Source organism: Streptomyces sp. NPDC048484, from assembly GCF_040651415.1.
GTDB lineage: Bacteria > Actinomycetota > Actinomycetes > Streptomycetales > Streptomycetaceae > Streptomyces.
Window position 1 is genome coordinate 56,614 of sequence record NZ_JBEZJY010000010.1, and the last position, 57,671, is coordinate 114,284.

A 57,671-nucleotide genomic window follows, 5' to 3' on the forward strand; every position below is an offset into this window, starting at 1 on the left:
GACTGTCGCCTTCTTGCAGGTGCCTGAGGCCTGTTGCTGTGCGGACGAGCCCTCGGCCGTGGAGGTGTCACCGGTCGGAGCCTCACCCGAGGCGTTCACGGACTTGCAGTCGACCTTGTCGACCTTGGTCACGGTGGCCTGCTGGGTCTGCCGGTCGAAGCCGACACCCGTGCGCTCGTGCCCGGGGGCCCCACCGGGCCAGAGCACCGCGAGACCGACGACGACCGCTGCGGCGAAGGGGATCAGTACCGCGGCGATGATTTTGCGCAGGTGCATGGAGACGGGGGCCGCGGGGCCATGACTGTGCGAGTGACCGTGCCCACCGCCGACTGGTCCCTCGCCGCCACCGCCACCGCCACTGCCACCGCCGCCGGGCCGGTCACCCCCACCGCCCCCTCCGGGGTTATGGGATCCCTGTCCAGGTCCGTCCTCGTGACCGTGGCCGTCGTGGCCCTGTCCGTGGCCCTGTCCGTGGCCCTGGCCACGGGGCGGTTCGGACGGCGGAAGTGAGGGCTGCTGCGTCGTGGTCACCGACCGATCATCGCAAGAACGAGAGGGGCCCACTGTTCACCGCGCCCATTGTGAGGCTAGCGTGGAGGCACCTTTGCACACGCGGGAGCTCGGAGCACCGGGCTGAGAGGGCGCTGAACTCCGTATACGCGATGTTTCACGTGGAACATCGCCGGACGGAAAACGCTGCGTCGACCGCCGAACCTGTTACCGGGTAATGCCGGCGTAGGGAGTAGGTCTCATGACCAACAAGGACGCACGCACGCCTGCCTCCAGCCAGACGAACGGGGCGCTCGCCCCGGCCGACGGCACTGAGGTCTCCGCTTCCCCCGAGAGCGGTGGGGCAGCTGCCTCGCCCGAGAACGACGAGGGCGGGAAGTCCATCGGCTGGCACAAGGCGTATGTCGCGGGCTCGCACCCCGGCCTGCGGGTGCCGGTCCGTCAGGTGCATCTCACCAACGGCCAGTCGGTCACCCTGTACGACACCTCCGGGCCGTACACCGATCCGGCCGTCGATACCGAAGTACGCAGGGGCCTGGCACCCCTGCGCGAAAACTGGATCATCACCCGTGGCGACACCGAGGAGTACCCGGGCCGACCCATGCGCCCCGAGGACGACGGGATCAAGCACACCTCACCGCGCGGTGGGCTGCGCAATCTCGACGCGGTCTTCCCGGGGCGCCCGCGACTGCCCCGCAGGAGCCGTGATGGGCGGGCGGTGACACAACTCGCTTACGCGAGGCGGGGCGAGGTCACGTCGGAGATGGAGTACGTGGCCATCAGGGAGAACGTTTCCCCCGAGGTCGTCCGCGAGGAGATCGCGGCAGGACGGGCCGTTCTGCCGGTCAACGTCAACCACCCGGAGATCGAGCCGATGATCATCGGTAAGCGTTTCCTGGTGAAGGTCAACGCCAACATCGGCAACTCCGCGGTCACCTCCTCCATCGAGGAGGAGGTCGAGAAGATGACCTGGGCGACGCGCTGGGGTGCCGACACGGTCATGGATCTGTCGACCGGTCGCAACATCCACACCACGCGGGAATGGGTGCTGCGCAACTCTCCCGTGCCCATCGGAACGGTCCCCCTCTACCAGGCGCTGGAGAAGGTCGAGGGGCGCGCCGAGGAGCTCACCTGGGAGATCTACAAGGACACAGTCGTCGAGCAGGCCGAGCAGGGCGTGGACTACATGACCGTCCACGCGGGCGTGCGCCTGCCCTACGTACCGTTGACCGCGAACCGCAAGACCGGCATCGTCTCGCGCGGTGGCTCGATCATGGCGGCGTGGTGCCTGGCCCACCACAAGGAGTCGTTCCTGTACGAGCACTTCGAAGAGCTCTGCGAGATCCTCGCCGGCTACGACGTCACGTACTCGCTCGGCGACGGCCTGCGGCCAGGGTCGATCGCGGACGCCAACGACGCGGCGCAGTTCGCGGAGTTGCGCACCCTCGGGGAACTCAACAAGGTCGCGAAGCGTTTCAACGTACAGACCATGATCGAGGGCCCGGGACATGTCCCGATGCACAAGATCAAGGAGAACATCGACCTTCAGCAGGAGATCTGCGATGAAGCTCCGTTCTATACGCTCGGCCCGCTGACGACGGACATCGCGCCGGCGTACGACCACATCACCTCCGGCATCGGTGCCGCGATGATCGCCTGGTGGGGCACGGCCATGCTCTGCTATGTCACGCCCAAGGAACACTTGGGCCTGCCCAACCGTGACGACGTCAAGACGGGCGTCATCACCTACAAGATCGCGGCCCATGCGGCGGACCTCGCCAAGGGACATCCGGGCGCACAGGAGTGGGACGACGCGTTGTCGGACGCCCGCTTCGAGTTCCGCTGGGAGGACCAGTTCAACCTGGCCCTGGATCCGGACACGGCCCGGGAGTTCCACGACGAGACGCTCCCGGCCGAGCCGGCCAAGACGGCGCACTTCTGCTCCATGTGCGGGCCGAAGTTCTGCTCGATGAAGATCAGTCACAGCATCAATGAGCAGTTCGGCGGTACGGCGGCCGCGGGGGCCTCGCCCGAGGAGGTGGCCGACGGGATGCTCCAGAAGTCGAAGGAGTTCGCCGCGTCGGGCAACCGGGTCTATCTGCCACTGGCCGACTGAACCGGTGGGCCCGCCGACTTCGCCCGGTTCAACCGGGCGAAGTCGGCGGGCCGCTGGTGCCGCGGTACCAGCGGCCGGTCTCCGGTCGGGAGGGCAAGAAAAGATCGACGACGGATTCCCGTCGTCGATCAGTCTTGGCAGGCAGGCAGGCTCTTACTCGGGAGCGTGCTCCGGTCCCCCGAAGTCCGGGCTGCTGAAGTCCGGGCTCGAGAAGCTGGGGCGGGGGCCCGCTGCCGGTCCGCCGTCGGGGCTGCTGAACCCGGGGCGGTTGTAGCCGAGCTGCGGCATGCGGCTGGTCGGTGCCGACGGCTTCGTACGGCCCAGGGCCGCAGTACCCGGATCCGCTAGGGCCTCCCTGAGGAACGGCATGATGCCGTGCTCCAGGAGGGCGTCGTGCCAGGCTTGCCTGGCACGGTCGACCTCCTCGCTGCGTTCCCCGTGCACGCCGGCCTGGAGCGAGCTGGCGCCGTTGCGCAGGGCGGCGAGGAGCAGGCCGACCGCGGCAACCAGGATCGAGGCCGCCGTGATGGCGCCGAAGACCCATCCGGTGGTGAGGAGGGTCTGGGTGATGACCGGCTGCGGGTCGAGCATCTTCAAGATGTAGCCGGCGAGCAGGAATATCGCTGCGGCCGTACCGGCGAGGACGGGGGCGAGCACGGCGACGACCGCGGCGGCTCCCGCCCCGGTGGTCTCGGCGACCTCCCCCATGGTGGCGGCGAGCCCCACCGCGCTCGTGCCCGGATCCGTGGAGTTGGATCCTTCGCGGACGGGAGGGGTGGACGGCGCCGGCTGGCGCAGTTCCTCGCGGACCTTCACGTAGTGCTGGTACTCCGTCGCCGCTGCCACCGTGATCAGTGCGGTGGCGTTGAGCGCCATCGTGCGCAGCTGTTCGGGGTTGAGCCGCTGACCGACAGCGGCGAGTTCTGGACGGTGTGGTGCGGAGCGCAGCGCCTCGTCGAGGATCCGCTCGTACTCTTGGCGGTCCTCGCTCAGCAGGTGCTGCGGAACGCTGTTCATGTGCATCCCCCGATGCTCCGTAGGGCTTGGGGCTCGGCATGCTGACGAGCCGTCGGGCAGAAACGGAGGGGAGCCTGCTACGGATAAGCCGATGGTAGAGCGGTGACGGCACAGGGTGACAGGGGGTTTCCAGAATTTGCCCCCGGATCGCACGTGTCCTTCATCGAAGGACGTGTGCCCCGTGAACGCTCAGCTATCCAAGGGAAGCTGCTGGACCAGTAGCTTCCCGGCCATGGTCACGCCACCGTCCATCGCGATCGCGAGCTTGTCGGCGTACACATGAGGTTCTTCGATCAGAGCAGCGGACGGGTCCCCGCCGTCCTCCGAGCCCATATCGCCCCGGAGGTACGGAATGGGGCTGTGACCATGGACGATGCGCGAACCGCCGTACGTCTCCAGCAGGGAGCGTACCGCCTGTGCGCCGCCGTCGTCGCGGAACGCGAAGCGCTTGGTGAACTTGCGGAAGAGGTCCCAGCACTCGTCCGCGTCATTGCGGGTGAGGGTTTCCCGGATGGTGTCGTTGACCGCTTCGATGGAGTCGCCGTAGTCGAGATAGGCGGTCGTGTCGGAGTGCACGAGGAGATGACCGTCCGCCAGTTCCATCGCGTCCAGACGGGCCATCCACTGCAGATGGTGGTCCTGGAGACGCTCCATGTCGGTCTTCTGGCCGCCGTTGAGCAGCCAGGCGGCCTGGAAGGTCGCGGTCCCCGCGCCGGAGTTGACGGGGGTGTCCCCGAACCGCCTGGCGCCGAGCAGCAGCAGCTCGTGGTTGCCCATCAGTGCCTTGCAGTAGCCACCGACCGCGGCGGCCTCCGCGGACAGCCGCATCACGAGGTCGATGACGCCGATGCCGTCGGGCCCGCGGTCCGTGAAGTCGCCGAGGAACCACAGCCGCGAGGTCCCGGCCACCCAGCGGCCCTCGGCGTCGATGAGACCCTTCTCGCGCAGCGCGGCGACGAGCTCGTCGATGTACCCGTGCACGTCACCGACGACGTACAGCGGCCCCGGCCCCTCGTCGGTCTGCACAACCTGCCCGGCCTCGGGGTCGACCGACACCTGGACCTGAAGCGTGTCACCGCGGTTGATGACCGGCAGATCGCGCTCCGTCGGCGTGTAGCCCGCCGGCTCCTCGGCCGGGACGACGCCCTCGCTGTGAGGGGGCTGTCCCGCGTAGGGGCCGGGCTGGACGTACGGCTCGGGAGGACCGGTGTACGGGTCGGCGGTCTGGTCGTACGGGTCGGCGGAACGGTCGTACGGCCCGGCTGGTTGCGGGTGAGGTCCGGGCGGCTGCGCGTACGGACCGGCATCGTGGACGTACGCCGGCACGCGGAAGTCGCGCACCGTCGGCGTCCGCATCTCGGGTCCCTGACCGGCCCCCTGAGTCATCGACCCCTCCACCACCATCGCGCCGCATCTGCACCGCGTCGGACTGCCTGGTCGCAGCGGCCCGCGGTGTCGTCCGCCCATCATAGGAATGCGGATCGCGCCATGTGATGACCCAGGGGTGGTGAATCGGAGCAGAACCCCAGTTCACCGTGGTTTTCTACCGAATTGGTAGGGCCTTTCCGCGTTGGAGGTCACCCTTTCTCCGGAGACCTCGGCGGGCTGACGGTCGTCCGTGGCGGCCGGCGCTGGGAGGAGGTGCGCACGATCAGCTCCGTCGGTATCACCTGCTCGACCGGTTGGTCCGATTCGACGCCCTCGATGGCGTCGATGAGGAGCTGGACCACGGCGGTGCCGATTCGTCTCGGTTTGAGCGAGAGTGTCGTTACGGGGGGTTCGGTGCTGGCGTAGACGGTGGACTCGCTGCAGCACACGAGGAGCAGGTCGTCCGGTACGCGCAGCCCGTAGCGCCGGGCTGCCGCGAGGAGGTCGGTGCCGTTCGGGTCGAACAGCCCGTAGACGGCGTCGGGCCGGTCGGGTCGGGCGAGCAGCCGGTCGGCCGCCACCGCCCCCGCGCACGGATCGTGCGCGGGATAGGCCTCGTACACAGGGTCCTGGCCCACGCGCTCGCACCAGCGGAGGTACGCGGTCGTCGAGAGGTGGGTGTACGTGTCTGTGGTCGTACCCGTCAGCAGGCCGATCCTCCGGGCCCCGGCGTCGGCCAGGTGGTCGAGGATGCCCATGACCGCGGCCTCGTGGTCGTTGTCCACCCAGGCAGTCACCGGCAGTGAGCCGGCCGGGCGGCCGTCCGAGACCACCGGTAACCCCTGGCGGACGAGTTCGCTGACGACCGGGTCATGGTCGGAGGGGTCGATGACGACCGTCCCGTCCAGGGCCACGTTCGACCACACGTCGTGGCGCGAGGTCGCGGGGAGGATGACCAGGGCGTATCCCCGGGCGAGCGCTGCCGAGGTGGCGGCCCTGGCCATCTCCGCGAAGTACGCGAACTCCGTGAAGGTGAAAGGTTCGTCCCCGTAGGTCGTCACAGTCAGGCCGATGAGGCCGGACTTGCCGGTACGGAGCGTTCGGGCCGCGGCGGAGGGGCGATAGCCCAGCCGGTCGGCGACCTCGCGGACATGGCGTCTGGTGGCGTCCGGAAGCCGTCCCTTGCCGTTGAGTGCGTCGGACACTGTCGTAATGGAGACTCCGGCGGCTGCGGCCACGTCTCTGATGCCCGCCCGGCCCGGCCGGCTTCCTCGGCGGGAGGTATCCGACCGGCTCACCTGGTGCTTCCCTGCTGCTGTCATGGCGAGCCGATAGTAGGGCTCATGCGGTGGGGTAGTGCGGACGCATATGCGCACGTTGACAGGCACGTTTCTGCATGGTCATTAGGACTCAACTGCCTTCGAAATCAAGGAGGTTGACCGATTCAATGGCAGTACGTCACTCGTCGACGCGCATGAGCCTGCCAAATAAGTCATGTTTCGAAGAGGTCTCAACTCACCTGCACGAGGGATGCGCGCCACGGCGTAAGCCACCGGCGCGGGCCTCGACGAGTGGCGCGCCCCCTCTTTCGTACGCCTTCGTACGGTGATGCCCGGGAGTGCGCACGCGGATGCCCGGTGCCGTCCTGGAGGTCGGCACCGGGCCGTACGCAGCGGCGCCGAATCCTCTTAAGGTGAGCAGTATTGGTAGCCGGCGGTGGTGATGAGCCGGAGACGGCACAAGGAGGACTGCGGTGAGCGAGACGAGCCCGAAGCTGCGAGCCGAGCTGGAGGGTATCCCCACGTACAAGCCCGGGCGTGTGCCGTCAGCGGCCACCGCCGACGGGGCCGCGGACGGTCCGGTGGCGTACAAGCTGTCCTCCAACGAGAACCCCTATCCGCCGCTGCCGGGCGTGCTGGAGAGCGTGACCTCGGCGGCCGGGGCCTTCAACCGCTACCCGGACATGGCGTGCACGGCGCTGATGAGCGAGTTGGCGGACCGGTTCGGGGTGCCCCTCGCGCATCTGGCCACCGGCACCGGCTCGGTCGGCGTCGCCCAGCAGCTGGTACAGGCGACCTCCGGACCGGGCGACGAGGTGATGTACGCCTGGCGGTCCTTCGAGGCGTACCCGATCATCACCCGCATCAGCGGGGCGACGCCGGTCCAGGTGCCGCTGACGCCGGGGGATGTGCACGACCTCGACGCGATGGCGGACGCGATCACCGAGCGGACGCGGCTGATTTTCGTCTGCAACCCCAACAACCCCACGGGGACGGCGGTGCGGCGGGCCGAGCTGGAACGGTTCCTCGACCGGGTGCCCGGCGATGTCCTCGTGGTTCTCGACGAGGCCTACCGGGAGTTCGTGCGTTCCACCGAAGGCGAAGGGGGTGAGGTGCCGGACGGCGTCGAGCTCTACCGGGAGCGGCCCAACGTGTGCGTGCTGCGCACGTTCTCCAAGGCGTACGGGCTCGCGGGGCTGCGGGTCGGCTTCGCGATCGCCCACGAGCCGGTGGCGGCGGCGCTGCGCAAGACGGCCGTGCCCTTCGGCGTGAGCCAGCTCGCGCAGGACGCGGCGGTCGCCTCGCTGCGGGCCGAGGACGAACTGCTGGGGCGGGTCGGTGCGCTGGTGTCCGAACGCGCGCGCGTGGTCGAGACGCTGCGCGTGCAGGGCTGGACGGTGCCGGACACACAGGCCAACTTCGTGTGGCTGCGGCTGGGGGAGCGCACCGTCGACTTCGCCGCCGCGTGCGAGCAGGCCGGGGTCGTCGTGCGGCCGTTCGCGGGCGAGGGGGTTCGTGTGACGGTGGGCGAGGTCGAGGCCAACGACATCTTCCTCAAGACGACCGAGGGATTCCGCAAGGAGTTCTAGTCGGAATGTTGGCTCCGGCCACGTGTGAACTCCGACTCACTGACGGCCCAGGCCCCGGCATCCCCGCGCCACGCGGGTGCCGGGGCCTGACGTTTTCGGCGGGACATCGTGTCTCTGCACAGGCACTGACCTGGTGTTTTGATGCTTGATCTCCCTGGTCGGCAGCCAGGCACCCCCACCTCTCCACACTCGAACGGGCATGCTGCATAATTGCTTGTGAATGTGAACGCGTTCACAAGCGTGTCCCGGTTACTCCCGTGATGTCACCGACAAGCGGGACAAACTGCTGCTGTTTCTCGGCGACATAAGGAGATGACGACGTGGAACTGGCTCTGGCGCCGGAAACCGTGGCGCGATGGCAGTTCGGCATCACCACCGTCTACCACTTCCTCTTCGTCCCGCTCACGATCTCGCTCGCCGCGCTCACCGCGGGCCTGCAGACCGCATGGGTGCGCACGGAGAAGGAGAAGTACCTCAGGGCCACCAAGTTCTGGGGAAAGCTCTTCCTGATCAACATCGCGATGGGTGTCGTCACGGGCATCGTGCAGGAGTTCCAGTTCGGCATGAACTGGTCCGACTACTCGCGCTTCGTCGGTGACGTCTTCGGTGCTCCGCTCGCCTTCGAGGCACTGATCGCCTTCTTCTTCGAGTCCACGTTCATCGGCCTCTGGATCTTCGGCTGGGACAAGCTGCCGAAGAAGATCCACCTGGCCTGCATCTGGATGGTCTCGATCGGCACGCTGCTGTCCGCTTACTTCATCCTCGCGGCCAACTCCTGGATGCAGCACCCCGTCGGCTACCGCATCAACGAGAAGAAGGGGCGCGCCGAGCTCACCGACTTCTGGCTGGTCCTGACCCAGAACACGGCGATCAACCAGGTGTTCCACAGCTTCTCGGCGGCCTTCCTGACAGGCGGCGCCTTCATGGTCGGCATCGCCGCCTTCCACCTGATGCGCAAGAAGCACATCCCGGTGATGCGGACCTCGCTCCGGCTCGGCCTGGTCACCATGGCGGTCGGCGGTCTCCTCACCGCGATCAGCGGGGACACCCTCGGCAAGGTCATGTACGAGCAGCAGCCGATGAAGATGGCCGCCGCCGAGGCGCTGTGGGACGGCGAGCAGCCCGCGCCCTTCTCCGTGTTCGCCTACGGGGACGTCGACAAGGGGCACAACACGGTGGCCCTGGAGATACCCGGGCTTCTGTCCTTCCTCGCCCACAGCGACTTCGACTCGTACGTGCCCGGCATCAACGACACCAACAAGGCCGAGCAGGAGAAGTTCGGCCCCGGCGACTACAAGCCCATCGTCCCCGTCGCCTACTGGGGCTTCCGCTGGATGATCGGCTTCGGAATGGCGTCCTTCTCCCTGGGCCTGCTGGGGCTGTGGCTGACCCGGAAGAGGTTCCTGCTGCCGGCCGCTCAGCGGACGGGGGAGGACGAGGTCCCGCACCTGGTGCTGTTGAAGAAGCCACTCGGGTCCAGGCTCACCCGGCTGTACTGGCTCATGGCGGTCTGGACGATGGCCTTCCCGCTGATCGCCAACTCATGGGGCTGGATCTTCACCGAGATGGGCCGGCAGCCCTGGGTCGTCTACGGCGTCATGCAGACCCGGGACGCGGTCTCCCCCGGCGTGTCACAGGGCGAGATGATCACCTCGCTGGTCGTCCTCACGACGATCTACGCGATCCTCGCCGTCGTCGAGGTGAAGCTACTCGCCAAGTACATCAAGGTCGGACCGCCCGAGCTCACCGAGGCCGACCTCAACCCGCCCACGAAGATCGGCGGCGACCCGCGGGACGCCGACAAGCCGATGGCCTTCTCGTACTAGGCCGAGGAGCTGCTGAGTCATGGAACTTCACGACGTCTGGTTCGTCCTCATCGCCGTCCTGTGGACCGGCTACTTCTTCCTGGAGGGCTTCGACTTCGGGATCGGCGTACTCACCAAGCTGCTCGCCCGGAACCGGACCGAGAAGCGAGTACTGATCAACACCATCGGGCCGGTCTGGGACGGCAACGAGGTGTGGCTGCTCTCAGCGGGAGGCGCGACCTTCGCCGCCTTCCCGGAGTGGTACGCCACGCTCTTCTCCGGTTTCTACCTGCCCCTGCTGCTCATCCTCGTCTGCCTGATCGTGCGCGGAGTCGCCTTCGAGTACCGGGTGAAGCGACCCGAGGAGCAGTGGCAGCGCAACTGGGAGAACGCGATCTTCTGGACCTCCCTGCTCCCCGCGTTCCTGTGGGGCGTGGCCTTCGGAAACATCGTGCGAGGCGTGAAGATCGACCAGGACATGGAGTACGTGGGCAGTCTCTGGGACCTGCTCAACCCGTACGCCATCCTGGGTGGCCTGGTGACGCTGACGCTGTTCACCTTCCACGGGGCGGTGTTCGCGGCGCTCAAGACCCTCGGTGACATCCGTGAAAGGGCACGGAAGCTGGCACTCGGGCTCGGACTGGTCACGGCCGTGCTCGCGCTGGCCTTCCTGCTCTGGACCCAAGCAGAGAACGGTGACGGCAAGAGCCTGGCCGCGTTGGTCGTGGCGGTGATCGCGCTGGTCGCGGCGATCGGGGCGAACCAGGCAGGGCGAGAGGGCTGGGCGTTCGCACTCTCCGGCCTCACCATCGTCGCCGCAGTCGCCATGCTCTTCCTGACGCTCTTCCCGAACGTCATGCCGTCCTCGCTCAACGACGAGTGGAGCCTCACGGTCACCAACGCCTCGTCGAGTCCGTACACGCTGAAGATCATGACCTGGTGTGCGGTTCTCGCGACACCGATGGTGATGCTCTACCAGGGCTGGACGTACTGGGTGTTCCGCAAGCGGATCGGCACCCAGCACATTGCCGAAGCCACGCACTGAGCCCGATGACTCCGAAGGGCATGTTTCACGTGAAACATGCCTCAGCGATAGAAGGGCGTGTTTCACGTGAAACACGCCTGCTTGACCCAAGGGTGTGTTTCACGTGAAACCGATCGACCCGCGACTTCTCCGATACGCCCGCGCCACCCGCTTCTTCCTGGTGGCGGTCGTCGGCCTGGGAGTCGTGGGAGCGGGGCTGGTCGTCGCCCAGGCCATGCTCATCGCCGAAGTGGTGGTCGGCGCGTTCCAGCACGGGCTGTCAAGCGGTGAACTCCGCACGCCGCTCCTGCTGTTGGCGGCCGTGGCGGTCGGCCGCGCACTGATCTCCTGGCTCACCGAACTCGCGGCGCACCGGGCGAGCGCGGCGGTCAAGTCGGAACTTCGGGGGCGGTTGCTGGAGCGGGCCGGCGAGCTGGGCCCGGAGTGGCTGAGCGGACAGCGGACGGGGTCATTGATCGCACTCGCCACCCGCGGGGTGGATGCTCTGGACGACTACTTCTCGCGCTATCTGCCGCAGTTGGGGCTCGCGGTGGTCGTACCCGTTGCCGTGCTCGCGCGGATCGTCACCGAGGACTGGGTGTCGGCAGCGATCATCGTCGGCACTCTGCCGCTCATCCCGATCTTCATGATGCTCATCGGCTGGGTCACGCAGACCCAGATGGACCGTCAGTGGAAGCTGTTGTCCCGGCTCTCGGGGCACTTCCTGGACGTGGTCGCGGGGCTGCCCACACTCAAGGTGTTCGGACGGGCCAAGGCGCAGGCCGAGTCCATCCGGCGGATCACCGGAGAATACCGGCAGGCGACCATGCGGACCCTGCGGATCGCCTTCATCTCGTCCTTCGCATTGGAGTTGCTCGCCACGCTGTCGGTCGCCCTGGTAGCGGTGACCATCGGGATGCGGCTCGTCCACGGTGAGATGGCGCTGTACGACGGTCTGGTCGTGCTGATTCTCGCGCCCGAGGCGTATCTGCCGCTGCGCCAGGTCGGGACGCGGTACCACGCGGCGGCGGAGGGGCTGTCGGCCGCCGAGGAGATCTTCTCGGTCCTGGAGACGCCCGTGCGGGAGCCTGGGACCGATGCCGTGCCCGCTTCCGGTGAGCTCTGCTTCGAGGGCGTGACGGTCCGGTACCCCGGGCGGTCGTCCGATGCGGTGTCGGACGTGTCGTTCGCGGTCCGGCCGGGCGAGACGGTGGCGCTCGTCGGCCCCAGCGGCGTGGGCAAGACGACTCTCCTGAACGTGCTGCTGGGGTTCGTCGAACCCACGGCGGGGCGAGTCGGTATCGGGGGAGTCGATCTCGCGGAAGCCGACATGGAGGAATGGCGTTCGCGGGTTGCCTGGGTGCCGCAGCGGCCCCACCTGTTCGCCGGCTCCGTCGCCGAGAACGTACGGCTGGCGCGGCCGGAGGCGGACGACTCCGCGGTGCGCGAGGCGCTGGCCGACGCCGGGGCCCTGGAATTCGTGGACGCGCTGCCCGACGGAGTGCGCACGGTCCTCGGTGAGGACGGGGCCGGGCTGTCCGCGGGGCAGCGTCAACGGCTCGCCCTGGCACGGGCGTTCCTCGCGGACCGGCCGGTGCTGATGCTGGACGAGCCGACGGCCGCACTGGACGGGGCGACCGAGGCCGAGGTCGTGGAGGCGGTCCGGCGCCTCGCCGTCGGGCGGACCGTGCTCCTGGTCGTCCACCGGCCGGCCCTGCTGGACGTGGCGGACCGGGTGGTGCGGTTGGCACCGGCGGCTTCGGTGGATCACGCCACGTGGTCCGTCGGTACGGAGGCCCAACGCTCCGATGCGATGACGGTCGTGCCCGCGGCAGGCGGGGAGAAGCCGTCCGTGCTCCCGGCAGGGCAGGGCGGCGTGCTTGCGCGTGTTCGTGCGACGGCCGGGCCCCGCCGTGGACGACTGGTGCTGGCGCTGCTCCTCGGCAGCCTCGCGCTCGGGAGTGCCGTCGGCCTCATGGCCACTTCGGGCTGGCTGATCTCCAGGGCCTCGCAGCAACCGCCCGTGCTGTATCTGATGGTCGCCGTGACGGCCACGCGGGCGTTCGGGATCGGCCGGGCCGTCTTCCGGTACGCCGAGCGGCTGGTGTCGCACGACGCCGTGCTGCGGATGCTCGCCGACACCAGGGTCGCCGTGTACCGGCGTCTCGAACGGCTGGCGCCCGCTGGACTGCGTACCGTCCGACGCGGTGATCTGCTCTCGCGGCTCGTCACGGACGTCGACGCCCTGCAGGACTACTGGTTGCGCTGGCTGCTGCCCGCCGCCGCGGCGGCCGTCGTGTCCGCAGGTTCGGTCGGGTTTGCGGCTTGGCTGCTGCCCGAGGCCGGTGCAGCTCTCGCCGTCGGGCTGCTGGCCGCCGGCGTGGGCGTTCCGCTGGTGACCGGCGCCGTCGCGCGCCGTGCCGAGCGCCGACTGGCACCGGCACGCGGTGTGCTGTCGACCCGGGTGGCCGATCTCCTCACGGGGACGGCCGAGTTGACGGTCGCGGGCGCGCTCCCCGCCCGTACCGCCGAGGCGCGGCGAGCCGACGCGGAACTCACCCGCATCACCGCGCGTGCGGCCACCGCCACCGCGCTCGGCGACGGACTCACCGCGCTGATCTCCGGGCTCACCGTCACGGCTACCGCGCTCGTCGGTGCCCAGGCGGTCGTCGACGGGCGCCTCAGCGGCGTGACGATGGCCGTCGTCGTCCTCACCCCGTTGGCCGCCTTCGAGGCCGTCCTGGGGCTGCCGCTCGCGGCGCAGTACCGGCAGCGGGTGCGCAAGAGCGCGGAGCGTGTGTACGAGGTCCTGGACGCGCCCGAGCCCGTACGGGAGCCGGATCGGCCGGCGCAGGCGCCCGAGTCGCCGTTCCCGGTCGTGATGAAGGGCCTGGCCGCTCGTCATGGGGGGCAGGAGCGGGACGCGGTCACCGGGGTGGACCTGGTGCTCGAACGAGGGCGCCGGACCGCCGTCGTCGGGCCGTCCGGATCCGGCAAGACGACGTTGGCGCAGGTGCTGCTGCGCTTCCTGGACCCACGCGGGGGGACGTACACGCTGGGGGGCGTGGACGCGTACGGCATGGACGGTGACGAGGTGCGGCGCATGGTCGGGCTCTGCGCGCAGGACGCGCACCTCTTCGACAGCTCGGTGCGCGAGAATCTGCTGCTCGCGCGGAAGGACGCGACCGACTCCGAGCTGCGGGACGTTCTGGGACGGGTGCGGCTGCTTGGCTGGGCCGACGGGTTGCCCGACGGGCTCGACACGCTGATCGGGGAGCACGGCGCGCGGTTGTCCGGGGGACAGCGGCAGCGGCTTGCCCTGGCCCGTGCCCTGCTCGCGGACTTTCCCGTGCTGATTCTCGACGAGCCCGCGGAGCACCTTGACCTGGCCACCGCCGACGCCCTCACCGCCGATCTGCTGGCCGCCACCGAGGGGCGTACGACGCTGATGATCACTCATCGGCTGGCAGGGCTGGAGGCGGTGGACGAGGTGATCGTCCTGGCCGAGGGGCATGTGGTGCAGCGGGGAGCGTTCGACGAGCTGGTGCGTGCGGAGGGGCCGCTGCGGGAGATGTCCGAGCGGGAGAGCCGGACGGAGATGCTGGCCGCCATGCGCTGAGGGCTTCACCGACGAGACTCGACTTTCCCTTACAAATGGGACTAACTAGTCTCGGTGCATGCCAGTCGAGCCGGGCCCCGGCGGCGCCCCGAACCCAGACGACGTACCGCGGTTGCTGGAGGCGATGCGGGCGGTGGGAAGTGGGCTGCAGTTGCGGTCCACGCTGGAACGGATCTGCGAAACCGCTGCGGAGCTGGCGGACGCGCGTTACGCGGCGGTCGGGCTGGCGGCGCAGTGCGAGGACGGACTCACCGAGCGCGTGAGCGAGGACACCGACGGGGGGACCGTCCGGTGGATCGGGCGGCTGCCGGACGGGCACGAGGGGCTCCGCCAACGGACGGCGGCCGGTTTCCTGGAAGTTCCCATTCGCGTGGAGGGTGAGAGCCTGGGCACCCTCTGCCTCGCCGGGAAGCGCGACGGAGGGCCGTTCGGCGAACACGACCTCGACATGGTGCGCGTACTGGCGCGTGAGGCGGGCATCGCCCTGGGAAACGCGCGCCTGTATGAGGCCGCCAGGCGGCGTGAGCGCTGGATCGACGGATCCGTGGCCGTCACCACCGCGCTGCTCTCCGGAGGGGACGCCGACGAAGCCCTCCAAGTGGTTGCGGAACAGGCTCGCCGGCTCTCGGACTCGATGGCCGGGCTCGTGCTGCTGCCCGCGGCGGAGGGCGGCCTGGAGATCGTCTCCGTCGCGTCCGAGCGGCCGTCGAGTGCACTGGGGCTGGTCATGCCGCCCGAAAACGCGGTGGCGGGCGACATCCTCGCGGGGGAAGCCGTGTTCGTCGAGGACGCGGCCTCCGACCCGCGGATGCTCGCCGATCTCGCCCGCGGTCACGGGCCGACCATGCTCCTCCCCCTGCAGAGCGGCGGGCGGGTCCTTGGGGCCCTCGTCATGGCGCGAGCGGGGGGCGCGCGTCCGTTCACGGATGTCGAGCGCACTCTGGCGACGCAGTTCGCCTCGCAGGCCGCGCTCGCGCTGATGATGGCCGAGGCGCAGCGGGACCGGGAGCGGCTCGCGGTCTTCGAGGACCGCGACCGGATCGCCCGTGACCTGCATGATCTCGTCATCCAGCGATTGTTCGCCACCGGGATGCTGCTGGAGAGCGCACAGCGGCGGTCCGTTCTGCCCGAGGTGCGGCAGGGTGTCGGCAAGGCGGTCGACGAACTCGACGTCACCATCCAGGAGATCCGTACGGCCATCTTCGCGCTCCAGCAGGGGCCGGTGGAATTTCAGACGGGGCTGCGGACGCGCGTTCTGCGCGAGATCAACATGGCTGCCGTGCCGCTCGGCTTCAAGCCGTCACACCGATTCGTCGGCCCTGTCGACACGGTGGTCGGCGAACTCACGGCGAAGAACCTCATCGCGGCCCTCCGCGAAGCCCTGTCCAACGCCTTCCGGCACGCGGGGGCATCCCGTATCGACGTCACCGTGGACGTGACGGTACGGCTGCCGGACGAGAGATCCGGCGTACGCCTGACGGTCGCGGACGACGGCGTCGGCATCCCCGAAGGAGGCAGGCGCAGCGGACTGAAGAACCTGAAGCGCCGGGCGGAGTCGCTCGGCGGAGACAGCTGGTACGGCCCGGGGGCCGGGGAGGAGGGTGGCGGTACGTCGGTGGTCTGGGAGGCGCCGTACTGACCCCGGAACGGGACGTACGGTCGTGGCAGACCGCCGTGGCGGGCCGAAGTGACGGGCCGAGCTGACGGGCCGACCTGCCGGAGTGGCTTGGGCGGGCCCCGTTCGGCCCAGCACAGTGGTCCGTCCGTGACAACCGCTCCCCCAGGTGTACGACTTGAACAGGACCGGGACGGCCGGTGCGCGACACGATCCATGTCATGCGCTCACGTCGTCGTCATCGTCCTTTGCTCGTCCCGGTGCTGTTGTGCGCGGTGGCCGTCCTGGTGGCGAGGCCCACGCCGGCCACCGGGGACGCCGACAGCTCCGGCGGGGCGGGCGCCGAGGTCGTGCGGCTGTACGAGGAGGCGTCACGGGCGACACAGCGGTACGAGTCAGGGCGCCGCGAGGCCGAGGCGCAGCGGGGCCGGGCACAGCGACTGGAGCGGCTTCTCGCGCGGGAGCGGCAGGGCATCGCGGTGCTGCACGGGGATCTTGGCCGCATCGCACGCGCCCAGTACCGCAACGGTGGTGGGCTCCCGCACACCGCGCGGATGCTGCTCGCGGACAGCCCCGACGAGCTGATGCGCGGTCAGCGTGCCGTCCGGCAGGTGGATCTGGCGGTCAGGAACGCGGTCACCAGGAGCCGCCGGGCCGAGACCCGGTTCACCGCGGACGAGGCGAAGGCGGCGGCGGCCTGGCAGGCGCTGGAGCGGCGCAACGGCGACCTCGCCGAGATCAAGCGGGGGATCGAGTGGAAGCTGGAGAAGGCTCAGAGGACGCTTCAGGGGCAGGCGGACGCCTCGGCCGCCGCCGGCTCGTGCCGGGGTTCCGTCCGGCTCGAGCAGCCACGCACGGCCTTCACACAGCCGTGGATCCCGCCGGTGGAGACGTATGAACTCTCCGCGGGATTCGGCAGCGGCGGTAAACGCTGGGCGCACCGGCACACCGGGCAGGACTTCGCGGTGGACATCGGCACGCCGGTGCGTTCGGTCGGTGAGGGACGCGTGGTGAAGGTGTCGTGCGGCGGCCCGTTCGGCATCGAGGTCGTGGTGGAGCATCCGGGGGGCTACTACACGCAGTACGCCCACCTGGCCGACGTCACCGTGGACCAGGGGGAGCGGGTGTCCGCCGGGCAGTGGGTCGGCCAGTCGGGCACGACCGGGAACTCGACCGGACCGCATCTGCACTTCGAGGTGCGCCTGACCCTGCAGGTGGGCTCGGGGGTCGATCCGCGGAAGTGGTTCGCAGAGCGGGGAGTGCAGCTCTAGCAGAGAGCGGAGCGGAGCAGGCAGTGGCTGGGAGAGCGCTGACAAGGAGCGGGCACAGAGGGCGCGACTGTCGTCCCGGCCTCCCGCCGGCGCTCCGCTCCTACCAGTGTTCGGCGAGTATCCGCTCGATCACGACCGCCACCCCGTCCTCGGTGTTGGCGGCCGTACGTCCGGAAGCCGCGGCGATCACGGCGGGGTGTGCGTTGCCCATCGCGTACGACGTGCCCGCCCAGGTGAGCATCTCCACGTCGTTCGGCATGTCGCCGAAGGCGACGACCTCTTCTTGCGAGATACCGCGCTCGGCGCAGCACAGCGCGAGGGTGCTGGCCTTCGAGACGCCGGGGCCGCTGATCTCCAGCAGCGCGCTGGGACTGGACCGGGTCACGTTGGCCCGGTCGCCGATGGCCAGCCGGGCGGTCATGAGGAAGTCGTCCGGGGCGATGTCGTGGTGGTACGCGAGGATCTTGAGCACCGGCTCATCGGCGCCGGGGGCGTCCGGCGCCAAGAGTTTCTCGGCGGGCGCGAGGGAGTCGGGGGCCTCCAGGTGCAGCTTCGGGTACGCCGGCTCCTGGTAGAAGCCGTACGTCTGCTCGATGGCGAAGAGGGTCCCCGGAGCGGCGTCGCGCAGCAGCCGTACGGCATCCAGCGCGTTCTCCCGCGCCAGTTCCCGCACCTTGACGAAGCGGTGGGCGCCGGGGCCGCCGTGCAGATCGACCACGGCGGCGCCGTTTCCGCAGATGGCTAGGCCGTGACCGTGGACGTGGTCGCTGACGACGTCCATCCACCGGGCCGGGCGCCCGGTCACGAAGAAGACCTCGATGCCGGCTTCCTCCGCGGCTGCCAGGGCGGCCACCGTGCGCGGTGAGACGGACTTGTCGTCGCCCAGCAGGGTGCCGTCGAGATCCGTAGCGATCAGGCGGGGCGGGAGGGGGGAGGCCGGAATCCCGGGCCGTCGGGTCGCTGAGGTCACTTCGCCATTCTCGCGTATATGCGTGCACGGGCGTGCGGCGGTCCGCACAGGTGAGTGACACCGCCCCCACCTGGGCCTCTGTCGGTCCGACGGCCCCTCGTCGGACCGGACCGAACGGGCGGAGCGGACGAACGGGCGGAGCGGGCGTCAGCCGAGTTGTGCGACCGCCTCCATCGCGATGCGCTCGAAGACCTTCTCGTCCACTGCGAAGACGGAGTCCGGGATCGGCCAGTGGATCACGATGTCCGTGAAGCCCAGTTCCCTGTGACGGCCCGCGAAGTCGACGAACGCGTCCAGGGACTCCAGCGGACGGCTGCGGTCCGGGGTGAAGCCGGTGAGCAGGACCTTGTCGAGTTCGCGCACATCGCGGCCGGCCGTTTCGCACGCGGCGGTCAGCTTCTCCATCTGGCCGCGAAGGGCGTCCACCGACTGCTCGGGAGTGCCGGCCTCGAAGAGCTTCGGGTCGCCGGTGGTCACCCATGCCTGCCCGTGCCCGGCGGCGAGCTTCAGGCCGCGCGGTCCGGTGGCGGCCACCGCGAAGGGCAGCCGGGGGCGCTGGACACAGCCAGGGATGTTGTAGGCCTCACGCGCCGAGTAGAACGTGCCGTCGTACGACGCGGAGTCCTCGGTGAGCAGCCGGTCGAGCAGCGGTACGAACTCGGCGAAGCGGTCGGCCCGCTCGCGCGGCGTCCACGGCTCCTCGCCGGCGCGCAGCAGCGTCGTGGCGTCGAAGCCGGAGCCACCCGCGCCGATGCCCAGCGTGATCCGGCCGCCGGAGATGTCGTCCAGCGAGATCAGTTCCTTGGCGAGGGTCACCGGGTGCCGGAAGTTCGGGGAGGTCACCAGCGTGCCGAGGCGCATATGGTCGGTGACGCCCGCAGCGGCGGTCAGCGTCGGCACGGCGCCGTACCAGGGGCCTTCGCGGAATGTCCGCCACGCCAGATGGTCATAGGTGAAGGCGGTGTGGAACGCGAGCTGCTCGGCACGCTGCCAGGTGGAACGCCCTCCCTCGTGCCAGCGGAGGTACGGCAGGATCACGGTGCTCAGGCGCAGACTCATGCTTCAGAGCCTATGCGCAGCTGTGGGGTGCACCGAAGCGCCGATCGGCGAGACCGGCCCCGGGCAGGCAACGGCACCGGCTCACCTTGTCCGCGTGTGCGCCTGTCCGCGCGTTCACTCCGCTCCGGTCAGTGCGTGGCCGGAAAACGCAGGTAGCGCGAGGGTACGGCGGCTGTGAGCCAGACGCCGTTGGCGCTGACCTTGAAGACGTGGCCGTCGCGGTTCATGGCGCCGGCGTCCACGGAGAGCACGACGGGGCGGCCGCGGCGGGCACCGACGCGGGTCGCCGTCTCACGGTCGGCCGAGAGGTGCACGTCGTGTCGGTTCATGGGCCGCAGGCCCTCGGCGCGGATCGCGTCCAGACTGCGGTCGACGGTGCCGTGGTAGAGGTACGCGGGCGGGGTCGCCGTCGGCAGCCCCAGGTCGACCTCCACGGAGTGGCCCTGGCTGGCCCGGATCCGGGTGCCCTCGATCGCGAAGCGACGCTTGTCGTTGTTGGCCACCACGTGGTCGAGCTCGCCCCGGGTGAACCGGAAGCCGTGCGCTGCCGCCGCGGCCATCAACGTGCTGATCTCGACCCAGCCGCCCTCGTCGAGCGTGAGCCCGATCCGGTCGGGCTGGTGCCGTAGATGCTTCGAGAGGTATTTCGACACCTTCATGGTGCGTCTCTCGTCCACACCGCCTTCGGCGAGGTCGCTTTCGGCGCGGCCACTTCTGGTCAGGGCCCTTCCGTGAAAGTCACTTTCGTTCATCCTGTCAGGGTGCCTGGGGAGACGCTGATCACGCATTTTATTTTGCCTCGGAGGTTTGATCCACAGCCAAATGCGTTATCCACAGGGCTAGTTGTGGAATCTGTGGACAACTCCCTGTCTTTTCAGGGTGGTTCGTCAACTTTGGCTACCTGTAAGCCTTTAGTGGCCAACCCGTCCAAGGCCCGGGCGCGGACCTCGCGTTCGGCTGACAGAGCGATGAACTCGGCAGCGTGTTCCGCGCCGACCAGCCTTTCCACAACGTCCATTGTCGCTGCCGGGACCGCCACATCACGCGTCACTTTCATGGCCGGCCCGGGTTGCTCCGCACCAAGGTGCCGGCGTAGCTGCCGGTAGGCGAACAAGCGCATGGCCCGCGCGAGTTCGGCGTCCACCGTCTGTCGTGCGAGTGGCCGCAGTCGTCGTACAAGCGCTGCAGCCTCGGCGGCGTCGGTCTCGGTCGGCGGATGTCCGCCCAGATAGCGGGCGAAGACGTGTTCGGCCGTGAACTCCAGGAAGCGCGCGGCGATGTGCTCGACCTGCCCCCTCAACTCCCGTAGATGGCCGGAGATCGCGGACAGCGGCACGCCGGCCTCATACAACTCGGCGGCCACGGCGAGTTCCTGGGGGCTCGGTACGAGGAAGGTGCCTTCCTGTCCCGGAATCCGTTCGAGCACTCCGAGCTCGACGGCGTCGGCCACCGCCGCGTCGTCCGGGTCGCCGCCGAGCCGTTCGTCGAGCTCGGCCCGCGAGATACGGACCGCCTCCTCGTCCGTCCACGGCCCGTCGACCTCGGCGACCAGACCGAGCACACCTCCGAGACCGCGCCCCGCGTCCCAGGCATCCAGGAGTTCCTTGATGGAGGCGAGTGTGTAGCCACGGTCCAGCAGGTCCGCGATCTGCCGCAGCCGGGCCAGATGCGTGTCCGAATAGACGTTGGCACGGCCGCGCCGCTCGGGGCGTGGGAGCAGCTTGCGGTCCTGATAGGCGCGGATGGTCCGGACCGTGGCGCCACTGTGCTGCGCCAGGTCCTCGATCCGGTACGCGGCGCCGGCCGGCTCGTCGATCATGGCCCCTGCCCTTCCGATGCCCTTCCGAGTTTCTGTCGCTACGCGATCGCCGCACTGCCGATCGCCCCGCCGCCGTACATCGATGCCGCATGTCGCGGTCGGTTCGTCCGGTATGCGGTGGAGCGAGGCCTGCTTGCAGCCGTGGGAGAACCGCCGGGTGTGATGGTGTGGTGCTCTGTCACAGCGGTGGATCCATCCGTGCGAGCGCGCGCAGCGCCCTGGGTGCGAAACGGGACATGAGACGGCCGCCGCGCGCCTCCACCGTCACGGGCACCACGGCCTGATTGCGGACGATCGCCCGCAGAACGGCCTCGGCGACCTTCTCCGGCGGGTAGTTGCGCAGCCCGTACAACCGCGCGGACCTCTTCCGGCGCCGTTTCTCCTCGTCGGCGTCGACTCCTGTGAAGCGGGCGGTCGAGGTGATGGCGGTGTTGACGAATCCGGGGCAGATCGCCGAGACCCCGATGCCCTGGCCCGCCAACTCGGCCCGCAGACACTCGCTGAGCATCAGCACCGCCGCCTTGGAGGTGCTGTAGGCGGGCAGCGCCTTCGACGGCAGGTACGCGGCCGCCGATGCGGTGTTGACGATGTGGCCGCCCTGCCCGCGCTCGGCCATCTGCTTCCCGAAGAGCCGGCAGCCGTGGATCACACCCCACAGATTGACGTCGAGGACCCTCCGCCAGTCCTCCACAGTGGTGTCGAAGAAGGAGCCGGACAGCCCGATCCCGGCGTTGTTCACCAGGACGTCGACGACTCCGTACTCGACGGCGACCTTGGCGGCGAGCTGCTCCATGGCCTGCTCGTCCGAGACATCGACCGTCTCGGCCCAGGCCGCACGGGCGCCGACGTGCAGGCACAGCTTCGCGGTGCGCGCCGCGCTCTCCGCGTCCCGGTCGACGGCCACCACGCGCGCGCCCGCCTCGGCGAACGCGAACGCGGTGGCCCGTCCGATGCCGCTGCCGGCGCCGGTGACCAGGACGAGCTGCCCACCGAAGCGTTCGGCGTGCGGGGCGCGCACTGCCGGTGCGGGCCGCCCGCCCTCGGCCGGGGTCGCGGACTCGGTCGACGTCACGAACTCGGTGATCCAGGCGGCCAACTGGTCGGGCCGGGTGCGCGGAATCCAGTGTTTCGCCGCGAGAGTGCGGCGCACCAGTCGCGGTGCCCACGACTCCAGTTCGTCATAGAGCCTCTCCGACAGGAACGTGTCCCCCAGAGGCGTGATGAGCTGCACGGGCGCGTGCGCGTACGCGTCGGTACGGGGCTTACGCAGACGGGCACGGACGTTGTCGCGGTACAGCCAGGCGCCGTGAGCCGCGTCCGTGGGCAGTGACGGGGTCGGATAGTCGCCCGCGGGGACCTTCTCGAGCCGGCGCAGGATCTTCGGCCACTGCTTGCCGAGGGGGCCGCGCCAGGCGAGTTCAGGCAGGACGGGGGTGTGCAGCAGGTACACGTACCAGGACTTGGCGCCCTGGCCGAGCAGTTGACCGACCCTGCGGGGCGTCGGGCGGGACACGCGCTTCTTGATCCAGTGACCGAAGTGGTCGAGGGAAGGACCGGACATCGACGTGAAGGAGGCGATCCGCCCCTCCGTGCGTTCGACCGTGGTGAACTCCCATGCCTGCACCGAGCCCCAGTCGTGGCCCACCAGGTGCACCGGCCGGTCCGGGCTGACCGCGTCCACGACCGCCAGGAAGTCGTCCGTCAGCTTCTCCAGGGTGAACCCGCCGCGCAGGGGCCGGGGCGCGGTGGACCTGCCGTGGCCGCGCACGTCGTACAGCACGACATGGAAGCGCTCCGTCAGGCGCCCGGCGACCTCGGACCACACCTCCTTGGAGTCCGGATAGCCGTGCACGAGCACCACCGTGGGCTGTGCGGGATCGCCCCACTCGGCGACACACAGCTCGACTCCGCCCGTACGCACCCAGCGCTCGCGCGCACCCTGAAGAGCCACTTGTCCTCCGCTCAGCGTCGCAATCCCCCACGCTCGCAGCTCGAAAGCAGCTCGAACGTGCTCGCGCGGGAGGAACCTCCATGGCAGATCGTCGTCCCGTCAGAACGCGCTCTGCTCCCGACGGGATCCGCGGTGAGTTCGCCCGGCGGAGCCGCTGCCGAGGTCATGCCACCGTCCGTCCCGGCCGGCGGCCGTACGCAGCCGACGGCCGTACGCAGACAGCTCCCGTATCCCCGTACGCGCCCGCAACTTGACACTGATGAATGTGACAATTGTTGGCGGCTGCGTCAATAGGTGGACGTGCGGCCTGTGGAAAACCGCGTCGATGTGGACAACCCGGGCCAGGTCGGACGGCCGCTGCATGCAGAGCGGCCCCGGCCGGTTGTTCGACCTGAGGCGGACCCTTACGGGCCCGTACGACTGGAGAGGGACGGCGATACAGCTCCCAGGTCTGACGACTGATGTGGCCTGTGCCACTACCTTCGAATTGTGACTGTGATCGCGACCGAAAGCCTGAGCAAGCGGTTCCCGAGGGTGACCGCTCTTGACCGGCTATCCGTGGACGTCGGACCCGGTGTGACCGGACTCGTCGGAGCCAACGGAGCCGGCAAGTCCACACTGATCAAGATCCTGCTGGGTCTGTCCCCCGCCACCGAGGGCCGCGCTGCGGTACTCGGACTCGATGTCGCCACCAAGGGCGGCGACATCCGTGAGCGCGTCGGATACATGCCCGAGCACGACTGTCTGCCGCCCGACGTCTCGGCCACCGAGTTCGTCGTCCATATGGCGCGGATGTCCGGCCTGCCCCCGGCGGCGGCCCGCGAGCGCACCGCGGACACGCTGCGCCACGTCGGCCTCTACGAGGAGCGGTACCGCCCCATCGGCGGCTACTCGACGGGTATGAAGCAGCGAGTGAAGCTCGCCCAGGCGCTGGTCCACGACCCACAGCTGGTCTTCCTCGACGAGCCGACGAACGGCCTCGACCCGGTCGGGCGCGACGAGATGCTCGGACTGATCCGTCGTATCCACACCGACTTCGGCATCTCCGTCCTGGTCACCTCGCACCTGCTCGGTGAGCTGGAGCGCACCTGTGACCACGTCGTCGTCATCGACGGCGGCAAGCTCCTGAGGTCCAGCTCCACCACGGACTTCACCCAGCGCACGGCGATCCTCGCGGTCGAGGTCACCGACACGGACGAACATCCGGACGGCACCGGCGCACTGCGCGACGTGCTGCACGCACGCGGGATCGAGACCCACGACGGCAGTGGCCTGCCGGGCGCGGGCCACATTCTCCTGTTCACCGCGCAGGGCGAGGAGACGTACGACCTCGTACGGGACGTCGTCGCCGACCTGGGCCTCGGCCTGGTGCGCATGGAGCAGCGCAGGCACCACATCGCGGAGGTCTTCACGGACGCCGACGAACAGGCCCTGAAGAGCGGCGACGAACAGCGGAAGGAGGCGGTCGGCCATGGCGGTTGAGCAGCCCCAGGCACAGGCCTCGGCCCAGGCCCCGGCTCGCGCGGGCGAGCAGACCCAGATCCACAACATCGGCTACCGCAACTACGACGGCTCGCGCCTGGGACGCGCGTACGCCCGCCGCTCGCTCTACTCGATGTCCCTGCGCGGCTCGTACGGCCTCGGCCGTTCGGTGAAGTCCAAAGTGCTGCCGATGCTGCTCTTCGTGGTGATGTGCGTCCCCGCACTGATCATGGTCGCGGTCGCCGTCGCCACCAAGGCGAAGGACCTGCCCGTCGACTACACGCGCTACGCGGTCATCATGCAGGCCGTCATCGGCCTGTACGTCGCCTCCCAGGGACCGCAGTCCGTCTCCCGCGACCTGCGCTTCAAGACCGTCCCGCTGTACTTCTCGCGCCCCATCGAGACCGGCGACTACGTACGCGCCAAGTACGCGGCGCTGGCGTCGGCGCTGTTCATGCTCACCGCGGCGCCGCTGCTCGTGCTGTACGTGGGAGCGCTGCTGGCCAAGCTCGACTTCTGGGACCAGACCAAGGGCTTCGGACAAGGGCTCGTCTCCGTGGCACTGCTTTCCCTGCTCTTCGCCGGCATCGGCCTGGTCATCTCGGCGGTCACCCCGCGCCGCGGCTTCGGTATCGCCGCCGTCATCGCCGTGCTGACCATCTCCTACGGAGCGGTGTCCACCGTCCAGGCCATCGCCTACGACCAGTCCAGCACCGATGCGATCGCCTGGCTCGGGCTCTTCTCGCCCATCACGCTGATCGACGGGGTCCAGACCGCGTTCCTCGGCGCCACGTCCGCCTTCCCCGGCGGTGACGGTCCATCGAGCGGACAGGGCGTCGTCTACCTGCTCGTCGTCCTGGGACTCGTCGCGGGCTGCTACGGCCTCCTGGTGCGCCGCTACCGAAAGGTCGGCCTGTGACCGCCCGCCCGTCGTCCGCCACCACCCTTCCAAGGAACGGGCCGCGCCCATGAGCACCCTCACCATCGACCACGTATCACGCTGGTTCGGCAACGTGGTGGCCGTCAACGACATCACCATGACCATCGGTCCGGGCGTCACCGGCCTGCTCGGCCCGAACGGTGCCGGGAAGTCCACCCTCATCAACATGATGGGCGGCTTCCTGGCCCCTTCCACCGGCTCCGTCACCCTCGACGGCAGGCCGACCTGGCGCAATGAAGAGATCTACAAGCAGATCGGCATCGTCCCCGAGCGCGAGGCGATGTACGACTTCCTCACGGGCCTCGAATTCGTCGTCGCTAACGCCGAATTGCACGGCCTCGGCGACAAGGCCGCCCATCGGGCCCTCGCCACGGTCGAGATGGAGTACGCGCAGGACCGGAAGATCTCGACGTACTCCAAGGGCATGCGTCAGCGCGTGAAGATGGCCTCGGCGCTCGTCCACAACCCGTCGCTGCTGCTGCTCGACGAGCCCTTCAACGGCATGGACCCGCGCCAGCGCATGCAGCTGATGGACCTGCTGCGGCGCATGGGCGACGAGGGCCGTACGGTCCTCTTCTCCTCGCACATTCTTGAGGAGGTCGAGCAACTCGCCTCGCACATCGAGGTGATCGTCGCCGGACGGCACGCGGCGAGCGGTGACTTCCGCCGGATCCGCCGCCTGATGATCGACCGCCCGCACCGCTATCTGGTCCGTTCCAGCGACGACCGCGCGCTCGCGGCCGCGCTCATCGCCGACCCGTCGACGTCCGGCATCGAGGTGGACCTCCAGGAGGGCGCGCTGCGCATCCAGGCCGTCGACTTCCCCCGCTTCACGGCACTGCTGCCGCGGGTGGCCCGCGACCACGGCATCCGGCTGCTCACGGTCTCGCCGTCCGACGAGTCCCTCGAGTCCGTCTTCTCGTATCTCGTCGCGGCGTAGGAGGCCGAAAGATGTACGACCCCACAGTCGCCCGGCTCACCTACCGCGGCCTTCTCGGCCGCCGCAGGGCCCTCATCCTGGGCGCCCTGCCCGTCCTGCTGATCGTCATCTCCGTGGCCGTACGAAGCTTCACGGGCGCCGACGACCAGGTGGCCGCAGACCTTCTCGGCGGGTTCGCGCTCGCCACGATGGTGCCCATCATCGGCGTCATCGCGGGCACCGGCGCGATCGGCCCCGAAATCGACGACGGCTCGGTCGTCTACCTGCTCGCCAAGCCGGTCAAGCGCCCCACGATCATCTTCACCAAGCTGATCGTCGCCGTCGCCGTCACCATGGTCTTCTCGGCGGTCCCGACGTTCCTCGCCGGGCTGATCCTCAACGGCAACGGCCAGCAGGTCGCCGTCGCCTACACGGTGGCCGCGCTGGTCGCCTCCATCGCGTACGCCGCGCTCTTCCTGCTGCTCGGCACCATCACGCGGCACGCGGTGGTCTTCGGGCTCGTCTACGCCCTCGTGTGGGAGGCGCTCTTCGGGACGCTGGTCTCCGGGGCGAAGACGCTCAGCGTCCAGCAGTGGTCGCTCGCCGTGGCCCAAAAGGTGTCCGGCGGTGATCTCGTCACCTCGGACGTGAGCCTCACCACCGGCACGGTCCTGCTGGTCGTGGTGACCGTCGCCGCCACCTGGTTCGCCGGTCAGAAACTGCGGACGCTGACGCTGGCCGGCGAGGAGTAGCCCTTCCAGGCCCCGGACACTTTCAGGCCCCGGACAGTCGATGCGGCTCCACGCGTGCGTGGAGCCGCATCTGTTTGTGATCTTGAAGTCGGTTTTACGCGGGTACCGGCACACTTGCCCGAGGGGATGCGACGAGGAGGAACGAGGATGGCAGCGCAGGCACCACGGAGCGAGGGACAGGGCCCGGGCGAAGGTCAGGGGGAGGCCGACGAGGGGGTCTGGGACGAACTCGTCCTCGACGAGGACTTCATACGGTCCGCCGATACGGCCGAGCCGTCCGCTCGCGCCCGTATGCTCGCGGCCCGCTGGCGCGAAGGCGGCCCCGATCCGCAGCCCTGGCGCTCCGACGAGCCGCCCGCGGGGTGGTTCTTCAGCAAGGTGCGGCGACGTAGGTGGCGGCGCCGGTAGCTGCCTCGGGCGGCCTCGCCGGTCGGCCCACCGGGCGGCGCGCTCGGCCGGTGATTAATTCGGTGGCGTGCAACTCGGCTTACGGGCACAGTGGTTATGTCCAAGCCGCCGGGTTCCTCCGGCGCCACAGTCCGGGAGAGGAGTGCGACGATGCCTGTCAGTAGCAGTTCGTCGAACTCCCAGCAGGGCAGCGTGCGGGCTCCGGAGTAGTCACCTCCGTCGAGTCCGCCCCGTACGGGGAGCTGCCCGGGGCGGCCGCTTCGAGCGCGCACCTTGGCGCGGGCCGCCCACCCGGAGGATTGGCCGAGCGGTAAGGCGCCGGCTTGCTAAGCCGTGGTCGGGTTCTTGAGCCCGCGCGCGTTCGATCCGCGCATCCTCCACCAGACGCTGTCGCTTTGACTCGGCGGGCTTTCAAGTGCCGCTTCGCGGCGGAAACCTTCCCACGCACCCGCCCGTTGTGCGCCAGCAGCAGCCCAGCAGCGGTATCCGAAGAGACCGCTAGCCCAGCAAATTCTCCAGGACCACCGCGATGCCGTCCTCGTCGTTGGACAGGGTCATCTCGTCCGCCACGGCCTTGAGTTCCTCGTGGGCGTTGGCCATCGCCACGCCGCGTGCCGACCACGCGAACATCGGTATGTCGTTCGGCATGTCGCCGAAGGCGATCGTGTCGGCGGCCTTCACACCCAGGCGACGGGCCGCCAGTGAGAGCCCCGTGGCCTTCGACAGACCCAGGGGCAGGATCTCCACGATGCCCTCGCCCGCCATCACGATGCTCACCAGGCTGCCGGCCGCCGCCCGCGCCGCGGACGTCAGTTCGTCGTCGGTGAGGCGGGGGTGCTGGATGTACATCTTGGTCAGGGGCTCGGCCCAGAGCTCGGCCACGTCGCTGATCGGGACGGCCTGCAGCTGGCCCTGCACCCGATAGCCGGGACCGACCAGGACGTCACCGTCGATGCCGTCGCGGCTCGCGGCGAGGGCCAGCGGACCGGCCTCCGCCTCGATCTTGGCGAGCGCGAGCCCCGCCATCTGCCGGTCGAGGGTCACCGATGTGAGCAGACGGTGCGCTCCGGCGTCGTACAGCTGTGCGCCCTGACCACACACCGCGAGTCCCTCGTACCCGAGGTCGTCGAGGATGTACCGGGTCCAGGGAACCGCTCGGCCGGTGACGACGAGGTGCGCGGCACCCGCCACGGTGGCCGCGGCGAGTGCCTCACGCGTGCGCTCCGAGACCGTGCCGTCGGAACGCAGCAACGTTCCGTCGAGATCTGTCGCGACGAGCTTGTAGGGGAACGCTCCGGCCGACCCGGCCGGCCCAGTGGTGCCGGTCACTTGGCGATCGGCTCCAGTACCTCACGGCCGCCCAGGTACGGGCGCAGCACTTCGGGCACCCGTACGGAGCCGTCGGCCAGCTGGTGGTTCTCCAGGATCGCCACGATCGTGCGCGGGACGGCGCACAGCGTGCCGTTCAGCGTCGCGAGCGGCTGCACCTTCTTGCCGTCCCGCATGCGTACCGACAGACGGCGGGCCTGGAAGCCGTCGCAGTTTGAGGCGGAGGTCAGCTCGCGGTATTTGCCCTGGGTCGGGATCCAGGCCTCGCAGTCGAACTTGCGCGAGGCGGACGAGCCCAGGTCGCCCGACGCCACGTCGATGACCTGGAAGGGCAGACCGAGGCCGGTCAGCCACTGCTTCTCCCACTGCAGGAGCCGCTGGTGCTCGTTCTCCGCGTCCTCGGGATTGACGTACGAGAACATCTCGACCTTGTCGAACTGGTGCACGCGGAAGATGCCCCGGGTGTCCTTGCCGTACGTGCCGGCCTCGCGGCGGAAGCACGGCGAGAAGCCCGCGTAGCGCAGCGGCAGCTTGTCGGCGTCGAGGATCTCGTCCATGTGGTACGCCGCGAGCGGGACCTCGGAGGTACCGACCAGGTAGTAGTCGTCCTTCTCCAGGTGGTACACGTTCTCCGCGGCCTGGCCGAGGAAGCCGGTGCCCTCCATGGCGCGCGGGCGGACCAGCGCCGGGGTCAGCATCGGGATGAAGCCGGCCTCCGTCGCCTGCGCGATCGCCGCGTTGACGAGCGCGAGCTCCAGAAGCGCGCCGACCCCCGTCAGGTAGTAGAAGCGCGAGCCGGACACCTTGGCCCCGCGCTCGACGTCGATGGCGCCCAGCGCCTCGCCGAGCTCCAGGTGGTCCTTGGGCTCGAAGCCCTCGGCGCCGAAGTCGCGGATCGCGCCGTGCGTCTCCAGGACGACGAAGTCCTCCTCGCCGCCGACGGGGACGTCGGGGTGCACGAGGTTGCCGAGCTGCTTGAGGAGGCGCTTGGTCTCCTCGTCCGCCTCGTGCTGCTCGGCGTCGGCCGCCTTGACGTCGGCTGAGAGCCGGCCGGCCTTCTGGAGCAGCTCGGCCTTCTCGTCACCCGAGGCCTTGGGAATGAGCTTGCCGAGCGCCCTCTGCTCGGAGCGCAGCTCGTCGAAGCGGACGCCGGACGACCTGCGCCGCTCGTCGGCGGAGAGGAGGGCGTCGACGAGCGCGACGTCCTCTCCACGGGCGCGCTGGGAAGCGCGAACACGGTCGGGGTCCTCACGGAGCAGGCGAAGGTCAATCACCCCGCAAGGCTACCGGTGCTGGGTTCCGGGACACGACCCGGTATTCCGATCTGTAACTTCTGTCATGTTTTGGGGGAATTCTCGGCTTACTTGAATTACGTCAACAGAAAGAGTCCAACTCCCTGGAACGGGGCGGGTGGGGTGTGTCGGTTGACTCGACTTCCCTGCGGAACAAGGGACTTGGGGTGAGGGTTGTCCACAGGAGTCCGCGATCCGGAAAAGTTATCCACAGGCTGTGCGAAAGATCTGTGGACACCGGAAGTGATCGTTCCGAAAGCCGCATCCTGGACGAGGAATTCCCGACGCAAACCCTCCCTACACCCACGTTCGGGTGGAAATGGTTCCCTCTAAGGGATTGGTCAGGGAAAACGGGTGGACGAAGGGTGACCTGCGGGGCTGTGGACGCAGTTGTGGGTTGTAGGCCGATTTGTCGACTGAGTCACGATTCGTTGTCGACTTGTCCCCAGGTCGAGAAGCCAGCCTGTGGATAACTCTGTGGATGGAGAAAATCTGCAGGTAGGACCGACTGGACCGACTGGACTGGACGGACCGACTGGGCCCGGAGCCGACAGGACAGGACCGACTAGAAACCGACTAGAAACGGCCGTCCTGGCAGCGGGCCAGCCAGTCCGAGGCCGCCGCGAAGTCACCGTCCGACGTACCGGCCCGCAGTGCGTGCATGTCCTTGGGGTCGACGTCGGCCTGCGGATAGGACCCGAGGAACCGCACCTGTGGGCAGACCCGCTTGAGTCCCATCAGTGCCTCGGCCACCCGGCGGTCCGAGATGTGCCCCTCCGCGTCGATGGCGAAGCAGTAGTTGCCGATGCCCTCGCCGGTCGGCCGGGACTGGAGCAGCATCAGGTTGACGCCGCGGACGGCGAACTCCTGGAGCAGTTCGAGCAGGGCACCCGGGTGGTCGTCGCGCTGCCAGATGACCACGGACGTCTTGTCCGCGCCGGTGGGCGCCGCGGGCCGGGCGGGCCTGCCCACCAGGACGAACCGGGTCTGTGCGTTCTCCGCGTCGTGGATCTCGGTCTCCAGGGCCTCCAGGCCGTACCGCGCCGCCGCGAACTCGCCCGCGAAGGCCGCGTCGTAGCGCCCCTCCTGCACCAGGCGGGCGCCGTCCGCGTTGGAGGCCGCCGACTCCCAGATGACATCGGGGAGGTTCGCCCTCATCCAGTTGCGCACCTGCGGCTGGGCGGCCGGGTGGGCGGAGACCGTCTTGATCTCGGAGAGCTTCGTGCCGGGGCGGACCAACAGTGCGAAGGTGATCGAGAGGAGCACTTCGCGGTAGATCATCAGCGGTTCGCCGACGGCCAGTTGGTCGATCGTGGTGGTGATGCCGCCCTCCACCGAGTTCTCGATCGGCACGAACGCGGCCTCGGCCTCGCCGGCCCGGACGGCGTCCAGCGCCGCGGGGACGGACACCATCGGGATGAGCTGCCGGGTGGCCGACTCCGGAAGAGTCCGCAGGGCCACTTCGGTGAAGGTGCCCTCGGGGCCGAGATACGCGTAGCTGGCTGGCATGGCCTCACCCTAATGGGCCTTGCAGAACCCGGCTCACGCTTCTGGCACTACGCCTCGGCGAGCTGAACTCACCCCTCCAGCAGCTTCTGCCCCACGTACTCCCCCTTCGCCGCTCCGCCCGGCACCGCGAACAGCCCGCTCGACTCGTGCCGGACAAAGGTGGACAGCGCGTCCCCGCGGTCGAGCTTGCGCTGCACCGGGACGAAGCCGCGCAACGGGTCGGCCTGCCAGCAGACGAAGAGCAGGCCGGCGTCCGGCACGCCGTCCGCGTCGATGCCGTCGTGGAAGGAGAAGGGCCGGCGGAGCATCGCCGCGCCACCGTTCTCGTCGGGCCGGGCGATACGGGCGTGTGCGTTGATGGGGACCACCAGCTTGCCGTCGCCGCCGGTTTTCTCCAGGTCCATCGCGGTCGTCTCGGTACCGCCGGAAAGCGCCGCCCCATCGGACTTCCGGCGCCCGATCACGTCCTCCTGGTCCTTGACCGAGAGCTTCTCCCAGTCGTCGAGGAGCATCCGGATACGGCGTACGACGGCGTACGAGCCGCCCGCCATCCAGGGCGGGTCGCCCGCGTCGGGTACGAGGATCCGCCGGTCGAAGTCGGGCTCCGACGGTTTCGGATTACGGGTGCCGTCGATCTGCCCCATCAGATTGCGGGTCGTCATCGGCCGGGTGGTGGCGCCGGGCGAACGGTTGAAGCCGTTCATCTGCCAGCGCACCGTGGCCGCGCGGCCCGCGTCCTGCTGGATCGCGCGCAGGGCGTGGAAGGCGACGAGGGAGTCGTTCGCACCGATCTGGACCCACAGGTCGCCGTTGCTGCGGGCTTTGTCGAGGTGGTCCGAGGAGAAGTCGGGCAGCGGGTCGAGGGCGATCGGGCGCTGCTTCTCCAGTCCCGTACGGGCGAAGAAGCTGTGGCCGAAGCCGAAGGTGATCGTGAGGGACGAGGGCCCGGCGTCGCGCGCCACGTCCGTGTCGCCGCTCTCGGCCGCCTCGCCAGCCATCAGCCGCTGGGCGGTCGTCGACCAGCGTCGCAGCAGGGCGGCCGCCTCCCGGCGGCCCGCGCCCGTCGCCAGGTCGAAGGCGACGAGGTGGCCGCGGGCCTGCAGGGCGGTCGTGATGCCCGGCTGATGTTTCCCGTGAAACATCACCTCGTCCGCGCCCACCGAGTTGAGGAGCGCGGTCCGGTCGGCGGAGGGCGCGGAGGCGTACCCGGCGGCTCCGCCCGCCGCACCGAGCGCGAGGCCCGTGGCACCGGCGGTGCCGAGCAGGCGCCGCCGCGAGACGGCGCCCCTGGAGGAGGGCTGCCGGGACTCCGGGGAATCGGCCTCCCCTGGAGGGCCCTTTTCGGAACGGGCACTCTCGGAACCTGAGACAGCCTTCTTGGGGGACGCCCCTTCTTGAGAGACGTCCGGAGGGGAGGCCTTCGAAGGGGAGGTCTTCGAAGGGGTGGTCTTCGACGTGGAGGCCTTCGAAGAGGGGGTCTTCGGGGTGGACTGTTCAGCCATGGTGTCGTTCAGCCGATCTGCGCGTTCTTGTCCACGGTCACCTGGTCGATGTCGGATGTCCGTACGGTCACCGCGATCTGCCAGCTGCCTGCCATCGGGATCTGCACCCCGCTCGCCGTCCAGTGTCCGGTGGCGATGCGGTCGGGGACCACGGGCAGCGGCCCGATGTCATTCGCCTTCAGGGTGAAGGCGACCTTGACCTCGGGAATGTCGAAGGCCTTGCCGTTCGGCCGCTCCACGTAGACGTGCATGTCGTTGCCGCCGACGCGGGCCGGGTCCAGCTCGACGCGGGCTATGCCCTTGCCGTCCTCGCTCCCCGTGTCGAACGGGATGTCCAGCGACAGCGCCTCACCGGTCTGCTCCGAGGTGGTGGCGGTGGCCGCCTTGGACTCCTCCTCCGTGCGTCCGGGTTCGGTGGACGTGAGCACGGTGGTGACGGCCAGCAGGACGACCGCTACGCCCGCCTCGGCGAGCACCGAGCGGCGAAGGCCCGAGCGGAGCGGGTCGGCGTCCCGAAGGCGCTTCTCGCTCGCCGTGGCCACCGCGGCCCGCTGCCGCGCCAGCTGAGTGGCTCGCTTGCCGTCACCGGTGCCCGCAGAGGCGATTTCCTTCTTGTCCGTACGCCCCTTCGGCGCCTGCGAACCCTTCGGCGCCTGCGAGTCCTTCGCCCCCTTCGAGGCCGAGGCACCGACCGAGGCCTTCACCAGCTCCTTGGCGGGCGGCTGCGCCAGCCGGTCGGTCCAGCGCCGTGAGATCCACGCGATACCGACGAGGACGACCACCAGGCCGACCTTGATCAGCAGCAGCTGTCCGTACCACGTCCCAGTCAGGGCGGACCATGAGCCGACCTGCCGCCACGACTGGTAGACACCGGTCACGATCAGCACGGCCACACTGCCGAACGCGACGCGGGAGAAGCGGCGTACGGCGGACGGTTCGATCGACGGCGCGCGGTAGAGCGCCACCAGCAGCGTCGACAATCCGCCGAGCCAGGTCGCGACGGCGAGCAGGTGCAGGATGTCGGCGGGCATCGCGATACCCGTCTGAAGGCCGGCCGAGGCGTGCTCGGCCATCGCCCACGTCGCGGCGAGACCGGCCGCCACGACAAACCCGCCGATGGCGAGCCCGAAGGTCAGATCGCCCTTCTCCTCGTCGTCCTCACGCTTCTCGTACGCTCCGAAGAGCACGGCGACGAACAGCGCGGCCGCTGCGAGCAGCAGCAGCCGCGACACGAGGGCGGCGCCCGTCTTGGTCTGCAGCACCTGGCTGAGCAGGCTCAGGTCGAAGATGTCCCCGGCCTTCCCCGAGCCGGTGTACGAGCCGCGCAGCAGCAGCATGGCGAGCGTGGCCCCGGTCAGGGCGAGCCATCCCGTGACCACGAGCCGCTGCACCGCCCGCTCGCCGGTGCCACGCTGCCAGCAGGCCAGCACGAAGGCCGAACCGCCGACGAGAAGGATGAATCCCGCGTACGACACATAGCGGGCGAATCCGTAGAGCCCGCCCACGACCCCGCCGCCGGCTTCCTGGTCGGACACGGCCACGGAGGTCTTCGAGGGCGCCCCGATGGAGAAGGTGAAGGCGCCGGCGACGGGGTGGCTGTCCGCCGACACCACTTGGTAGGTGACGGTGAACGTGCCGTCGGGCAGGCCGGAATGCAGCTTCACGGCGTACGAGTTGCCGCCCTGCCCGGACGTCTTGCCGGTGTCGACACGCTCGCCCTTGGGGTCGAGCACGCGTACCGAGCCGTCGGACATCGCGACCTGCTCGGAGAAGGTGAGCGACACCTGGGTGGGCGCCTCGTCGACCACCGCTCCCTGCTGGGGGTCGCTCCTGGTCAGTGCGGCGTGCGCGGAGACGGGCGCGGCCCCGGCGAGGAGCGCGCCGGTGACGGCGAGGAGCAGCAACAGCAGCGTCCGGACACGGGGAGCGATGGTCTGACTCAACGGTGGTCCCTCCCTCAGTGGTGCGATGTCGTGGACGGGTACGTGAACTGCTGTGAGGACGAGAGCGAAGAGAACGCCTGTGAAGACGTCGGTCGTGCGGACGTCGACTGTGCGGACGTCGGCTGCGTAGGTGTCGACCGGGTAGACGACCGCGAGGACGATTTGGTCGCCGTCGACGGCTGGTAGGTGGCGGACTTCACCGGCATCTCGACCTTGATCGGCTCGGACTTCGTGAAGCGCAGCTCCAGGGACACCGTGTCGCCCTCCTTCGGCTTGCGCTTCAGCTTCTCGAACATGAGGTGGTCGCCACCGCTCTTCAGGACGAGCTTGCCGTGGGCGGGGATGTCGAGGTCCTTCACCTGCTCCATCGCCTGCCCGGCGGTCGTGTGGAGGGTGACCTCACCGGCGAGGTCGCTGGTGACGGAGGACAGCTTGTCGCCGGCGCCGCTGTCGTTGGCGATGACCAGGAAGCCGGCCGCCATGGAGTCCGAGACCGGCTGCGGCATGTAGGCGGAGTCCACCGACAGTTCGCCCCCCGACTCGTCGGAGTCCGAGTCTCCGCAGCCCGCCAGGGCCAGCGCGGCGGCCATGACGAGGGCAGCGGCCGACGCCGTACGGCGCGTTGCTGTACGACCCGTCGCCGTACGGCGCGTCACGGCTTCTCTCCCTTGATCAGCTCGGGGAGGTCCTTGGTGTAGTCGTCGACGGTGGCGTCCTCGCCGTACAGCACGTAACCGCCGTCGGTCTTCGGCGAGAAGGCGATGACCTGCGTGCCGTGCATGGAGGTGACCTTGCCGTCCTTGCCCTTGGTCGGCGCCTCGATGGAGATGCCGAGCGTCCGGGCGCCCGCCTGGACCGTGTCGAAAGAGCCGGTCAGGCCGACGACGTCCGGGTCGATACCCTTGAGCCACTTGCCGAGCGCGGCGGAGGTGTCGCGTTCCGGGTCGGTGGTGACGAACACGATGCGGAGCGAGTCCTTCTCGGCCTGGGACAACTGCTTGTCCTGGGCCAGCTGCTTCTTGGCGACGGCGATGTTGTTCATCGTCAGCGGGCAGACGTCGGGGCAGTTGGTGTAGCCGAAGTAGATCAGCGTCGGCTTGCCCTTGGTCGCCTCGCGGAGGTCGTACTTCTTGCCGTGTGTGTCGGTGAGGACGATGTCCGGCTTCTCGAACGGTTTGTCGAGGACCGTGGCGGCCTTCTCCGAGCCGGCCTCGGCGGACACCTCGGAGACAGCGTTGCCACTGTCGCTTTCACCACTGCCACAGGCGGAAAGGGTCAGAGCGGCCGCGGCGAACAGAGCCGCCACGGGGTACGTCTTCTTGCGCATAGTGCATTCTCCCGGGGACGCCGCTCCCGATTGCCGAGGCACGGGCCCGGATCCCCGGCCGGGGAACGATCGGCCGGGGATCACGGTGGGGCGTCCGACGTTGGGTCGGTCGGACTGGACTTACGCGTTGGTACGCCGACGGCCGGCGAGAACGCCGAACGCCACGCCCGCCACGCCGACGACGATGCCCACGACGCCGAGCACGCGGGCCGTGGTGTCGCTGCTGTCGGCGGAGGCGGCCTCGGTGGGCGAGGCGTTGGCGGCGGCCTTCGCGTCGCCGCTCTCCTCGGAGGCGTCGTCGGAGGCGGCGGAGCCGTGGTGATCGTCGGTGGCGGCCGACAGCGCCAGCACCGGAGCCGGCGTCTCGGGCTCCTCCTCGCCGTCCTTCTGGGTCTCGATCCAGCGCACGACCTCGTTGTCGGAGTACGTCTGGATCGCCTTGAACGCCAGTTCGTCGGTGTCCTCGGGCAGCGCGCCGACGGAGAGCGGGAACTTCTGGAAGTAGCCGGGCTGGATTCCCTTGCCGTCCGCGGTCCAGGTCACCTTGGTGACGGCCTCGTTGATCTTCTCGCCGTGCAGGTCGAGCGGCTTGTCGAGCTTGGACTTGGTGACCTTGACCTTCCAGCCGTCGACGGGCTGCGGCATCACCGAGGCGAGCGGGTGCTCAGCCGGGAAGTTGACCTCCAGCTTGGTGGTCGAGGCGTCGTCGCGCTCGTTCGGCACCTTGAAGTTGACCGTCGCGTAACCGCCCTTGGCGGCCGTGCCCTCGGGCTGCACGCTGACGTGTGCGAACGCGGGACCGGACAGTACGAGGACGGCGGAGGCGGCGACGACACCTGTCGCGGCGATACGAGAAGCCTTCATGGCAGGAAACACTTCGCTTTCAGCACTGGTTCGGTGACGAACTGGGAGGTTGCGCGTGTGAGAGAGCGGGCACACGCGCGTGCCGCACGACGGCACCCCTGGAGTGGTACGTCCGAAGTGGTGCGTCGTGTCAGGCGGCGAGGACGAGTGCCTCGCCGGCCGGCGGACCCCGCCGGACAACCGAGTGCTGAAGAGCGGTCGTACACGGGACCGGTGGCTCGTACCCCCACGAGCGCGGTGCGTCCGGCACCGCCGGGGTCGCGCCGGGCAGGCCCGCCAGCAGGGCGCGTACGAGAGCCAGTGCTCCGCGCAGGGAGACGAGCGCCCCTTCTGCCACACCTTGCGCCACACCGTGTGCCGAGAGCCGCAGGAGGCGACGCAGGGCGATGTCCCCGCGGCGCAGCAGCCACCCGGCGGCGACGGCGGCGAGCACGTGAGCGAGGAGCATCGGCAGTGACGGCAGCATCGGCAGTGACGGCAGCACCGACGCCGGTGTTCCGACGGCGGACGACATGGCGCCCGCCTGCTCGTGCAGGGCGTGAGCGGTGCCCGCGCCCGTGCCGTTCGTGCCGCCGCCACCACCCGTGCCGAGTTGTGCGTCGGCGAGGATCCGCTGTGCCTGGGCGGGGCTGAGTGCCGCGACGGATGCGCCGCACACCAGGCGCGCGGCCCGGGCCACGAGCGAGGTGTCCACGCCCGCGGACGCGGTGGTCGTCGTGCTGTGCTGCCCGAGTCCGAAGAGCGTGTGCAGCACCGTCTGGCCGGTCGCGAGAAGCACGGTGATGCCCGGCAGTGAGCGCTCGCGCCCGGCGAGTGGCGCCGCGACGGCGAAGACGGCGAGGAAACCCATGCCGAGCGACCACAGCGGAACCGTCGCGCAGGAGGCGATGGAGTGACTCACCGCGGCCAGCACGACACAGACCGAGGTGAACACCGCGGCCCTCAGGACCCGGAGATCACCTCCGGTGCGCGCGCGCTGGTGGAGGGCAGTCATGGCGGGCTCATCATCGCACTGGCCTTACCCGCCCCATACGGCAGGTCCACAAGATGACGTACGTTCCACAAGATGACCTACGGTCCGGAAGATCACGTTCTGGTACGAGTCGCCCGCACATACACCGGCAGATGGCGTCGGCACATCCCCCGTATGGGCGGCGTCACGTCAACGGCACGCTTACAACAGGCGCCCAATGGCAATACGTAACGGTATGTCGAGCCGCGGCCAGGAGGCTGGCGCATGAGCATCTGGTGGTCCCTCCATCTTCGGCGTGAGGCGGCGAGTGTTCCGCTCGCCCGGCGCCTGCTGATCGGCACGATGGAGTCGGCGGGGGTGGACCCGGACATCTCCTACGACATCTCCGTCGCGCTGAGTGAGGCCTGTGCCAACGCCGTCGAACACGGGGGTGACTCGGTACAACACGGGGATGACCCGGCGCGCGGGGAACCCACCGAGGCCTACCGGGTCACGGCCTATCTGGACGGCGAGAAGTGCCGGATCGAAGTGACCGACTCGGGGCCGGGATTCCCTTCGGGGCGGAGCCGTGCGCCCCTGCGGCCCTCCCACAGCGACGCCGAGCACGGCAGGGGCCTGTGCCTGATCCAGGAGCTCGCCGACCACGTCCACATCGGCAACAGCTCCGTCAGGGGCGGAGCCGTGGTCAGCTTCGACAAGATGCTCAAGTGGCGCGAGGGCACGCCGCTGATGGCCTTCTGACGGCACCAGGCCGCCCGATCCGACGGTACTAACGCCCGGTACTCCCGCCGATTTCGCGCCGATTTCAGCTTTCCCGGCATTCTCAGGGTGCTCACAGTCTTCACCCATGTTCCTGACGGGTGGTCTCTCTAGCTTTTCTGTCATGACGGGAACACACAAAGGTACGAGCATCACGCGGCGCCGCGTGATCGCGGTCACGGGCGGTACGGCCGCGGCCGGCGGGCTGGCGATCGCCGGATACCAGGCCGCGTCCGCCGACGAGACGACCGGCACGGCCGCCACGGAGACGGCCGCCGCGAGTGGGTCGGCCACGTCGGGCAGCGGTACCTGCGTCCTCATGTCCAGCGTCACCGAGGGCAAGAGCGGAGTCCCGCTGACGCTGCGGATCACCGTGCAGGACACCACCGAGTCCTGCGCCCCGGTGGCCGGGGCGGCCGTGGAGATCTGGCACTGCGACGCCTGGGGCTACTACTCGGGCTGCACGACGGCCAACCCCGGCGGCTCAGCGCCCGCCGAGAGCGAGGACGGCTCGACCGCCGACGACAAGACCTTTGAGAACACCGGCGCGGGTGGCGGTGGCACGCCCCCGAGTGGGGCCGCCCCCAGCGACGCTCCGAGCGCGTCGGCGTCCTCGGCGGCGTCCGTGTCCTCGTCCGCGGCCTCTTCCGCCGCGTCCGCCACTTCCGCCTCCTCCTCGTAAGGAGCCATGCTGATGAGCAGCCGTGAGGACGAGATGCTGGCGCAGGCGGCCGTGGCCGCGCTCACCGGGCAGCTGGCGCTGACGCCCAAGCCAGGACTGCCTGATCCGCGCGATCTCGGCGCCCGCGTGACCGGCGAGGACCACTGCTCGCTGCGCTGGTCGGCCAGGGCGCTGGAACCGGGCCTCGCGGCGATGGCGGCCGCGGCGCGCCGCACCGGCTCGGCGACACCCGAACTCCGGGCGGAGCTCGGGGCGATCGGACGCTGCACCGAGCACTCGGTGGCCCTCGCGGGCGGTGGGCACCGCGGAGCGCTGTGGACGCTCGGTCTGCTGGTCGCCGCCGCGGCCCTGGACCCCCGGGCCACGGGGCGGGACCTGGCCGCGACCGCCAAACGGATCGCCGCACACTCCGACCGGCGGGCGCCACGACGGCCCTCCCGCGGTTCGTCGGTCTCCGCGAAGTACGGTGCGGCCGGCGCGCGGGGCGAGGCCAGGGCCGGGTTCCCGCACGTGCGCCGGGCGTTGGAGACGCTGGCCGCGTCCCGCACCGCGGGTGTCCCCGAGCCGTACGCGCGTCTCGACGCCCTGCTGACCGTGATGTCGACGCTCCAGGACACGGAGTTGCTGTACACGGCCGGACCGCACGGCCTGCGGCACGTCCAGGCGGGCGCCCGCGGGGTCCTGGAGGCGGGCAGCACGTCCACCGGGGCGGGCCGCGCGGCCCTGGCCGCCTTCGACGAGGACCTCCACGCGCGCGCGTGGAGCCCCCGCGGAAGCAGCGGGCTGCTCGCGGGGGCCCTGTTCGCGGACTCGCTCCCGGTGTGGGTCAGTTCACCGGTACCGGCCGCTTGACCGCCGATGCGGGGGCTCGGCTGTCCGTTGCCCACCGCACCGCGGGACCCATCGCGCAGGAGGCCGCCAGCGTCAGACCGCCGAGGAGCAGCCAGCCCGGCGTTCCCCATCCCAGGAGCAGCGCCGTCAGCACCAGCGGGCCGAGCGTCCGCGCCACCGTCACGCCCGTACCGAAGAAGCCCTGGTACTCGCCCACGCGGTCGGCCGGCGCGAGGTCGAAGGAGAGCTGCCAGGACCCCGCCGACTGCTGCATCTCGGCGACGACCTGGAGCCCCGCGCCGACCGTCAGCACGCCGACCGCCGCCCAGGGCGAGATGCCGGCCGACAGGGCGAACACCGCGCATGAGGCCAGCATCACGAACCCCGAACGGCGTACCGCGCGCGTGGCCGACGCCGCGCCCGTCACCCCGCGGGCCATCCGTACCTGGAAGAGCATCACCGCGGCGGTGTTGAGCACGAACAGCGCGGAGACCACCCAGGTCGGAGCCTCGGTCCGCTCGGCGATCCACAGCGGTATGCCCAGGCTCAGCAGTGGCATCCGCAACAGCAGCACGGTGTTGAGCAGTGTCACGACGGCGTAGGGGCGGTCGCGCAGCACGCCGAACGCGCCGCCCCGCCCGGGTTCCTGACCGACGTCGTCCCGCCCGGGTTCCTGAGCGACATCGCTTCGTCCGGGCTCCTGAGCGACGTCGCCTTGTCCGGGCCCCCGACCGACCCCCACGCGCGCGTGCACCGGTTCGACGGCCGGCAGCCGCAGCAGCACCGCCGCGCACAGCAGGAAGCTCGCCGCGTCCAGCGCGAACGCCCCGAGGTAGGCCGCACGCGACCCGGCGTGCAGCGCGAGCCCGCCGAGCCCCGCGCCCACCGCGAGCCCGGCGTTGAGCGTCGACTGGAGGTGCGCGAGCAGCCCCGTCCGCTCCTCCCGGGACACCAGGCCGGCCAGCAGTGCCTGCCGGGCGGCCGCGAGTCCCGACTGAGCGGTCGCGTACGCGCACGCCGCGAGCACGAACGGTACGAAACCGCGTACGACGAGGAAGGACGCCACGGCGAGGCTTGTGGCCAGTGCCAGCAGCACCGCCGTGCCGCGCGGCCCTCGCCGGTCGGCGAGCCGGCCCAGGGGCACGCCCGCCACCGAGCCGACCGCCCACGCGACGGTGAGCCCGAGTCCCACGCGCGCGGGGGCGAGTCCGATGACATGCGTGAAGTAGAGGGCAGAGGTGACGTAGTAGGCGCCGTCCCCGACGGAGTTGCTCAACTGGGCCAGGGCCAGGACCCGCTGCGGGCCCGCGGGCGGGACCACACGCCTCGTCCGCTCGGGAGCCTCGGCTGCGGCCTCGGCTGTTGCTGCTCGGTTCCTCATGGCTACGACGCTATGGGCCCGATGGACCTCTCGGCAGGCCCAATAAGTGTGCGATTCTATGGCCCAATTACGCCCTGGGGGTCCCTCCGAAACATGGCTTCAGGGGCCCTCCAGTACCTGGCCCAGCGCTTCCAGCGCCTCTGGGTAGACCCGTTCCCGAGGCGTCCCGTACCCCACCACGAGCCCCTGCGGCCGCCCGTCGCCCGACCCGTGCCAGTGCTCGCCGAGATGTCCCACCGCGAGCCCCTTCTCGGCGGCCCGCGCCAGCACCGCCCCCTCGTCCGCCACGTCGACCAGGGCGTGCAGCCCCGCCGCGATGCCCCGCACCCCCCGCCGCTCGCCCAGCAGGTCCAGCAACTGGTCCCGGCGCCGCCGGTAACGCAGCCGGCACGCCCGTACGTGCCGGTCGTAGGCGTGGCTGGTGATCAGCTCGGCGAGGGCCAGCTGGCCGATGGACTCGGTGTGGTGGTCGCTGTGCAGCTTGGCGTCGGTGACCGCGTCGACGAGGTGCGGCGGCAGCACCATCCAGCCGAGCCGCAGAGCGGGCCCGAGCGTCTTGGAGGCCGTCCCCAGGTAGACCACCTGCCCGGGTGACATCCCCTGGAGGGCGCCCACGGGCTGCCGGTCGTAACGGAACTCCCCGTCGTAGTCGTCCTCGACGATCACCCCTCCACGCGCGCGTGCCCAGTCCGTGAGGGCGCGTCGACGCTCCGGGTGCAGGGTCACTCCGGTCGGGTACTGGTGCGCGGGCGTGACCACGACCGCCGCCGCGTCACCCAGCTGCCGCACCCGGACGCCCTTCTCGTCGACCTCCGCGGCAACCACCGTCCCGCCGTGGTGCCGCACCACGCCCCGGTGGAAGGGCAGCCCCGGGTCCTCCATCGCGATCGTGCCGCCGTCCAGCACGCGCGTGAGCAGTGCGAGCCCCTGTACGTATCCGGTCGTGACCACGATCCGCTCGGGCGGCGCGATCACGCCGCGCGCCCGCCCCAGGTACCCCGACAACGCCGTCCGCAGTTCGATCCGGCCGCGCGGATCCCCGTAGTCGTACGCCAGGGAGGGCGCCGTCGCGATCGCCAGGCGCAGCGCCCGCAACCAGGCCGCCGCCGGAAACGTACCGACGTCCGGGCTGCCGGGCCGCAGATCGAAACGGGGTGCACGCGCGCGTGGCGACGCCCCCGGGGAGGCCGCGTCCACGGGGGGCAGCGGGGCGACCTGGGTGCCGGCTCCCTGCCGCGCGGTGAGATACCCCTCGGCGACGAGCTGGTCGTACGCCGCCTTTGCCGTGCCCCGCGAGATCCCGAGCTCGACAGCGAGCCGCCGGGTCGCCGGCAGCCGCGTCCCGGGGGCCAGTCGTCCGTCCCGGACGGCGTCGCGCAACGCCCGTTCGAGCCCGGCGCGACGTCCGTCGGCGGCGTCGGGTTCGAGGTGGAGGTCGACACCGACGCCGGACCAGAACGAGTCCACCGATCCGATCCCCCTCCAGATTCCCCTTGTTGTCACCCGTGGACGAAAACGGCCGGGCACCCCTTCGGTACCCGGCCGCCAGTTCCGTACCAGCCCTTGAGCAGCCCGTGAGCAGCCCTTGAGCAGTCCTTCAGTAGCTCTCGTCAGCTCTTCATCAGCTCTTCAGCGACGCCATCCACGCCTCGACCTCGTCCGACCGGCGAGGAAGCCCGGCCGACAGGTTCCGGTTCCCGTCCTCCGTGACGAGGATGTCGTCCTCGATGCGGACGCCGATGCCCCGGTACTCCTCCGGCACGGTCAGGTCGTCCGCCTGGAAGTACAGCCCCGGCTCGACGGTGAGGCACATGCCCGGCTCCAGCGTGCCGTCCACGTACGTCTCCGTCCGCGCGGTCGCGCAGTCGTGCACGTCCAGGCCGAGCATGTGACCGGTGCCGTGCAGCGTCCAGCGGCGCTGCAGCCCCAGTTCCAGAACCCGCTCGACCGGGCCCTCGACGAGCCCCCACTCGACGAGCTTCTCGGCCAGCACGCGCTGGGAGGCGTCATGGAAGTCGCGGTACTTGGCGCCCGGCTGCACGGCCGCGATGCCGGCCTCCTGGGCCTCGTACACGGCGTCGTAGATCTTCTTCTGGATCTCCGAGTACGTGCCGTTGACCGGCAGGGTGCGCGTGACGTCGGCGGTGTAGAGCGTGTGCGTCTCCACGCCCGCGTCCAGCAGAAGCAGGTCCCCGGAGCGCACCGGACCGTCGTTGCGCACCCAGTGCAGCGTGCACGCGTGCGGTCCCGCCGCGCAGATCGAGCCGTAGCCGATGTCGTTGCCCTCGACCCGCGCGCGCAGGAAGAACGTGCCTTCGATGTAGCGCTCGCTGGTGGCCTCGGCCCTGTCCAGGACCCGTACGACGTCCTCGAAGCCGCGTACGGTCGAGTCGACCGCCTTCTGCAGTTCGCCGGCCTCGAACTCGTCCTTGACCAGCCGGGCCTCGGAGAGGAAGACCCGCAGTTCGGCGTCGCGCTCGGCGGTGACCTTGTCGGTGAGCGCCGACTCGACACCGGCGTCGTAACCGCGCACGACCCGGACCGGGCCGGTCGCCTCGCGCAGCTTGTCGGCGAGTTCACGGACGTCCGAGGCGGGGATGCCGTACAGCTGTTCGGCCTCGGTCAGGGAGTGGCGGCGGCCGACCCAGAGCTCGCCCTGGCCGTTGAGCCAGAACTCGCCGTTCTCGCGGTCGGAGCGCGGCAGCAGGTAGATCGTGGCCTTGTGGCCGCCCGAGGTCGGCTCCAGCACCAGGACGCCGTCCTCGGTGAGGTTGCCGGTCAGGTACGCGTACTCGACCGAGGCACGGAAGGGGTACTCCGTGTCGTTCGAGCGGGTCTTCAGGTTCCCCGCGGGGACGACGAGGCGCTCGCCGGGAAAGCGTGCGGAAAGTGCGGCACGGCGGGCGGCGGTGTGCGTGGCCTGCGCGATCGGCTCCAGGCCGTGCAGCTCGGTGTCGGCCCAGCCGGACTTCATGCTCTCGGCCAGCTCGTCCGACACGCCCGGGTACAGGCCGTTCTTGCGCTGCTTGATGGGCGCTTCTTCATCCGCCTGGTCGGCGGCATCGTCAAGCACGACTTCCGGGGTCTCCGGGTTGAGCGCCTCCGACACGATCTGCCTCCTCGATACGACTCTGGACGCCTTCCATCGTACGGTCGTACGGAAGGACGCCCAGGGCCGGAAGCCCTGATGACGAGCGGCTCATCCGGGAGGTACTCCGGGAGGTACGCGGCTCACTCGAACCGGGCCGCGAGGAGCACCACGTCCTCCTCGCTGTCGGCGTCGTCGCGGCCGTCCGGCAGCATGCTCCGCAGGACATGGTCGGCGACGGTGCCCGGGTCGTCGCGCAGTGCCCTGGGAACGCTCGCGGCGGCCGCGTGCAGCCGCGAGAAGGCCCGGTCCATGGGATCGCCGGTACGGTGCAGCAGCCCGTCCGTGTAGAGCAGAACCGTCTCTCCTGCCTCCGCCTGGAACTCCACGCTGGGCGCCTCCCAGCAGGCGAGCATCCCCAGCGGGGCAGAGAGCGACGTCTCCACGTACTCGGTGCGCCGCTCGCTGATCACCAGCGGCGGGCTGTGCCCGGCCCCGGCCAGCGTGATCTTGCGCAGAGCGGGCTCGCAGTACGCGAACAGGGCGGTGGCGGAGCGGGCCGGCTCGGTGAGCCGCAGCAGCAGTTCGAGGTCGGACAGGACGGCGACCGGGTCCTCGCCCTCCATCACCGCGTACGCCCGCAGGGAGGCCCTCAGACGGCCCATCGCCGCGACGGCGCTGGGGCCCGACCCCGTGACGGACCCGACCGCGAGGCCGAGCGCGGCGTCGGGCAGCGGAAGGGCGTCGTACCAGTCGCCGCCGCCGCGCGGCCCCGTGCGGCGGCGGGCGGCGAGCTGGACACCGGAGACACGGGGCAGCCGGGAGGGAAGCAGTTCCTCCGAGATGGTCGTCATGCACGCGCGCGTGCGCTCCAGTTCCACCAGGCGGGCCAGGTGCTCGGCCGCGTACCCCGTGTAGAGGCCGACCAGGTGGCGCTGCCGCTCGACCGGCTCGGCCGGCTCGTCGTAGAGCCATACGGCGGCGCCCAGGCGGCCCGCCGCCTCCGTGGACAGCGGCAGCGCGTAGCTCGCGGCATAGCCGAGCCGGGCGGCCACCTCACGGTGTCGAGGGTCGAGCCCGTCCTCGGAGAGAAGGTCGGGCTGGGCGATCTCGCCCTCACCCCCGGGAAGCCCGTCGAGGATCTTGCCGTACGACATGGAGCTGCGCGGGACGGTCTCGATGTGCCCGAGATCGGCCCGGGCGAGTCCCAGTCCGATCGTCGTGTCCGGGCCGAGTCCGTCGCCCGGTTCCAGCACCACGAGGCCGCGCCGGGCGCCCACGAGGGCGGCTCCGGCGCGCAGCAGTTCCTGGAGTGCGTCCGTCAGCGAGGCGGTGCGGGCCAGTCGCTCGGTGAGTTCGTGCAGAGTGGTGAGATCGGAGACCCAGCCTGCGAGTCTGTCCTGGAGGACGGCACCGGGGGCGTGTGCGGAAGTGGCCGCTGGGGAATCTGTGGTGGCACGTGTAGGCGCGACAGTGTGTGCGGGCGATGGAACCGTTGAATCGATTCCAGCCACTTTCGGGAGGTGAGGGGCGTTCATGGCGTCCGGCTTTCCGACCGGTGCGTATTGCTCAAAAGCATCGCAAACCCCCATGTCATTCTGCGCCGCTGGCAGTGTCTCCACATGTACACGCACTCGTAAGGGGATGTCCAGCATTGTCCTGCTGGGATTCCTGGTGTCCGTGGGACCACTGCGGAAATGTAAAGTTGGCTTAAAACTGACTCGAGTCACGGTGCATTGCGGTCGACTGGCATTGTTCGACGGAGCGTCACAGCGGTTGTGATGGGTACGTACTCGGTGAAGACCAGGTGCGGTTGGGATTCTTCCGGAACCTGGCGACGGACCCGGGCGTCTTAACCACCGACGACCGTGCCCCATCCTCCCGTGGCGGAGGCGGCGAGAAATACGCGGGACAGCAAACGCCAGGCGCCGCCACCCCACGCCATGCCCGTGCTTTGGACAGACGCAGTGTGGACGCGGACGCAGCCAACGCTCGGCCCACAGGGGTTCCCCTTGTCTCTGACGAGGGTGTGATGCGCCAGTAGGTACGCACAGTGAAGTGATCGACACATGGTGTGATGTGGTTCCTCGGCGTTCAACGGAAAGGAACGAGCGCACATGCGCGAGATCCTCGGAAGGCGACGCAGGCTCCTGTCCAGGCGAAATGACGGGAGGCCTGAGATGCTCAGCGCGGCCCTGACCTTCGCGACCGCTTGGCAGTGGCCCGTACTCCCGGGCGTGGCCCCGGACCCGCAGGGGCGGGCCCGGTGCGCGTGCCCCGACCCGGAGTGCACGGTGCCAGGTGCCCATCCCTTCGACCCCGGCCTGCTCGCGGCCACCACCGACGAGCGCATGGCGCGCTGGTGGTGGACGAACCGGCCAACGGCACCGATCATCCTCGCCACCGGAGGAAAGGCCCCGTGCGCGGTGAGCCTGCCGGCCCTGGCCGCCTCCCGTGCGCTCGCCGCGCTCGACCACATGGGGATGCGCCTCGGCCCCGTGATCGCGTCCCCGACGCGCTGGGCGCTGCTCGTGAAGCCGTACTCCCTGGAGCAGCTGGGTGAGCTGCTCTACGCCAAGGACTACGTGCCGGGCTCACTGCGCTTCCATGGAGAGGGCGGTTACGTGGCCCTTCCCCCGTCCCGGACCGGTCAGGGCGAGATCCGCTGGGAGCGGGCTCCGCTGCCCGACTCGGCCGCCCCCTGGGTGCCCGATGTGGAGGCCGTGGTGGACGCCGTGGTGGAGGCTCTCACTCGTACGGGTGTGAGTGCCCCCGAGTTGTAGGGGACTCGGGCGCGCGGCGAACCGCGCGCCCGTCCTCGCTCGTTATCGTCCCTTTTATGCTCCGTCACTCCAGGGAACGACCCCGGGACCCCCGAAATGTCCGCCTGATGGTGCTGACAGGCATCGTCGTCCTCACGGTCGTGCTGCCACTGGCCGTGGCCTCCGCGGGGCCGACGGGCGGCGAGGCTCCCGCATCCGCACACCAGCCCGAGAAGACATCGGATGACACCGCACGCGCCTCGGGCCGCCGTGCTTCCCCCGGGGAGCGTGCCTCGGACGAGCACGCCTCCGGTGATCGTGACGCCAGTGACCGGGGCCGCGGTGGTCGGGGCCCCGGTGGTCGTGGCGCCGAGGGGCATGTCTCCGGCGAGGCGCCGGTCTCCGGTCGCGCCGACGGCAGGGCGCCCAAGGCGGGCTCCGCGGAGCCCAGGAGCCCCCTGACGCTCGGTGTGGGGCTCGCCACCGCCGCCCGCTGCGGACCGGAATCCACCTCCCCAGACGGCGTCGAGGCACAGACCTGCGTGCTGACGCAGGGGCGGGAGACCTGGGCGCGTACCTACTACCGCAACGCGACCGGTGACGACCTCACGTCCGTGCTGACTCTCATGGCGCCCGGCGATCGCACCGTGCGGATGCACTGCGCGGTCGCCGAGGACGATGAGCCGGGGGCGTGCGAGACGCCGCGGGAGCGCACGGTCGGCGAGGCGTCGGCTTACACCGCGGTCGCGGAGTTCGCGGACGGGGCCGACGGACCGCTGCTGCTGCGCTCGGGGAGCAACTCGCCTGCGCAGACCGTGCGTTGAGGACATCGCCGACGGCGGTCCCGCATCAGGGCATGAAAAGACCCGGTTGCTGGCGACGGGGGATGCACCAGCAACCGGGCTACTCGAACGGTAACAAGAGATCTGTGGTTCGCAAATTCGATCTCGGCTATTCAGACACCGATTCGCTTGTCACGAGCGGGAGTTGTGACAGGAGTCACCCGCTCCGCACACCTGTCCCCCGGCTGGCCGGTTGGCCGGCCGGGGGCGGGCGTACGCCGGGCGTCAGCTGAGTGTGACCTGGCGGTTGGTGAGGCCGCCGCGTGCCCGGCGCTCGTCCGCACTGAGCGGTGTGTCCGTGGCCAGCGCGGCGGCGAGCCGCTCGGCGAACTCGGACGCGGGCTTCTCGACGTCCTCCGCCGTGACGCCCGTCGGCAGGTCCCAGACCGGGACGGTGAGGCCATGGGCGCGGAAGGAGCCCACCAGGCGGGTGCCCTCCCCGAGGCTCGACCGGCCGGCCGCGTGCAGCCGCGAGAGCGCGTCCAGAAGCTGCTCCTCAGGGTGCGGCATGACCCAGCGCAGGTGGTTCTTGTCCGGCGTCTCGCACCAGTACGCCGCGTCGACGCCGGCGAGCTTCACCGTCGGGATGGCGGCGGCGTTGGCGCGCTCCAGGGAGGCGGTCACCTCCGTGGTCGCGTTCTGCGCGTCCGGAACCCAGAATTCGAAGCCCGGATGCACAACTGGCTCGAACGCGCCTTCGGGGTCGAGCAGGTCCTGCAGGCGCACCCCGTCGCTCGGGGCGCGTCGGCCCTGCACCGGGGTGCCGGGCTCCGCGGTGAGCGCGCGCTGGAGCGTGTCGGCCAGGTCGCGGCTGATGTCACCGGACGCCGTGTCGTTCTGCAGGCCGATGAGGACCGAACCGTCTTCGCGGCGCAGCGCCGGCCAGGCCATCGGCAGCACCGTCGCGAGCGTGACCGACGGGACGCCCTCCGGAAGGGGCTCCTTCAGATGCAGCTCGACAGTGGCCGCGGGCACCAGCTCGCGCAGCGCGATCCAGTCGCCCTCGCCCGGCAGCCCCTCGAAGGGCCGCTGCACCAGCTCGGTCACGGCGTGCGCGGCGGCGCGCCCGTGACAGGCCTTGTAGCGGCGGCCGCTGCCGCATGGGCAGGGCTCGCGTGCTCCGACCACCGGCACGTGTCCGTCAGCGCCGGCGGAGCGGGCCCCATCCTGCGGCTGCGGCTGCTTGGCCTTCGTCTGGGGTCGCTTCTTGGCCATCGTGGATGTCTCCCGGTTACGGCTCGATTCGTACGGGCGCGAGCCTAGCCGTTCGTGCGAAGACCCACGGGACCCTGTGGACAACGTGCCGGGTCTTACGCGGAGCGGCGCTTCGGTTCGTCCCGGAACCGGCACTTCCGTCTGCTTCGGCCCTCGGTTCCGGTCCTCGCCATCGGGCCCCGCGGTCGGCCTTCGGTTTCGGCCTTTTGGCTTTCGGTCCGCTGACTCGGCTCACTTCGGGTCGGCTGCCGCAGGCCACTTCGGGTCCGCTGGCGCAGGCCGCTTCAGTTCAGTCCAGGCCTTCAGTCCAGGCCTCTTCGGTCCAGGCCGTCGAAGGTGTCCCCGAAGCCCAGGTCGGGTATCGCGGACACGGCGGGCGCGGTGACCCGTGCGGCGAAATCGTCGCGGCGGCGCGCGGTGTGCGCGGCCTTGTGCACGACCACCCACACGGTGACCTCGCCGCGGGCGTCGTCCCGGACACCCCAGTCGTCGGCCAGCGCCGTGATGATGTTCAGCCCGCGACCACCGCGCGCGGTGACCGAAGGCGTGGCCGGAACCGGGCGGGTCGGACCGCCGCCGTCCGTCACCTCGACGGTGAGCCTGCCGGTCGGTTCGACGCGCCAGGCGGCCCGGACGTCGCCGTCCCCCGACAGAGCGTCACCCAGCGGCCTGCCGTGCCGGCAGGCGTTGCTCAGTAGTTCGGAAAGGATCAGTACGGCATCGTCGATGACTGTTTCCGCGACGCCTCCGGTGCGCAGTTGATCCCGCATCCGGTGTCTTGCTTCGCCTACGCCCGCAGGGCCATGGGGTACGGCCATGCTCGACGACGTGGGCACCTCCTGTGCCACCACCAACGCCACCCCCGAGACCTCCTTTGCCCCACGCCACGGTGTGGATGCCCTCCTGGACTGAGCCGGAAACCGGCCAGCGCACGTGCAGTGGCGCACTCGTAACGATCGAATACGGTTCGAACGCGCCGGAGCACTCCCTGTAACCGAGTGGCTTGAAATCGATGGCCTGGCCGAAACGGGACATCCGTGGACGGAACGTGTGGGGTCCGTGAGATCTGTGCGAACCGTGGTTTCAGCGGCCCAACTGGCGCAATACCGCCCGCGGGCGGTTGGTGATGATGGCGTCGACGCCCAGCCCGACGCAGAGATCGACGTCCTGGGACTCGTTCACCGTCCATACGTGAACCTGGTTGCCGGCCCCCTTCAGGCGCTCGATGTACGCCGGGTGGCTGCGCACGATCCGCAGGGAGGGGCCGGCGATCCGGACGCCCGGGGGCAGCCGCCCGTCGCGCAGCCGGGGTGAGACGAACTGCATCAGATAGACCGTCGGCAGTGTCGGGGACGCTGCGCGGACGCGCTGCAGGGAGCGTGCGGAGAAACTCATGACGCGTACGGGCGACTCGGCGGCCGAGGGCGGTGCGTCGAGACCGAAGCGCTTCAGGAGGATCAGCAGGCGCTCCTCGACCTGGCCGGCCCAGCGCGTGGGGTGCTTCGTCTCGATGGCGAGCCGTACGGGGCGGCCGGCGTCGGCCACGAGTTCGAGCAGGCGTTCCAGCGTGAGGACGGACTGCTGCTCCCAGGAGGGGGGTCGCTGCTGCTCCCAGTCGGGTGCCTCGTCGCGGTTCTTCCAGGAGCCGAAGTCCAGGGTGGCGAGATCCGCGAGCTCCAGGGCCGAGACGGCACCGCGGCCGTTGGAAGTGCGGTTGACGCGACGGTCGTGGACGCAGACGAGATGCCCGTCCGCGGTCAGCCGTACATCGCACTCAAGGGCGTCGGCCCCGTCCTCGATCGCCTTCTCGTACGCGGCCAGGGTGTGCTCGGGGGCCTCTTCGGAGGCCCCGCGGTGGGCGACGACCTGGGTGGGGTGCTGTCGTGCGTGGGTCACCGCGTCATGGTGCCACCGCAACGGGGTAGGCGTGCGGTCGGCGGCGCGGAACAGACAGTGGTTTTGTCAGACGTGTCCTATATAAGCAAAGATCTCGGAGTCACAGGTGGCGCTTATGGCGCCCTGACGTCCCGTGGGAAAAGCTGACGGCATACAAAAGCACATGCATAGCTGAATCGTGCCGGTTCCCGAACGCGCGTGAATGAAGCACTGAACACACGCGATCGAGCATGACCGAATGCGAACTGACTGAACAGCCGCGGATCGAGAGGAAGAGCTGTGAGCACCGAGAACGAGGGCACTGCAGTACCCCCGGCCCCGTCTGCACCTCCTGTGCCGGTGGACACTTCCGCTGCTTCCACGCCTCCGGAGCAGGCGGTTGCGCCGGGAGCGGGCCACGCGGATCCCCAACAGGGCACGGCTCACCCCCAGGGGCCGGGCACGTTCCAGGGAGACGCGCCGACGGCCACCTTGCCTCCCGGGGCTCCCGAAAACGCCGCCCCCGCTCCTGAGGCGGGTGCCTGGCCTCCTCCTCCGCCGACCACGCCCCCCTACGGGACCGGCGGCGAAGGCGCTTCCAGCCCGTACGCGGGTGCAGGCGACGCCGGCTCCGGTGCGTACGGGAGCGGGGGCGAAGGCGGCCCCGGGGACGTGTGGGGTTCCTCGTATCAGCAGCCCGCTCCCAGGCCGAAGTCCGGCGGGCGCGGCGGTCTGGTCGCCGCGGTCCTCGTGGCCGCGCTGATCGCGGGCGGCGTGGGCGGTGGCATCGGCTACTGGGCGGCGGACCGCAACGACGACTCCTCGGATTCGACGACGGTCTCCGCGTCCCAGAGCGGCGGCGACCTCAAGCGCGACGCGGGCACGATCGCGAACGTGGCCGCCACGGCGCTGCCGAGCACGGTCACCATCGAGGCCGAGGGCAGCAACGGCGAGGGCGGCACGGGCACCGGATTCGTCTTCGACACGCAGGGCCACATCCTCACGAACAACCACGTGGTGGCCCAGGCGGTCGAGAGCGGCAAGCTGTCGGCCACCTTCTCGAACGGCAAGAAGTACGGCGCCGAGGTGGTCGGCCACGCCCAGGGCTACGACGTCGCGGTCATCAAGCTCAAGAACGCGCCGGACAACCTCAAGCCGCTGCCGCTCGGCAACTCGGAAAAGATCGCCGTCGGCGACTCGACCATCGCGATCGGCGCTCCGTTCGGGCTTTCGAACACGGTGACCACGGGCATCATCAGCGCCAAGAACCGCCCGGTGGCCTCCAGCGACGGCAGCTCCAGCAGCAAGGCCTCGTACATGAGCGCCCTGCAGACCGACGCCTCGATCAACCCGGGCAACTCCGGCGGCCCGCTCCTGGACGCCAAGGGCGCGGTGATCGGCATCAACTCCGCGATCCAGTCCTCGAGCGGCGGCATGGGCGGCACGAGCCAGTCGGGCTCCATCGGCCTGGGCTTCGCGATCCCGATCAACCAGGCGAAGACCGTCGCCCAGCAGCTCATCAAGACCGGCAAGCCCGTCTATCCCGTCATCGGTGCCTCCGTCTCCCTGGAGGAGGGCACGGGCGCGAAGATCACCGAAAACGGTGCGAGCGGCGACGCGGTCACCCCGAACGGTCCCGCCGACAAGGCCGGCCTCAAGCCCGGAGACGTCATCACCAAGCTCGACGACCGGGTGATCGACAGCGGCCCGACCCTCATCGGCGAGATCTGGACCCACCAGCCCGGCGACAAGGTCAAGCTCACCTACACCCGCGACGGCAAGCAGGGGACGGCCGAAGTCACCCTGGGGCAGCGCGAGGGCGACAGCTGACCCGTTACTCTTGTTCCCGCGCCGATCTTTCAGCGGCGCGGGGTGGGTTGCCCGAGCGGCCTAAGGGAACGGTCTTGAAAACCGTCGTCGCAGCGATGTGACCGTGGGTTCAAATCCCACACCCACCGCGCAGGTCAGAAGCTACGCAGGTCAGAAGGGGTGCCACTCTCCGGAGCGGCACCCCTTCTGTGTTCAGCCTGTCTCACCCTGACTCGCGTTGTCCCACCTTTGACCAGTGCGTACGGCCAACCTGTGGCCAAGCGACAGGCGCCATAAGACCTGGTCAGGCACCCTCGGCCAGCGCGGCATCAATCATCTGGTTCGACGCTGCCTGCTGACCGCGAAGGATCTTCGCGTAGAACCGCCACAGCACCGCCGGACTGTGACCGGCACGCCGCGCGACTTCCACGGGGTCGACTCCGGCCTTGATCCACAGCGAGACCCCCGAGTGCCGGAGGGCGTACGGCACGTCCGCGAGGGGCGTTGCCGCCTCCTCGGCGGTGAGCGCAGCCGTACGGGCCCCCTGCCACAGCTTGGTGTACTCAGTGGACCGGACACGGCCACCACGAGCCGCGCGGAAGAGCCGCCCGTCTTCCGCCGTGCCGAACTCGTCCAGATGCGCACGCAGCATCGCGACCAGCGCGGGCGGGATCGGCACGGGACGCGTGGCCTTTCGGGCCCGCCGCTTCAACCCGCGTTCCTCGAACGAGCGGCCGTCATCGGTCCACCCCGAACCGACTTCCGGGCGGCTCTGCGTGAGCACCAATTCGCCCCAACCTTCGACGGGCAACTTGCAGTTTCGCCGCATGAGAGAGGCGACTTCGGACGGTCGCATGGCGGCGTAGTAGAGGCACCCGAAGAACGCGTAGAGGTGCGGGCCACGACCGCCACCATCGCGTACGGCCTCGATCAATCGTCGCGCTTGCTGGGGTTCCGGCACGTACTGAAAGTCCACCTCGTCAGTGGTGTCCGGCGACGCCCAGTCGATCCGTCCGAGGGGGTTCGAGGGAAGTACCTCCCGCTCCACGGCGTACCGCATGGCGTTGCTAAAGACCATGCGCTTTCGCCTCACGGTGTTGTCCGCCGCACGCTTCCCGTCCAGTCGCTTGGACAGGGCGGTCAGGGCTCGGCGGATGTTGTCCGACTCGGCTACATCGATCACCTTCATCGAGGCGCCGGCCACCCAGTCCAGGGCACTGCGGACGTCGCGCGGAACGTCGTGAGCGGTGTCTTTCAGAGCCTGATGCTCCCCGTTGTCCGTGAGCGTCGCCCTGAAAGCCCACCCCTGAAGAGCACCGCGCAGGACGGCCGTATCCGGTGCACCTCGGGAGGTGGACACGAGCGCCACCGTCAGGGCCGTCAGCGCTTCCGCGATGCCAGCGCGGTGTTTGGCAGACGAGTTGGGCCACTTCACGAGCGCGTACGCACACGCGTGCTCGTACCAGGTGGGAGACGTCGTCTCCCGCAGCTCCGATACGGGAAGCCCTGTGGCGACGTCGAATGCCTCGCCATCGCGAGCCGCCGTGACGAGTTGAGAGCGGCGCGCGTCCGCGAGCGTCTTCGTGGCAAAGGGTTCCTGGTGAACCTTGCTCGCCACGGTCCAACGGACCTGGAAGGGCGCAGTCTTGCTGTTGCGGCGTCGGATGCCCCAGACGCGCACGTTGTAGCTCTTCACTGATCACCTCATGACGGAGGGGGCCGCCGGAAGCGGCCCCCTCGTTGGATGTCGGGATGCGTGTGATGCGTCGCGTCAAGCGATGGCGCGTTCCTCGCAGGCCGCCCACCAGGCGTCCAGATCCGCGCGGTTCACGCGGAGTTCGCCGTTGGGGAGCTTCTGGAGGCGGGGCGCCTTGCCGCGTGCGCGCATGCGGTAGAACGCCGCGCGGCTCATGTCGATCTCTTTGAGGACTTCACGGAGCTTGAGCATCTGGGGGCGTGCCACGGTGCGACTCCTTGGCGAAGCGGTCGTGTTGGGGCGGGGGCTCTGGACCCCCCTCTCAGAAGTCCGCTACATCCGCTACACCGCTACATCGCAGGTCAGCGGGCGGTTTTTTGTAGCGGAGAGGTCGCGTGTAGCGGCTACGCCCCACATCACCCGATGGGGGCGTAGCCGCTACACGGGTTGCTGCCGCTACAGATTCAGGGGCTCTGAGCTGGGCTGTAGCGGCGTAGCTGATGTAGCGGCTTCCTGGGGAGGGGGGCAGTAGCGCGTCCAGGCGTCTTCCAGGTCCTTGGCGTGGAAGCCTTTGAGGACGCCGCCCGAAGTGCGGATGTTGCGGGAGCGGATGGGTTCGTTGTCGGCGGTCATGTACTCGGCGAGCATTCGGGAGAGGCGCCGGTTGTCGAGCGGCTTGCCGTTCAGGTCGGCCCACGGTGCGTCATCGAGTGCGTTGAGTCGGTCGAGAATGGCGATGGTGGGCAGACGGTCGATGCCGATGAGTACGTGATCACGCAGATCGGTCAGCAGCCGGATGCCCAGGCTGTGCTTGTCGGTGTACTGCGCTGCTTTGACGAGGGCCAAGCAGGCTTCACGAGCCCGCCGGGGCCAGTCGCCTCCGGCGGCGTCCGCGATGGCGAGCAGGGGTTCCCAGACGTCGGCGGGGCGGTCGGTGACGCCGTCAGGCATCTCCGGCCACGCGCCCAGGACCCATCCGCGCGCCTGCTCGGCCCAGGTGGCGAGCCGGTCGCGCAGGGCGGTTCCCTCCTGCTCGTGCAGGCGAGCGCGGAAGGGTTCGACCTTCTCGTTCCTGGCCCTGCGTCGCATGCGGATGATGATGGAGCGGGTCAGGATCGTGTCGGGCAGGGAGCCGAGTCCGGCGACCGCGACGGCGGTGTAGGACGGGAACGGGGTCACGGTCTGGCTGTCGCCCACGCACCGGTAGGTGACGCCGGTACGACGGTGTCCGGCGTTGAGGAATCCACGGAGTTCCTCGTTGTCTCCGGCCTTGGGGCCAAAGACGGTGTCGATCTCGTCGAAGAGGATCGTGGGTCGTCCGTCCGGCCCGGACACCGACCGGAACAGCGCGGCGGCGGATGCGTTCACGGCCACCATCGGACGCGGCACGAGGGTTTCCACCACTTCCAGCGCGCGGGACTTCCCCGATCCCGGCTCCGGGGAGAGGAACGCGATACGCGGCGTGGAGTCGAAGCAGTCGAGCAGGTGGGCGTGCGCGTCCCACAACGCGACCGCGATGTAGGCGGCCTCGGTCGGGAAGACGTTGAACCGCCGGTGGAAGGCCTCTACCTCGTCGAGCAGGGCGGCCCCGTCGGCGGTGGCCGGGGCGCGGGTCTGGTTGGTCATGCGGCGGCCCTTCCTTCCTGGGTGGTGCGGAGCGGGCAGGTGTCGCGGTGTGCTTCGTGGTCGGTGATCAGGGCGAGCAGTCGCCGGTGTCCGATGGCGCTGCGGTCGTGTCCGCACAGGCACTTCGAGGTGGCGGTAGGCACGGCCCGGTGGGGCGCGACGATGTGCAGCCACGCGACGGGGTACCGGCCGTCGCCCCGGTGCGGGTCAGGGAGAACAGCAGTGGGGACGCCTTCGGCGACGCCCTTTCGGTCGCCTACAGCCGTGGTGTCCGCAGGCTGTGGGGCGACACGCAGCCGAGGGGTGGTGGGAGTACGGCAATCCAGGTGGGGGGAGTGGGGGCCGGTCATGAGGCTGTCTGCCGTGGTGTGGCGTGGGTGATGACCCAGTCCATGGCGCTGCGGATGGTGGCGCGGCACTCGGCCGGCGGGAGGCCCGTCGACTCCCCCGCCGCCTGGATTGCCTGCTCTGCTGAGTCCCTGGGGAGGTGGCCCCATGCGACGAACCGCGCCACCTTGCAGGCGCTCTTGTGGAGCGTGTTGTTGCGGCCGTTCGGCCCGCCCTCGGACGCCGCGCGGACGACCGCGCATTCGCGTTCGAGGGCGGTGTTCGCTGCTCGGGTGCCGTCTCGCACGGGCGCCAGTTCCACGTGTGCGGGCTTGGGCTGTTCGGTGAGCGGGGAGGTCAGCCATGCGGGCAGCGGGGCTACCGGAGCATCGTCGAGGATCTCGTATGTGCCGTCGGGGGTGGTGCTGCCGGGGGCGACGACGTATCCGCCCCACGCTCGGGTGTCGATGTGCTTGCCGAGCCGGTCCGCGCTGCACTTGAGCCGCATCTCGGACGGAGCGCTGA

The 57,671-nt window shown here is 69.7% G+C and carries 48 protein-coding genes, 2 tRNA genes, 1 pseudogene and 1 riboswitch (2 of these 52 only partly in view); of the genes and pseudogenes, 21 read left to right on the top strand and 30 right to left on the bottom strand.

What is annotated here, in order from left to right; all coding sequences use genetic code 11:
* Positions 1-276, bottom strand: the 5' portion of a protein-coding gene (locus tag AB0D14_RS12420) for a YibE/F family protein (protein WP_362777534.1). The gene continues 1,017 nt to the left of window position 1, outside the view; the window shows 276 of its 1,293 coding nt (coding positions 1-276); the start codon lies at positions 274-276; its stop codon lies off the left edge, out of view.
* A gap of 21 nt (positions 277-297) precedes the next feature.
* Here AB0D14_RS12420 and AB0D14_RS12425 point away from each other — a divergent pair, with 21 nt between their 5' ends.
* Together AB0D14_RS12425 and thiC are read left to right on the top strand one after the other, a co-directional pair.
* Positions 298-510, top strand: coding sequence for a hypothetical protein (locus AB0D14_RS12425; protein WP_362777536.1), 213 nt, complete (start codon positions 298-300; stop codon positions 508-510).
* A gap of 92 nt (positions 511-602) precedes the next feature.
* Positions 603-759, top strand: a riboswitch (TPP riboswitch).
* A complete protein-coding gene (thiC, locus tag AB0D14_RS12430) occupies positions 752-2,626 on the top strand; it encodes a phosphomethylpyrimidine synthase ThiC (RefSeq protein WP_362777538.1) in 1,875 nt (624 codons plus the stop codon). It overlaps the preceding riboswitch by 8 nt.
* A gap of 153 nt (positions 2,627-2,779) precedes the next feature.
* Here the strand turns inward: thiC and AB0D14_RS12435 are convergent, their stop codons facing one another.
* The 3 genes from AB0D14_RS12435 to AB0D14_RS12445 form a co-directional block, all read right to left on the bottom strand.
* Positions 2,780-3,649 (bottom strand): hypothetical protein, encoded by an 870-nt coding sequence (locus AB0D14_RS12435; protein WP_362777540.1) that lies wholly within the window; start codon positions 3,647-3,649, stop codon positions 2,780-2,782.
* A gap of 183 nt (positions 3,650-3,832) precedes the next feature.
* On the bottom strand, positions 3,833-5,029 hold the full coding sequence (locus AB0D14_RS12440; protein ID WP_362777543.1) for a metallophosphoesterase: 1,197 nt from the start codon (positions 5,027-5,029) through the stop codon (positions 3,833-3,835).
* Positions 5,030-5,220: 191 nt separating this feature from the next.
* The gene (locus AB0D14_RS12445) at positions 5,221-6,333 is read right to left on the bottom strand and encodes a LacI family DNA-binding transcriptional regulator (RefSeq protein WP_362777545.1); all 1,113 of its coding nucleotides are present in this window, start codon (positions 6,331-6,333) and stop codon (positions 5,221-5,223) included.
* Positions 6,334-6,764: 431 nt separating this feature from the next.
* Between AB0D14_RS12445 and hisC the strand changes: the two genes are divergently transcribed.
* From hisC to AB0D14_RS12475, 6 genes are all read left to right on the top strand, one after another.
* On the top strand, positions 6,765-7,880 hold the full coding sequence (hisC, locus tag AB0D14_RS12450; protein WP_362777547.1) for a histidinol-phosphate transaminase: 1,116 nt from the start codon (positions 6,765-6,767) through the stop codon (positions 7,878-7,880).
* 320 nt (positions 7,881-8,200) lie between these two features.
* On the top strand, positions 8,201-9,706 hold the full coding sequence (locus AB0D14_RS12455) for a cytochrome ubiquinol oxidase subunit I (protein ID WP_362777550.1): 1,506 nt from the start codon (positions 8,201-8,203) through the stop codon (positions 9,704-9,706).
* Between the two features lie 19 nt (positions 9,707-9,725).
* Positions 9,726-10,730 carry a cytochrome d ubiquinol oxidase subunit II gene (gene cydB, locus AB0D14_RS12460; protein WP_362777553.1) on the top strand — a complete coding sequence of 335 codons (1,005 nt, stop codon included), beginning with the start codon at positions 9,726-9,728 and terminating at the stop codon, positions 10,728-10,730.
* Between the two features lie 103 nt (positions 10,731-10,833).
* Positions 10,834-14,328 (top strand): thiol reductant ABC exporter subunit CydD, encoded by a 3,495-nt coding sequence (gene cydD, locus AB0D14_RS12465; protein WP_362777555.1) that lies wholly within the window; start codon positions 10,834-10,836, stop codon positions 14,326-14,328.
* A gap of 58 nt (positions 14,329-14,386) precedes the next feature.
* Positions 14,387-15,967, top strand: a complete 1,581-nt coding sequence (locus AB0D14_RS12470) for a GAF domain-containing protein (RefSeq protein ID WP_362777557.1) — start codon at positions 14,387-14,389, stop codon at positions 15,965-15,967.
* Positions 15,968-16,164: 197 nt separating this feature from the next.
* Complete coding sequence (locus AB0D14_RS12475) at positions 16,165-17,214, top strand: M23 family metallopeptidase (RefSeq protein ID WP_362777558.1); 1,050 nt, start codon at positions 16,165-16,167, stop codon at positions 17,212-17,214.
* A 100-nt stretch (positions 17,215-17,314) separates the two neighbouring features.
* On the opposite strand, the gene AB0D14_RS12480 is transcribed toward AB0D14_RS12475, so the two are convergent.
* From AB0D14_RS12480 to AB0D14_RS12500, 5 genes are all read right to left on the bottom strand, one after another.
* Entirely contained in the window at positions 17,315-18,184 is an 870-nt protein-coding gene (locus AB0D14_RS12480) for a Cof-type HAD-IIB family hydrolase (RefSeq protein WP_362777561.1), read from the bottom strand.
* 147 nt (positions 18,185-18,331) lie between these two features.
* Positions 18,332-19,243: an LLM class flavin-dependent oxidoreductase gene (locus tag AB0D14_RS12485; RefSeq protein WP_362777564.1), complete on the bottom strand. Its 912-nt coding sequence runs from the start codon at positions 19,241-19,243 to the stop codon at positions 18,332-18,334.
* Between the two features lie 128 nt (positions 19,244-19,371).
* On the bottom strand, positions 19,372-19,920 hold the full coding sequence (locus AB0D14_RS12490) for an RNA 2'-phosphotransferase (protein ID WP_362777849.1): 549 nt from the start codon (positions 19,918-19,920) through the stop codon (positions 19,372-19,374).
* Positions 19,921-20,117: 197 nt separating this feature from the next.
* The gene (locus tag AB0D14_RS12495) at positions 20,118-21,062 is read right to left on the bottom strand and encodes a MerR family transcriptional regulator (RefSeq protein WP_362777567.1); all 945 of its coding nucleotides are present in this window, start codon (positions 21,060-21,062) and stop codon (positions 20,118-20,120) included.
* A 178-nt stretch (positions 21,063-21,240) separates the two neighbouring features.
* On the bottom strand, positions 21,241-23,013 hold the full coding sequence (locus AB0D14_RS12500; RefSeq protein WP_362777569.1) for an SDR family oxidoreductase: 1,773 nt from the start codon (positions 23,011-23,013) through the stop codon (positions 21,241-21,243).
* 495 nt (positions 23,014-23,508) lie between these two features.
* Here AB0D14_RS12500 and AB0D14_RS12505 point away from each other — a divergent pair, with 495 nt between their 5' ends.
* The 6 genes from AB0D14_RS12505 (at position 23,509) to AB0D14_RS12530 (ending at position 27,897) form a co-directional block, all read left to right on the top strand.
* A complete protein-coding gene (locus AB0D14_RS12505) occupies positions 23,509-24,495 on the top strand; it encodes an ABC transporter ATP-binding protein (RefSeq protein WP_362777571.1) in 987 nt (328 codons plus the stop codon).
* Entirely contained in the window at positions 24,485-25,414 is a 930-nt protein-coding gene (locus AB0D14_RS12510) for an ABC transporter permease subunit (RefSeq protein WP_362777573.1), read from the top strand. Before AB0D14_RS12505 ends, AB0D14_RS12510 begins: the two co-directional genes overlap by 11 nt.
* A gap of 49 nt (positions 25,415-25,463) precedes the next feature.
* A complete protein-coding gene (locus AB0D14_RS12515) occupies positions 25,464-26,375 on the top strand; it encodes an ABC transporter ATP-binding protein (protein WP_362777575.1) in 912 nt (303 codons plus the stop codon).
* Positions 26,376-26,386: 11 nt separating this feature from the next.
* Positions 26,387-27,106 carry an ABC transporter permease gene (locus tag AB0D14_RS12520; RefSeq protein WP_362777578.1) on the top strand — a complete coding sequence of 240 codons (720 nt, stop codon included), beginning with the start codon at positions 26,387-26,389 and terminating at the stop codon, positions 27,104-27,106.
* A gap of 147 nt (positions 27,107-27,253) precedes the next feature.
* Positions 27,254-27,514 (top strand): hypothetical protein, encoded by a 261-nt coding sequence (locus AB0D14_RS12525; RefSeq protein ID WP_362777580.1) that lies wholly within the window; start codon positions 27,254-27,256, stop codon positions 27,512-27,514.
* A 293-nt stretch (positions 27,515-27,807) separates the two neighbouring features.
* Positions 27,808-27,897, top strand: a tRNA-Ser gene (locus AB0D14_RS12530).
* Positions 27,898-28,012: 115 nt separating this feature from the next.
* Here AB0D14_RS12530 and AB0D14_RS12535 read toward each other — a convergent pair.
* The 9 genes and pseudogenes from AB0D14_RS12535 to AB0D14_RS12575 all read right to left on the bottom strand — a co-directional run bounded on the left by AB0D14_RS12535 (position 28,013) and on the right by AB0D14_RS12575 (position 38,274).
* The gene (locus AB0D14_RS12535; protein ID WP_362777583.1) at positions 28,013-28,843 is read right to left on the bottom strand and encodes an HAD family hydrolase; all 831 of its coding nucleotides are present in this window, start codon (positions 28,841-28,843) and stop codon (positions 28,013-28,015) included.
* A complete protein-coding gene (serS, locus tag AB0D14_RS12540; protein WP_362777586.1) occupies positions 28,840-30,117 on the bottom strand; it encodes a serine--tRNA ligase in 1,278 nt (425 codons plus the stop codon). Before serS ends, AB0D14_RS12535 begins: the two co-directional genes overlap by 4 nt.
* Positions 30,118-30,711: 594 nt before the next feature.
* Positions 30,712-31,644, bottom strand: coding sequence for a prephenate dehydratase (gene pheA, locus AB0D14_RS12545; protein WP_362777589.1), 933 nt, complete (start codon positions 31,642-31,644; stop codon positions 30,712-30,714).
* Between the two features lie 68 nt (positions 31,645-31,712).
* Complete coding sequence (efeB, locus tag AB0D14_RS12550; protein ID WP_362777592.1) at positions 31,713-33,146, bottom strand: iron uptake transporter deferrochelatase/peroxidase subunit; 1,434 nt, start codon at positions 33,144-33,146, stop codon at positions 31,713-31,715.
* A gap of 8 nt (positions 33,147-33,154) precedes the next feature.
* Positions 33,155-35,089, bottom strand: a complete 1,935-nt coding sequence (locus AB0D14_RS12555; protein ID WP_362777594.1) for a copper resistance protein CopC — start codon at positions 35,087-35,089, stop codon at positions 33,155-33,157.
* A gap of 170 nt (positions 35,090-35,259) precedes the next feature.
* Positions 35,260-35,679 (bottom strand): annotated as a pseudogene (locus tag AB0D14_RS12560) (copper chaperone PCu(A)C); the annotation flags it as partial.
* A 62-nt stretch (positions 35,680-35,741) separates the two neighbouring features.
* On the bottom strand, positions 35,742-36,416 hold the full coding sequence (locus AB0D14_RS12565) for an SCO family protein (RefSeq protein WP_362777597.1): 675 nt from the start codon (positions 36,414-36,416) through the stop codon (positions 35,742-35,744).
* 120 nt (positions 36,417-36,536) lie between these two features.
* Positions 36,537-37,280 carry a YcnI family protein gene (locus AB0D14_RS12570; RefSeq protein WP_362777600.1) on the bottom strand — a complete coding sequence of 248 codons (744 nt, stop codon included), beginning with the start codon at positions 37,278-37,280 and terminating at the stop codon, positions 36,537-36,539.
* 130 nt (positions 37,281-37,410) lie between these two features.
* Complete coding sequence (locus AB0D14_RS12575) at positions 37,411-38,274, bottom strand: hypothetical protein (protein WP_362777603.1); 864 nt, start codon at positions 38,272-38,274, stop codon at positions 37,411-37,413.
* 243 nt (positions 38,275-38,517) lie between these two features.
* On the opposite strand from AB0D14_RS12575, the gene AB0D14_RS12580 reads away from it, so the two are divergent.
* The 3 genes from AB0D14_RS12580 (at position 38,518) to AB0D14_RS12590 (ending at position 40,546) form a co-directional block, all read left to right on the top strand.
* Positions 38,518-38,994 carry an ATP-binding protein gene (locus AB0D14_RS12580; protein WP_362777605.1) on the top strand — a complete coding sequence of 159 codons (477 nt, stop codon included), beginning with the start codon at positions 38,518-38,520 and terminating at the stop codon, positions 38,992-38,994.
* Positions 38,995-39,136: 142 nt separating this feature from the next.
* Complete coding sequence (locus AB0D14_RS12585; protein WP_362777607.1) at positions 39,137-39,694, top strand: hypothetical protein; 558 nt, start codon at positions 39,137-39,139, stop codon at positions 39,692-39,694.
* A gap of 12 nt (positions 39,695-39,706) precedes the next feature.
* Positions 39,707-40,546, top strand: a complete 840-nt coding sequence (locus tag AB0D14_RS12590; protein ID WP_362777610.1) for a triphosphoribosyl-dephospho-CoA synthase — start codon at positions 39,707-39,709, stop codon at positions 40,544-40,546.
* Here the strand turns inward: AB0D14_RS12590 and AB0D14_RS12595 are convergent.
* The 4 genes from AB0D14_RS12595 to AB0D14_RS12610 all read right to left on the bottom strand — a co-directional run bounded on the left by AB0D14_RS12595 (position 40,521) and on the right by AB0D14_RS12610 (position 46,649).
* On the bottom strand, positions 40,521-41,906 hold the full coding sequence (locus tag AB0D14_RS12595; RefSeq protein WP_362777613.1) for an MFS transporter: 1,386 nt from the start codon (positions 41,904-41,906) through the stop codon (positions 40,521-40,523). The two genes, AB0D14_RS12590 and AB0D14_RS12595, sit on opposite strands and share 26 nt — an antisense overlap.
* A 99-nt stretch (positions 41,907-42,005) precedes the next feature.
* Positions 42,006-43,373: a PLP-dependent aminotransferase family protein gene (locus AB0D14_RS12600; protein WP_362777616.1), complete on the bottom strand. Its 1,368-nt coding sequence runs from the start codon at positions 43,371-43,373 to the stop codon at positions 42,006-42,008.
* 154 nt (positions 43,374-43,527) lie between these two features.
* A complete protein-coding gene (locus AB0D14_RS12605) occupies positions 43,528-44,979 on the bottom strand; it encodes an aminopeptidase P family protein (protein ID WP_362777851.1) in 1,452 nt (483 codons plus the stop codon).
* 158 nt (positions 44,980-45,137) lie between these two features.
* Positions 45,138-46,649 carry a PP2C family protein-serine/threonine phosphatase gene (locus AB0D14_RS12610; RefSeq protein WP_362777618.1) on the bottom strand — a complete coding sequence of 504 codons (1,512 nt, stop codon included), beginning with the start codon at positions 46,647-46,649 and terminating at the stop codon, positions 45,138-45,140.
* 462 nt (positions 46,650-47,111) lie between these two features.
* On the opposite strand from AB0D14_RS12610, the gene AB0D14_RS12615 reads away from it, so the two are divergent.
* Complete coding sequence (locus tag AB0D14_RS12615) at positions 47,112-47,777, top strand: bifunctional DNA primase/polymerase (protein WP_362777621.1); 666 nt, start codon at positions 47,112-47,114, stop codon at positions 47,775-47,777.
* A 107-nt stretch (positions 47,778-47,884) separates the two neighbouring features.
* Entirely contained in the window at positions 47,885-48,580 is a 696-nt protein-coding gene (locus AB0D14_RS12620) for a hypothetical protein (protein ID WP_362777624.1), read from the top strand.
* Positions 48,581-48,823: 243 nt separating this feature from the next.
* Here the strand turns inward: AB0D14_RS12620 and AB0D14_RS12625 are convergent, their stop codons facing one another.
* The 3 genes from AB0D14_RS12625 to AB0D14_RS12635 all read right to left on the bottom strand — a co-directional run bounded on the left by AB0D14_RS12625 (position 48,824) and on the right by AB0D14_RS12635 (position 51,709).
* Positions 48,824-49,813 carry a DUF5926 family protein gene (locus AB0D14_RS12625; protein ID WP_362777627.1) on the bottom strand — a complete coding sequence of 330 codons (990 nt, stop codon included), beginning with the start codon at positions 49,811-49,813 and terminating at the stop codon, positions 48,824-48,826.
* A gap of 302 nt (positions 49,814-50,115) precedes the next feature.
* The gene (locus AB0D14_RS12630; protein WP_362777630.1) at positions 50,116-50,673 is read right to left on the bottom strand and encodes an ATP-binding protein; all 558 of its coding nucleotides are present in this window, start codon (positions 50,671-50,673) and stop codon (positions 50,116-50,118) included.
* A gap of 223 nt (positions 50,674-50,896) precedes the next feature.
* A complete protein-coding gene (locus AB0D14_RS12635) occupies positions 50,897-51,709 on the bottom strand; it encodes a glycerophosphodiester phosphodiesterase (protein WP_362777632.1) in 813 nt (270 codons plus the stop codon).
* A 279-nt stretch (positions 51,710-51,988) separates the two neighbouring features.
* Here AB0D14_RS12635 and AB0D14_RS12640 point away from each other — a divergent pair, with 279 nt between their 5' ends.
* Both AB0D14_RS12640 and AB0D14_RS12645 read left to right on the top strand, forming a co-directional pair.
* Positions 51,989-53,518, top strand: coding sequence for a trypsin-like peptidase domain-containing protein (locus AB0D14_RS12640; protein ID WP_362777634.1), 1,530 nt, complete (start codon positions 51,989-51,991; stop codon positions 53,516-53,518).
* Positions 53,519-53,559: 41 nt separating this feature from the next.
* A tRNA-Ser gene (locus AB0D14_RS12645) sits at positions 53,560-53,646 on the top strand.
* A gap of 155 nt (positions 53,647-53,801) precedes the next feature.
* On the opposite strand, the gene AB0D14_RS12650 is transcribed toward AB0D14_RS12645, so the two are convergent.
* From AB0D14_RS12650 to AB0D14_RS12670, 5 genes are all read right to left on the bottom strand, one after another.
* The gene (locus AB0D14_RS12650) at positions 53,802-55,193 is read right to left on the bottom strand and encodes a site-specific integrase (RefSeq protein ID WP_362777636.1); all 1,392 of its coding nucleotides are present in this window, start codon (positions 55,191-55,193) and stop codon (positions 53,802-53,804) included.
* A gap of 75 nt (positions 55,194-55,268) precedes the next feature.
* A complete protein-coding gene (locus AB0D14_RS12655) occupies positions 55,269-55,460 on the bottom strand; it encodes a helix-turn-helix domain-containing protein (RefSeq protein ID WP_362777638.1) in 192 nt (63 codons plus the stop codon).
* Positions 55,461-55,649: 189 nt separating this feature from the next.
* Complete coding sequence (locus AB0D14_RS12660) at positions 55,650-56,819, bottom strand: DUF3631 domain-containing protein (RefSeq protein WP_362777640.1); 1,170 nt, start codon at positions 56,817-56,819, stop codon at positions 55,650-55,652.
* Positions 56,816-57,169, bottom strand: a complete 354-nt coding sequence (locus AB0D14_RS12665) for a hypothetical protein (RefSeq protein ID WP_362777642.1) — start codon at positions 57,167-57,169, stop codon at positions 56,816-56,818. Before AB0D14_RS12665 ends, AB0D14_RS12660 begins: the two co-directional genes overlap by 4 nt.
* Positions 57,166-57,671, bottom strand: partial view of a bifunctional DNA primase/polymerase gene (locus AB0D14_RS12670; protein WP_362777645.1) — the 3' portion only. It continues 430 nt past the right edge of the window; 506 of the gene's 936 nt are visible here — the last part of the coding sequence; the start codon falls outside the window, past its right edge; it ends in the stop codon at positions 57,166-57,168. Before AB0D14_RS12670 ends, AB0D14_RS12665 begins: the two co-directional genes overlap by 4 nt.

What these genes read in the sequence shown, in the direction of transcription:
- AB0D14_RS12425 (WP_362777536.1), top strand. Translation starts at nt 298, where the DNA reads ATGACTGTGCGAGTGACCGTGCCCACCGCCGACTGGTCCCTCGCCGCC.
- thiC (WP_362777538.1), top strand. Translation starts at nt 752, where the DNA reads ATGACCAACAAGGACGCACGCACGCCTGCCTCCAGCCAGACGAACGGG.
- AB0D14_RS12435 (WP_362777540.1), bottom strand. Translation starts at nt 3,649, where the DNA reads ATGCACATGAACAGCGTTCCGCAGCACCTGCTGAGCGAGGACCGCCAA.
- AB0D14_RS12440 (WP_362777543.1), bottom strand. Translation starts at nt 5,029, where the DNA reads ATGACTCAGGGGGCCGGTCAGGGACCCGAGATGCGGACGCCGACGGTG.
- AB0D14_RS12445 (WP_362777545.1), bottom strand. Translation starts at nt 6,333, where the DNA reads ATGACAGCAGCAGGGAAGCACCAGGTGAGCCGGTCGGATACCTCCCGC.
- cydB (WP_362777553.1), top strand. Translation starts at nt 9,726, where the DNA reads ATGGAACTTCACGACGTCTGGTTCGTCCTCATCGCCGTCCTGTGGACC.
- AB0D14_RS12470 (WP_362777557.1), top strand. Translation starts at nt 14,387, where the DNA reads ATGCCAGTCGAGCCGGGCCCCGGCGGCGCCCCGAACCCAGACGACGTA.
- AB0D14_RS12475 (WP_362777558.1), top strand. Translation starts at nt 16,165, where the DNA reads ATGCGCTCACGTCGTCGTCATCGTCCTTTGCTCGTCCCGGTGCTGTTG.
- AB0D14_RS12485 (WP_362777564.1), bottom strand. Translation starts at nt 19,243, where the DNA reads ATGAGTCTGCGCCTGAGCACCGTGATCCTGCCGTACCTCCGCTGGCAC.
- AB0D14_RS12495 (WP_362777567.1), bottom strand. Translation starts at nt 21,062, where the DNA reads ATGATCGACGAGCCGGCCGGCGCCGCGTACCGGATCGAGGACCTGGCG.
- AB0D14_RS12510 (WP_362777573.1), top strand. Translation starts at nt 24,485, where the DNA reads ATGGCGGTTGAGCAGCCCCAGGCACAGGCCTCGGCCCAGGCCCCGGCT.
- AB0D14_RS12515 (WP_362777575.1), top strand. Translation starts at nt 25,464, where the DNA reads ATGAGCACCCTCACCATCGACCACGTATCACGCTGGTTCGGCAACGTG.
- AB0D14_RS12520 (WP_362777578.1), top strand. Translation starts at nt 26,387, where the DNA reads ATGTACGACCCCACAGTCGCCCGGCTCACCTACCGCGGCCTTCTCGGC.
- AB0D14_RS12525 (WP_362777580.1), top strand. Translation starts at nt 27,254, where the DNA reads ATGGCAGCGCAGGCACCACGGAGCGAGGGACAGGGCCCGGGCGAAGGT.
- pheA (WP_362777589.1), bottom strand. Translation starts at nt 31,644, where the DNA reads ATGCCAGCCAGCTACGCGTATCTCGGCCCCGAGGGCACCTTCACCGAA.
- efeB (WP_362777592.1), bottom strand. Translation starts at nt 33,146, where the DNA reads ATGGCTGAACAGTCCACCCCGAAGACCCCCTCTTCGAAGGCCTCCACG.
- AB0D14_RS12565 (WP_362777597.1), bottom strand. Translation starts at nt 36,416, where the DNA reads ATGCGCAAGAAGACGTACCCCGTGGCGGCTCTGTTCGCCGCGGCCGCT.
- AB0D14_RS12570 (WP_362777600.1), bottom strand. Translation starts at nt 37,280, where the DNA reads ATGAAGGCTTCTCGTATCGCCGCGACAGGTGTCGTCGCCGCCTCCGCC.
- AB0D14_RS12575 (WP_362777603.1), bottom strand. Translation starts at nt 38,274, where the DNA reads ATGACTGCCCTCCACCAGCGCGCGCGCACCGGAGGTGATCTCCGGGTC.
- AB0D14_RS12580 (WP_362777605.1), top strand. Translation starts at nt 38,518, where the DNA reads ATGAGCATCTGGTGGTCCCTCCATCTTCGGCGTGAGGCGGCGAGTGTT.
- AB0D14_RS12585 (WP_362777607.1), top strand. Translation starts at nt 39,137, where the DNA reads ATGACGGGAACACACAAAGGTACGAGCATCACGCGGCGCCGCGTGATC.
- AB0D14_RS12590 (WP_362777610.1), top strand. Translation starts at nt 39,707, where the DNA reads ATGAGCAGCCGTGAGGACGAGATGCTGGCGCAGGCGGCCGTGGCCGCG.
- AB0D14_RS12595 (WP_362777613.1), bottom strand. Translation starts at nt 41,906, where the DNA reads ATGAGGAACCGAGCAGCAACAGCCGAGGCCGCAGCCGAGGCTCCCGAG.
- AB0D14_RS12610 (WP_362777618.1), bottom strand. Translation starts at nt 46,649, where the DNA reads ATGCTGGACATCCCCTTACGAGTGCGTGTACATGTGGAGACACTGCCA.
- AB0D14_RS12615 (WP_362777621.1), top strand. Translation starts at nt 47,112, where the DNA reads ATGCGCGAGATCCTCGGAAGGCGACGCAGGCTCCTGTCCAGGCGAAAT.
- AB0D14_RS12620 (WP_362777624.1), top strand. Translation starts at nt 47,885, where the DNA reads ATGGTGCTGACAGGCATCGTCGTCCTCACGGTCGTGCTGCCACTGGCC.
- AB0D14_RS12625 (WP_362777627.1), bottom strand. Translation starts at nt 49,813, where the DNA reads ATGGCCAAGAAGCGACCCCAGACGAAGGCCAAGCAGCCGCAGCCGCAG.
- AB0D14_RS12660 (WP_362777640.1), bottom strand. Translation starts at nt 56,819, where the DNA reads ATGACCAACCAGACCCGCGCCCCGGCCACCGCCGACGGGGCCGCCCTG.
- AB0D14_RS12665 (WP_362777642.1), bottom strand. Translation starts at nt 57,169, where the DNA reads ATGACCGGCCCCCACTCCCCCCACCTGGATTGCCGTACTCCCACCACC.